The organism is Actinosynnema sp. NPDC002837 (assembly GCF_040295345.1).
GTDB lineage: Bacteria > Actinomycetota > Actinomycetes > Mycobacteriales > Pseudonocardiaceae > Actinosynnema.
In genome coordinates this window covers 55,902-97,073 of sequence record NZ_JBEOVG010000019.1, presented here as the reverse complement: position 1 = coordinate 97,073, position 41,172 = coordinate 55,902, and the positions used below count along the sequence as shown (strand labels likewise).

The following is a 41,172-nucleotide window of genomic DNA, read 5'->3' as shown; positions in this document are numbered from 1 at the left end:
CGCCGCGCACCGCTCTCCGCGGCCCACCGCTCACCGCCGCGCACCGCTCTCCGCGGCCCACCGCTCACCGCCGCGCACCGCTCTCCGCGGCCCACCGCTCACCGCCGCGCACCGCTCTCCGCGGCCCACTGCTCTCCGCGGCCCACTGCTCACGTCGGCCGAGAGCGGTGGGCGCCCAGGGTCTCGGGCTGACACTGAGGGCCGGGGCGCCGCGCCTCCCTCTTTTCCGGCAACAAATCCGGGATTTCCATTCATCCCCGGAGCGGCTTCCACGATCGGGTGATCTTGGCAGCCCGGCCGGTCAGCCCAGCAGCACGGCCGGTGTCGGGTCGGCGATCAGCGCGGCGAACGTGTGCCGATCATCCCAGCGACCCGTCGTCCACGCCAGCGCACGCGCCAAACCCTCGGGCGTGTCGGCGGCGTGCACGACCTCCGATTCCACCCACCACGACACCGAGTGCTCCGCACCCTCCGCGGCCACCACGAGATCGTCGTGCACGATCAGCGAACCGGCCGGCAGGTCGACGCCGAGCAGGTCGCACGCCAACCGCACCGCGCCCAGCTCCGACCAGACCACCTCGTCGCCCTCGCCCACCACCGCACCGGACACTTCCTCCGACGCCAACGGCAGCGCCAGCAGCTCGGCCAGCTCCGCCGCCGCACCGGACGACGCCAGCACCTGGGCCGGCGGCAGCACGCCGAGCAGCCACGGCGAATCCAGCACCAGCACGTCGTCGGCCGGCTCGGCGGCGCCGGTGAGCACCCGCACCCGGTCCGGCGGCTCGACGCTCACCGAGTCCGCCACCTCGGCCAGCGACGCGTGCACCCGCAGCACCAGAGCGTCCGACAGCTTGCGCTCGGGATCACCCAGCCGCGCGATCAGGTCGGTGACGTCGTCGGAGTCCACCACGCTCAACGACGTGCGCACCCCGGCCGCCGCCAGCACGTGCGGCGGCAGCCCGATCGACGGCACCACGTCGTACAGGCCCTCCAGCCCGTCCGCGTCCGGCAGCCGCCACGACCCCAGCGGCACGCCGTCGATCGTCGCGTAGCGGGCCAGCCACCAGCCCGTGTACCCGTCCGGCTCGTTCACCGCACGCCACGCCACCGGGTCGGCGGCCATCATCGCCAACGCCTCCGGCCACTTGTCGCGCGCCACCAGGTCCAGGTCGCGGATGCCGAGCACCCGGGTCGGCGGCACGTCGAACGCGTCCCACCAGTACCCCTCGTCGGCCAGGTCGTGGTCGGGCTCGGTGGGCGAGTCGTCCTCCACCACGGTGAACCCGTCGATCACGCCGACGTCGGTCAACACCGACCGGGGCCACTCGGCCGCCACCGCGGCGTCCAGCACGCCGAACGGCGCGTCGGGCTCCAGCACGGCCAGCAGCGCCGAGTCCGGCAGCACGAGCTCGTCCGCGCGCCGCCACTCGCCGTCCGCCGACGGCAGCGCCAGCTCCGACAGCCACGGCCGCCCACCGGCCCGCGACACCAGCCGCAGCACGGTCCGCACCAGCTCCGGGCCGTCCAGCGCGGGGTCGTCCGAACTGCGGTGCACGGCCTCGCGCACGGCGTCGGAGTCCAGCAGCTCCGCCGGGCCTGCCTCGGTCGCGCCCAGCCGCACCAGCAACGGGTGCGCCGCCTCGGGGTGCGCGATCCGCAGCCCTGGCACGGAGAACAGCTCCGTGTCGGTGCCGACCAGCACCCCGCGCGGGCTGCTCACCAGCCGCCCGTCCACCAGCGGCACGGGCAGGCCGCCCATCGCCTCGCGCGCGGTCGAGTCGACGTCGGCGACCGGTGACAGCGCCTCGTACACCTGGCGCCACCACGACGGGTCGCCGCCGACACCGGCCAGCGCGGAGACCACTTCGGGCACGCCGAGGCGCGGCACTTCCAGCGCGGCCAAGGCCTTCGCGTGCGGCGGCAGCGTCAGCTCGTAGTCGAGCAGGCCGGGTATGACGTCTTCGAGCAGCTCGACCAGCTCGAACGACGCGAGGTCGAGCACCTTCGACGCCGACGGCGCGGCCCACTCGCCGTCCGCCAGCGGCAACCACGACGCCGACCTGAGCGCCGCCAGGATGCCCGTCCGCAGCCGATCGTCCACTTCGGACAGCGGGAACCCGGGCAACGGCACGAGCGACGTCCGCTCGACCGCGGGCAGCTTCGCCACCAGCTCCGGGTACGCGAGCGCGGCCTGCTCCAGCACGTACGACGCCGCCGTGCCCGCCAGCACCCGCCGCCGCGACGGCTCCACCGGCAGCGTCGCGATCAGCCGCGCGGGCAGCGACAGCTTCTCGTCGGTCGGCGTCGGCGCGTGCAGCACGTCACCGGACAGCGGCTCGTCCATCGGCCACGCCCAGCACACCGACCACTGCGGCCGGGACTCCACGCCCGCGACCAGCGCCGCCGGCAGCTCGCCGCCGACGCGGTGCACCAGCCACCGCTGCGCCCCGCCGGGCCCGGTCAGCACCACCACGCCGTCGGCCTCGGACCGCTCCCACGCCTCCGCGCCGACCTCGACGCGCCGCAGCCCGGGCAACGCCAGCAGCAGGTCCGGCACCTGCACCGCGAACTCCGCGAGCAGCGCCGCGCCGTCCACCGTCAGCGGCAGCCGCACCTCGGTGTCGAACCCGTCCGGCAGGTCCGCCTCGTCCGACGGCCACACCAACCGCAGCACCGGCACGTCACCGCCGCGCGCGGACGCCAGCGACGGCACCGCCTCGCGCGTGCGGGAGGCCGAGAACGCCACGGCGCCGGTCCGCGACACCACGCGGGGCTCCTCGGTCACCGCCAGCACGGCGGCGAAACCGACGCCGAACTGGCCGACCGTGTCCGCGGCCTTCGACGACGCGCGCAACGACGCCAGCGCCGCCACCCCCGCCGCGTCCAGCGGCGCGCCGGTGTTCGCCGCACGCAGCTCACCGTCCACAACGGACAGTCGCAGCACGCCGGGCGCGTCACCGGCCGCGTCGGAGGCGTTCTGCGCGAGCTCCACCAGCAGCCGGTCGCGGTACCCGCCGAGCCTCAGGTCCTCCTCGGCGTTGGCGTCCTCCCGGAACCGCGTGGGCGAGCCGCGCCACGCCGCCAGCACCGACTCGCGCAGCGCCTCGGTGCCGAACGGGTCCGCGCTCACTTCCCGCTCTCGGAGTTGGCCTCGACGTCGAGCACCGCGTCGTCGTAGACGACCTCGGCGACCGGCACCAGCGGGCCGCCCTCCACCTCGACCTCGGAGTGCGCGCCGCACCCGTACTCCACGTGCACGACGTGCCCGTCGGCCGGCGTCATCTCGTTCGCGCACACCCCGTAGGCGGCGCCGAGCGACCCGGCGATGCGGGTGTAGAAGCCGCACGTGCCGCAGGTGGCGGGGGCGCTGCGGGCCATCTCGCTGCGCGGCCCGAAGTCGCCGGCGTGCCAGCGCTGGGCGGCGTCGAGCACGCCCTCCCGCGACAGCACGCGCACGCGGCCGAGACCGACCTCCATGGCGACCTCTTCGACCGCCGGGTCGTCCGAGCCGACGTACCCCGGCGCGAGGCGCGGGTCGTCCTCGGGCGCGGGCAGCAGGTCGCCGACGCCGAGGTCGCCCGCCCGCACCCGCTCGTGCCACGGCACCCACTCGGGCGCGACCAGCGCGTCCTCGCCGGGCAGCAGCACGACCTCGCTGACCGACAGCGGCGTGCCGGGGCCCGCGAACGCGACCGTGACGGCCCAGTTCCAGCCCTGGTAGCCGGCGTGGTCGGCCTCGAACAGGTGCGTCGCGGACACCGCGTCCTCCGCGACGGCGCCCACGTGGTCGCCGACGCGTTCCGCGCCCGCCTCCTCTTGTGCGGCGGCTCGGGCGAGCCGGACTGCCGCTGGGTCGGCGAGCGCTGGATCGGGCTGGCGGGTCGGCGTGGCGGTCACGGGTTGAATTGTGCCGCACGTCTGCGCAGCCCCGCGCACACGTGCCACCCTTTCGGACGTGCGGTGGCTCCTGATGGCGGCGGTCTTCGTCTTGTCGGCGGCGTGCACCACCCCGCCGAGCGGTCCAACGGGCGGTCCGACCCGGGTCGAAGTGCTGGGCACGCTGCCCCACGACCCGGGGGCGTTCACCCAGGGCCTGGAACTCGTGGACGGCGTCCTCTACGAGGGCACCGGTCTGGAGGGGCAGTCCTCGCTGCGCCGGCTCGACCCCTCCTCCGGGGAGGTGCGGCAGCGTGTCGACCTGCCCGGACCCCTCTTCGGCGAGGGCATCACGGTCGTCGGGGACCGGATCTGGCAGCTCACCTGGCGGGACGGCGTGGCCATCGAGCGGGACCGGGACACGCTCGAGGAAGTGAGACGCGTCACGTACGAGGGCGAGGGCTGGGGCCTGTGCCTCGACGGCGGCCGGCTGGTGATGAGCGACGGCACCGACGAGCTGGCGTTCCGCGACCCGACCTCCTTCGCCGAGACCGGCTCGGTCGCCGTGCGCCGTGACGGGGAGCCGGTCACGTTGCTCAACGAGCTGGAGTGCGTCGACGGCCAGGTGTGGGCCAACGTGTGGCAGACCGACGAGTTGGTGCGCATCGACCCGGCGAACGGCCAGGTCACGGCCACCGTGGACCTCAGCGGGCTGCGGCCGGCCGACGTGCCGAAGACCGACGTGCTCAACGGCATCGCGGCCGTGCCGGGCACCGACGAGTTCCTCGTCACGGGCAAGAACTGGCCGACGATCTTCCGGGTCCGCTTCACGCGGTAGTGACCTACGGTCTCGCACGTGGACATCGACCTCGACAACATCGCCCGCGCCGCCGAGACCATCGACCCCGTCTTCCGCGGCACCCCGCAGTACGTCGACGAGCAGCTCGGCGCGGCGCTGGGCCGCCGGGTGCTGGTCAAGGTCGAGACGGTCAACCCGCTGCGCAGCTTCAAGGGCCGCGGCGCGGACTTCATGGGCGCGACCCTGCCGCCGGGACGCCCGGTCGTGTGCGCGTCGGCGGGCAACTTCGGCCAGGCCGTGGCGTACGTCGGCCGCACCCGCGGTTTCCCGGTCGAGGTCTTCGTCTCCCGGGCCGCCGTCCGCGACAAGGTCCGCCGGATGAAGTCCCTCGGTGCGTCCGTGATCGAGGTCCCGGGCGACTTCACCGCCGCCAAGGACGCCGCCCGCGAGCACGCCCAGCGGGTCGGCGCGATCTTCGTCGAGGACGGCCGCGACGTCGCCGTCACCGAGGGCGCGGGCAGCATCGCCGTCGAACTGCTCCGGGCGGGCCGGTTCGACACCGCGGTGGTCCCCGTCGGCGACGGCGCGCTGATCACCGGCATGGCCCGGTGGATCAAGGAGCACTCGCCGGACACCCGCGTCGTCGGCGTCTGCGCCGAGGGCGCGCCGGCCGTGGCCCGTGCCTGGGCCGGCCGCCCGGTGGCCGACACGCCCATCGACACCATCGCCGACGGGATCGCCGTGCGCGTCCCCGTGCCCGCCGCCATCCCCCGGCTGCGAGCCCTCGTCGACGACATGGTCCTGGTGTCCGACGACGCCATTCGAGACGCGATGGCGCTGGCCCGGGGCGCGCTCGGCCTCGTGCTCGAACCGGCGGGCGCGATCGGCCTGGCCGCGATCGCCGTGGCCGACATCCCGGGCGAGACGATCGCCACCGTGCTCACCGGCGGCAATGTGTGAGACAGCCCGCACCGGGTGAGGCAGGATTGAAGGCGTGACACCCCCTGGGCCGGAAGACCAGTCGCGGCGGTACCCGTGGGAGGACGACGAGTACAAGCCGCGCACCCGGCCGTACCCGACCCCGGGCCCGCCGCCACCCCCGCGTGACGAACGCGAATCGGCCCGGTTCACGCCACCTCCGGACGCCGACAAGCCGACCGTCCCGACCCTGCCGAAGAAGCTGACCGTCACCCGCGTGGCGTGGTTCCGCACCCGGCAGCTCAGCAGCCAGGCGCTGGCCGCGTTCCGCAAGGCCGCGCACGCCGACGGCGCCAAGCAGTCCGGCCTGTCCTCCCTCACCTACGCGGTGATGCTGAACTACGCGGCCGACGCGGCGATGGCGGTCGCGCTGGCCAACACCTTGTTCTTCTCGGCCGCCTCCGGCGAGAGCCGGGGCAAGGTCGCGCTCTACCTGCTGATCACCGTCGCGCCGTTCGCCCTGGTGGCGCCCGTGATCGGCCCCGCCCTGGACCGCATCCAGCACGGCAGGCGGGTGGCGCTGGCCGCGTCCTGCGTGATCCGCGTCTTCCTGTCCATCGCGATGGCGCTGAACTTCGACAACTGGGGCCTCTACCCGGCCGCCCTGGGCAGCATGGTCCTGTCCAAGTCGTTCACCGTGCTCAAGGCCGCGATCACACCCCGCGTGCTGCCGCGCGAGATCACCCTGTCCAAGACCAACGCCCGGATGACCGTGTTCGGGCTCGCCGCCGGCGGCGTGTTCGGCGCGGTCGCGGCCGGTTTCGCGAACCTCTTCGGCTCCCCGGGAGCCCTCTGGTTCACCGCCGCGCTCTGCCTGGCCAACGCCTTCTACTGCCTGCGCATCCCCTCGTGGGTCGAGGTCACCGAGGGCGAGGTCCCCACCTCGCTGCGCGCCAAGCCGCACAAACCCAAGCGCCAGGCACTGGGCCGCACCGTCGTGGTCGCCCTCTGGGGCAACGGCGCGATCCGCATGCTGACCGGCTTCCTGATGCTCTTCGCCGCCTTCGTCGTCCGCGCCCAGACCGAGGGCGACGCCCTCATGCAGGTCCTCCTGCTGGGCGTCATCGCCGCCGCGGCCGGCATCGGCAGCTTCCTCGGCAACGCCGTCGGCGCCCGCCTCCAGTTCGGCTCGCCCGACCAGGTCGTCATCGGCTGCCTCACCACCGCCCTGGCCACGGTCGTGCTGGCCGCCGTCCTCCCCGGCCTGGTCACGGCCGCCGCCGTCGGCCTGATCGGCGCCACCGCCAGCTCCCTGGCCAAGGTGTCCCTCGACGCGGTCATCCAGGACGACGTCCCCGACGAATCCCGCGCCTCCGCCTTCGGCCGCTCGGAGACCATCCTCCAGCTCGGCTGGGTCTTCGGCGGCGCCCTCGGCGTCCTGCTGCCCACCGAGTACTGGATCGGCTTCACCGTCCTGGCCGTCCTGCTCGCCGTCGGCCTGGCCCAGACCATCCAGACCAAGCGCGGCTCGACCCTGATCCCGGGCCTGGGCGGCGACCGCCCACTGCGGCCCGCGCCCGTCGTGCCCAGGCCGGGCACGTAGGCTCGACCGCCGTGCGCCGAGCCCTGATCCCCGTGTCGCTGCTGGTGGTCCTCTCCGGCTGCGCGACGGCGACCACCGACCCCGAGGTGACGTTCTACGCGGACGGCAAGACGATCAACGTCAGGCCGTCCCAGTACTGCGACCTGCGATCGGAGAACTGCGACGTCGCCCCGGACGCGGTCGGCGTCCTCCGCGTCCGCCCGGGCAAGCCGGTCCAGATCTCCGTCCCGGGCGACCTGGCCAACACCGCCTGGTCGGTCAAGTTCACCTACCGCAACGCCCAAGGCCAACCGCAGGAACCACTGCGAAGCAGGCTGTTCACCGAACGCGACCCGAAGTACGCCTACACCCTCGTGCTCCCGAACCCCGACGACCAGCTGGAGAGCGTCGAGGTCCAGCAGTACGGCGCACGCATCGAGGCGGGCACCACCGGCGCGTTCGACTTCGTCGCCCGAGGCACCTGGGTCGTCTCCATCGACGACCGCCACTAATCTGCCTGTTCAGTGGCGGAGCGGTGCCCCGTTCGTCCGGCCGCTCCGCCGAGCCGTCTGTCAGGATGGCGCCATGAGTGACGATCTCGCGGACGTCCTGGGGACGGAAGAGAGCCCTTGCCTGGAGTTCAAGCAGTCCGCGACTGATAACAGCGTTGTTCTGCGCGCGATCTGCGCGCTGTCGAACGACCTGCCGAACAGGGGCGGCGGAGACCTGCTGATCGGCGTCGACAAGTACGGCAACGCGATGGACGGTACCGACGTCTCGGACCGTGCACTCCTCGCCTTCACGGACATGCGCGACAATGGGAAGATCATCGACCGACCTTCCGTCGTCGTCGATCGAGCGAAGTTCCAGGGCAAAGACGTAGTCCACATCAGGGTGACGGCTTCATCCACACCACCGGTCCGCCTTGACGGCATCGCTTGGGTGAGGCCTGGACCGACGACTCGTCGCGCCACCCGCGACGACGAGAGGGTGCTCAGCGAGCGTCGCCGGTCGAACGAAGGCCCGTTCGACACGCGAACCGTGCACGGCACGACACTGGACGACCTCGACCTGACCCGCTTCAAGAGCGACGTGATACCCGCCTTCGTCTCTCCCGAGGTCATCGAGGAGAACGGTCGCCCCATCGAGCTGCAGCTCGCTTCCCTGCGCATCACTGACACCCGGCAGACTCCGACCGTGTTGGGCCACCTACTGATCGGCGCCAATCCGTCGGAGAGCATTCCAGGAGCTTACATCCAATTCGTTCGGTACGATGACACGGATGTGGGCGGAGCAATTGTCGACTCACAGGAGATCCGAGGGAACGTACTCGATTCGACGAGCCGACTCCAAGCAGTCCTACGAGGACACCTACACACGTCCGTAAAAGCAGTGGACGGGTTTACCGAGCGAGATACGCCGGATTATCCGATCGACGCACTTCGCGAAGCGTGCATGAACGCCGTAATGCACCGCAACTACGAGTCTTCCAATGCCCCTGTACGGATCTCCTGGTTCTCGGACAGAATCGAAGTCACCAACCCGGGCGGACCGTACGGGCAAGTTCGAACGGACAACTACGACCGGGTCAACGACTATCGCAACCCGTCACTCGCGGGAGCGATGAAAGCTCTCGGATTCGTCAACAGGTTCGGCCGAGGGATCGGACGGATCCAAAAATCGCTGGAGGCCAACGGAAATCCACCGGCGGAGTTCGTCATCGATCCGTCGTCGTGGGTTGTCGTCATCAGGAGCACCCGGTGATCACCCTTGCCCTCTTCAACAACAAAGGCGGAGTGGGTAAGACCACGCTCACCTACCACCTCGCCCACATGTACCAGCGACTCGGCGTCCGCGTGCTGGCCGTCGACCTCGATCCGCAGGCCAACCTCACATCGGCCTTCTTGAACGAGGACGACTTGGCCACCCTGTGGGGCGAAGCGGAGTCACCCGCGTGGCGCGAACACCAACAGCGATTGCCGGGGGTGACCCCGGACAAGGTGTCCGACCAAGTCGGCACTGTCGCCCAGTCGGTTCACCCGATCATGGAGGGCCTCGGCGACATCGCGCACTTCACGCCCATCGAAATCATGCCCGGGCTCAGCCTCGTGCCGGGCGACCTGGAGTTGAGCGCGTTCGAGGAGAAGCTCTCCGACGCCTGGCCCCGCAGTTTCCCCGGCAACGACTTGGCGGCGATCAGGACGACTACCGCCTTCCATCGGATCATTCGTGAAGCTGCCGATTCGACCGGCGCTCAACTTGTCCTGATCGACGTGGGACCGAACTTGGGGGCGATAAATCGAGCATCCCTGCTGGCGGCCGACTCGGTCCTCATGCCCCTCGCGGCAGACCTGTTCTCGCTACGTGGCCTTCGAAATCTCGGACCGACCCTGCGTGATTGGCGCACGACCTGGCAGGAGACGATCCGGGATAAAATCCCGCAGAAGATTCCCTCTCCGGCCGGGACGATGGAGCCGCTCGGCTATGTGATCATGCAACCAACCATGCGACTCGACCGACCGGTGCAAGCGTACCGACGGTGGCTCGAACGCATTCCGAGCGTGTTCGAAACCGCCGTGCTCGGCGAATCGGCCCCCACTGCGGTCAGCCAGGCCAAGAGTTTCGAGATCGCCACCCTGAAGAACTACCAGAGCCTCATGCCGCTGGCCCACGACGCGCGCAAACCCATGTTCGACCTGCGTTCCGCCGACGGTGCGATAGGCAGCATGCAGTCATATGTTCAAAGGTGCTACCTAGACTTCAAGAAACTGGCTGTCGAAGTCGCGGGACGACTCGACAAGCTGGAGGTGACCGAGCCGATCAACCTCCGGTGACCTTCGACCGACCTCCATCCGGGGGCGGGGCACCCTGACACCCCAGGCGACGAGCCTGGGGGTCGGGCACCCGCGTATGTGCCGAGCGGACCGGCACCCCCGGCTTTACGGATCCAACTCCCGCGCCACCGCCCGAACCACCTCGGCGATCAGCTTCGTGTTCTTCCGATCCGGGTACCGCCCCCGCCGCAGCTCGGGCTGCACCTTCATCTCCAGCAGCTTGATCATGTCCTCGACCAGGCCGTGCAGCTCCTCAGCCGGCCGACGACGGGCCTCGGCCACCGACGGCGCGGGGTCGACCAGCCGGACCGACAACGCCTGCGGACCGCGCCTGCCCTCGGCCATGCCGAACTCGATCCGCTGACCGGCCTTCAAGCCCTCGACACCCGGAGGCAGCGCGGATTTCCGCACGTAGACGTCTTCGCCACCGTCCTGTGTGACGAAGCCGAAGCCCTTCTCCGAGTCGTACCACTTGACCTTGCCGGTCGGCACCGTTCTCACCAATCCTTATGCGATCACACGACGAACGCGCCCCGGGGCGTGCCCAAGGCGCGTCCCACCAGACTATCCAGAACACCACCGCCGGGGCACCTCCGATCGCGCGACTGCGCCACCCCGCCACCCCACCGCCCGCCACCCACACCCGCACCCACACCGCCCGCACCCGTACCCGCACCGCCCCGCCCGCACCCGCCCCCACCCGCGACTACGCTTCAGCCATGTCGACCTCGAAGCTGATGCCGCCTGCGGTGGCGTTGTTCGCGCTCGGCGTGGCGGCCATCGTCGCGATGTTCATCGCCGGCGAACGCGGCCTGCCCGCCTGGGTGTTCGCCGCGGGCTGGCTGCTCGCCCCCGCGGGTCTCGCGCTGGGCGTGCTCAGCGCGGTGCGGAACGCCCGGCCCCGGCGCTGAGCCGGTCGACGTTCGCCCGCAGCCACCCCGGGAACTCCGTCAGGTCCGCCAGCACCACGTCCGCGCCCTCGGCCGTCAACTCCGCGGCGTCGCACGGCCCGCTCACCACGCCCACGGCCACCGCACCGGCCGCCTTCGCACCGCGCACGTCACCCACGTGGTCGCCCACGTACACGGCCGCGCCGTGCGCCTTCAGCGCCTCGGCCTTGCCGGCCGCCCACAGCTCGCCGAACAGGTGGTCCACCTCCCAGTCCAACGCCGCCAGGTGCAGCGCCGCGTTGGCCCGGTACTTGCCGGTGACCACGATCGTCGTCCCGCCCAGCTCACGCACCGCCGCAAGCGCTTGCGCCGCGCCCGGCAGGGCGACCGTGGCCGGGATGACGACCTCCGGGTACAGCTCGCGGAACCGGGCGATCAACCCCGGGATGTCCTCTTCGACCACGCCGAAGTCGCGGTAGATCATGTCCAGGGGCGGGCCGAGGTTGGCCGCGAAGTGGGCCCCGTCCAGCGGGTAGCCGCTCTCCGCCGCGACCGCGTCCATCACGGCGGCCATGCCCGGCCTGGGGTCGATCAACGTCATGTCCAGGTCGAAACCCACGGTCAAAGGCACGGTTCGCACCCTATGCGCTGTGCAAAGCTTTGCGCCGTGACGGAACTCACCCGGGCGCTGCTCGACGCGGCGGTGGACCTGATCGCCGCACACGGCTCACGTGGCCTGCGCATGGCGGAGGTCGCCGCCAAGGTGGGCGTGAGCAGGCAGACCGTCTACAACGAGTTCGGCAACAAGGAGCGGCTCGTGCAGGCCGTGGCGCTGCACAAGACCGCCGAGTTCCTCGACGGCGTCCGCGCGCAGCTGGCGAGCACGCCCGACCCCGTGGAGGGCCTGCGGCGGGCCATCAGGTTCGCGTTCGACCTGGCCGCCCGGGACGCGCTGGCCAAGTCCGTGCTGGGCGGCGCGAACGCCGAGGACATGCTGCCCCTGCTGACCACCAAGGGGCGACCGGTCCTGACGTTCGCCACCTCGGTGTTCGCCCAGCACCTCCGCAAGCACTGGCCGACGATGCCGGACGCGCGCGTGCACCTGATCGCGGACACGATCGTGCGGATGGCGTTGAGCCACCTGCTCACGCCCAGCAGCCGCCGCGTCGAGTCGGTGATCCAGGTGACCGAAGCGCTGCTGGCCGACTGACCGTCACCGCCGCGCCGCGACCCTGACCCGCCGCACACCGGCCTTCCCCGCACCGCCCCTACCGGCCCCGGCCTTCCCGGCCCCGACCTTCCCGGCCCCGACCTTCCCGGCCCCGACCTTCCCCGCACCGACCCGCCGCGCCACGACGACCCGCCGCGCGTCCGCTCGTCGCGGCACCTCACGCGTGCGCACCGCCGCGGGCCGCACCGGCTCGTCGCTCCCCGCGCCCCGGCGCGAGAACACGACCAACCCCGCCGCGCCCACCAGCCCGGCCACCGCCGCGAGCACCCACTTCTTGCCCATGCTCAACCCACCGCCACGTCGTCGTAGGTCAGGCCCACCCGCTCGGCGGCCCTGGTGAGGGTGCGCAGGATCGCCAACGACTCGGCGGGCCGCATCGACGGGCTCTCCGTCTCACCCGCCCGCACCCGGTCCACGACCTCGCGCAGCTGTGGAACGTACCCCGCGCCCTCCTGCTCGTGCTGGTGCTCCACCCCGTTGACCACGATCCGGCTCGGGTTGAACAACGCCTCCGGCAGCTCGACCAGACCGCGCGTCCCGTACACGACCGCGCCGGACTTCAGCGGGCTGACCAACGACGACCCCAGCAGCGCGTGCGCGCCACCCTCGTAGCCGAGCAGCATCCCGATCTCGGCGTCCACACCGCCGACCATCCGCCCGTGCGCCTGGACCGTCTCCGGCTCGCCCAGCAGCAGGTGCGCGAACGACACCGGGTAGATCCCGAGGTCGAACAACGACCCGCCGCCCAGCGCCTTGTTCCACAGCCGGTGCGCCGGGTCGTGCTCCAGCGTGAAGCCGAAGTCCGCCCGTACCGACCGGACCTCGCCGATCGCGCCGTCCGCGACCAGCTCCGCCATCCGCACGATGAGCGGGTTGAACCTGGTCCAGATGGCCTCCATGAAGAACAGCCCGCGCTCGCACGCCAGGTCCACCACGTCCTGCAGCTCGCGCAGGGTCAGCGTGGCCGGCTTCTCGCACAGCACGTGCTTGCCCGCCTCCAACGCCGCGCGGGTCACCGCGTGGTGCTGGACGTGCGGCGTCGCCACGTAGACGACGTCCACGTCCGGGTCGGCCAGCAGGTCGGCGTAGTCGCCGTACGCGCGCGGGATCCCGTGCTTGGCCGCGAAGGACTCGGCCTTGGGCAGCGCGCGCGACGACACCGCGAGCACCTCGACGTCGGGCAGCAGGCGGAGGTCACCGGTGACGACGTCGGCGATGCCGCCCGTCGCCACGACGCCCCAGCGGAGTTTGTTCAGCACGGGACGGGAGCTTAATCGGGCAAGATGGAGGTGTGAGGCTCATCCTGAACCTGATCTGGCTGGTCCTGAGCGGCTTCTGGCTGGCCGTCGGGTACGTGGTCGCCGGCGTGGTGTGCTGCGTGCTGATCATCACCATCCCGTGGGGGCTGGCGTCGTTCCGCATCGCGAACTACGCGTTGTGGCCGTTCGGCCGCACAGTCGTGGACCGGCCCGGCGCCGGCGCGCCGTCCCTGCTCGGCAACGTCGTGTGGATCGTCGTCGCGGGGATCTGGCTGGCCATCGGCCACGTGGTGACCGGCGTGCTGCTGTGCGTGACGATCATCGGCATCCCGCTGGGCGTGGCGAACTTCAAGATGGTGCCGGTCTCCCTGATGCCGCTGGGCAAGGAGATCGTCTCCCTCCCCTGACCCGTCCCCGAACGCGCCCGGGGCCCGGGGCCCGTCAGCCGGTCACCTCGTGCAGGCACAGCACGTTGCCCTCGCTGTCGTGGAACCACGCCGCCTTCTCCGACCCGAGCACGGCGACGTGGTTCACCGTCTTCAGCTCGGGCAGGTCGTAGTCCTCGAACCGCACGCCGCGCCGTTCCAGCTCGCCCATCTCGGCGTCCAGGTCGTCGACCTCGAAGCTCAGCACGGTGTGGCCGCTCTGCGCGCGCTCCTCGGCGGGCATCAGGCCGAGCACGTCGCCCCGGCCGAGCTCGAACAGGCGGGTGCCGTCGTCGCTGCCGCCCAGCGGCGTGAGGCCGAGCCGGTCGGCGTAGAAGTGGGCCGCCCGGTCCGAGTCGGTCACGGGCAGGATCGTCGTGGTCCGCGTCGCGGTGAGCATGTCGCTCCTCCTTGCGGGGTGGAGCCCTCCTGGGGTGGGGCCGTCAGCGGTCGGGGCCCGACTTGCGGGTGGGGCCCGACTTGCGGGTGGGGCAATGCTGCGCCTACTCCGCCTGGTCCGCCAGTTGGACGACCAGGCACGGACCGCCGCTGTAGAGGCCCGCGTCGACCGCCAGCACCTTGTCGTCGGCGTACCGCAGCGGGCCGTCGATCTCCTCCGGCGGCACGCCGAGCTGGTCGGCGATGACGCTGTGCCCGTGCACCACCTCGTGCCCGCCGAGCACCTCGAGCAGCTCGCCCGCCACCAGCGCGCCGTCCGGGCCGCGGAACGCGTAGCGGGTGGTCATCTTGCGCCAGCACTCCCACCAGTGGTCCAGGTCGTCGCCCTTGAGCACGTCCCACACCGCCTCGTTGACCTCGTCGATCGTGTCGCCCCACTCGAGGTAGGCGAGGGTGTCGGAGTGCATCAGCAGGTGCCCGTCGACCTCGGTGAGCACGCGGCGGGAGGTCAGCCACTCGATGTGGGCGTCGGTGAGCCGGTCCTGGTCGCTGCGCAGGCCGCCGTTGAGCAGCCAGCTGCGGGCGAAGCTGCGCGGGGTCGGCGCGCCGGGCACGTTGCGGTCGCCGAACCGGTGCATGCCCAGGAGCAGCACCTCGTGGTTGCCGATGAGCGCGTCGACCTGGCCGCCGCTCTGCTCGGCCAGCCGCATCACGAACTCGATCACCCCGATCCCGTCGGGGCCGCGATCGACGAAGTCGCCGAGGAACCACAGCTCCGCGTCACCGCCGCACCAGTCACCGTCGGCGTCGACCAGGCCCGAGGCGTGCAGGGCGCGGGTCAGCTCGGCGAGGTGCCCGTGCACGTCGCCAACCACGAAGAGCGGTCGTTCCACACCTGCGACGATAAGCGACGCGGGGGTGTGGTGCGCAAAAGTCGATCAGCGCTCGGCCCGGACGCTTCGGCCGCACCACCGCGAACCTCACCCGTCAGGGTGAGATCCGGGTGGTTTGCCGTGACGAAAGCCGGCCGGCGGGCTCTCACCCACCATGAGAGAGCAACTGGAACAGGTCGCCGGCGAACTGGACGAGGCGATGGTCTCGGTGGCCGCGCGGGCGGGCGCGAACTGGCACCCGTGGCAGCACATCGAGTGGCTGCGCCTCCAGGCGGACCTGCTGGACCGCCTGGGCGCGGCGTTCGGCGGCCCCGGCTCGTGCCGCGCCGAACTGCTGCGCGACCGGGCCGAGCGGATGGCCGACCGGATCAACGGGATGCCCTCCGCCGAGGGCGGCTTCCCGTCACGACAGCTTGGGCCACCCGAGCAGCGCGTCCACCTTCGCGCGGTCGCCCGCCACGGTCAGCTCCTCCACCCCGAGGCGCCGCCACAGCAGTAGGTACAGCTGCTCGGCCGTGCCGCTGACCCGGACGTCCGGCTCGCCCCCGGCCAGCCGCGCCGGCCTGGCCGACCCGTCCGTGCCGAGCAGCCACGTCGCGCCGGTGTCGGTCGCCGCCAGCTGGAGCACCAGCGGCCCGCCCTCCCACTCCTTGCCGTTGAGGAAGCGCTCCAGGAACTCGTCCACCCCGTCCGCCGCCAGCTCGGCCGGGATCGGCTCGACCGCGCCCGCCGCCTGCTGGGCGTCCCAGCAGTGCACGACCACCTCGTGCGCCTGCCGCGAGGCCAGCGCCGCCGCCGTGTCGCGCTTCTCCTCGTTCCAGAACACCCACACCGGCGCGTCCGGCCCGCCGACGCGCAGGTAGTCCTCCTGCACGGCGACGAACCGGGCGCTGATCTCCCGCCACCCCTCGATCCGGTCCGGCCCGGTGTCGGCGGCCCGCCGCGCCGCCTCCTCGTCCGGGTACGCGCCCTTGGCCAGCACGACGGCGGTCCACCAGGACTGCACCTCCGCCATGTGCGCGACCAGGTCGTCCACGGTCCAGCCCGGACAGCTCGGCACCGGTGCGCCGAGGTTGCCCACGACCGCCTTGGTGAAGGACCCGCTGTACTCCTCGATGACCGCCAGGTGATTGATTCCCATGGCCGATCAAGCTAGCCCCGACCACCGACTATTCCCGGACGTCGGCCCACGGCTCCGGCCCCGGGCTCAGCCCTCGTCCGCGAGCCCGTCCGGGAAGGGGTTCGCCGAGTTGCCGACCAGGTCCGCGATCGACTTGACCACCCGCGTCGGCCGGTACGGGTACAGCTCGGCCGTCGACTCCGTCGAGATCCCCGTGAGCACCAGGATCGTGCGCAACCCCGCCTCCAGGCCGGACCGCACATCGGTGTCCATCCGGTCGCCGATCATCAGCGTGCTCTCCGAGTGCGCGCCCAGCGCCCGCAGCGCCGACCGCATCATCAACGGGTTCGGCTTGCCGACGTAATAAGGCGCGCGGCCGGACGCGCGTTCGATCAGCGCGGCGATCGAGCCGGTGGCGGGCAGCGAGCCCTCGCGGGACGGGCCGGTGGCGTCCGGGTTCGTCGCGATGAACCGCGCGCCCTCCTCCACCAGCCGGATCGCCTTGGTGATCGCGGTGAAGCTGTAGGTGCGGGTCTCGCCGAGCACCACGTAGTCCGGGTCGCGGTCGGTCAGCACGTAGCCGATCTCGTGCAGCGCCGTGGTCAGGCCCGCCTCGCCGATCACGTACGCCGAGCCGCCCGGCCGCTGCGAGTCGAGGAACTTGGCGGTGGCCAGCGCCGAGGTCCAGATCGCGGACTCCGGCACCTCCAGGCCCGTGCGGGCCAGGCGGGCCCGCAGGTCGCGCTGGGTGTAGATGGAGTTGTTCGTGAGCACCATGAACGGGATGCCGTTCGCGGTCAGCTCGGCGACGAACTCGCTCGACCCCGGGATCGGGTGCTCCTCGTGCACGAGCACGCCGTCCATGTCCATCAGGTAGTTCCACTGAGCGGCCATGGCGGACATGCTGCCGGCTCAGGCCTCGATCACGCGTCGCCGGAACGTTTCGATGAGCGCCTGGTTGTAGCGCTCCAGCACGTCCCGCTCCGCCGGCGTGAAGCGCGACAGCACCTCGCGCAGCGTCTCCTGCGCGCCGACGAACAGGTGGTCGAACTTGCCCCCGTCCGCCACGGTGACCTCGACGAGCACCTTGCGCCGGTCGTGCGGGTCGCGGACCCGCCGCACGTAGCCGGCGCGCTCCAGCCGGTCGATCACGCCGGTCACCGCGCCGGTGGACAGCCCGGACAGCTCGGCGATCTTGCCCGCGGTGATCGGGCCGCTCGCCCGCAGGGCCAGGTCGAGGCACTTCTCGTCGGTCGGCGACAGGCCCATCCGCTCGGCCACCCGGCTGTGGAACAGGACGGTGAGCGCGCTGGTCTCCCGCGCGTAGACGCTGAACCGCTCCAGCACGTCCGCGGGCACCTCGTGCTCACTGCTCATGTCAGGCAATTTAGCGTTCCGACCCGTGGTTCCGGCGAACGTGTTCGGCATCTTCGCCCAACTCACCGCCCGCCGCCGTCCCCCATTTCCACCAGCACCCACAAGTGTCAGCCGATTACCCTGGCAGGGGTGACAGCTGTCGAGTTGGGGCTACCCGCCGTGCGCGGCAACCCGGACACCTCCGAGCGACCGGACTCACCCCTGCTGGTGGACCGGTTCGGCCGGATCGCCACCGACCTGCGCGTGTCGTTGACCGACCGCTGCAACCTGCGGTGCACCTACTGCATGCCCGCCGAGGGCCTGGACTGGCTGCCGAAGCCGGACCTGCTCTCCGACGACGAGCTCACCCGCCTCATCGGCATCGCGGTGACCCGCCTCGGCGTGACCGACATCCGGTTCACCGGCGGCGAGCCGCTGCTGCGGCCCGGCCTGGACGGCGTGATCGCGGCGACCGCGGCGCTCGACCCCCGGCCGCGCATCTCGATGACCACGAACGGGTTGACCTTGGCCAAGCGCGCGGCCGGGTTGGTCGCCGCGGGCCTCGACCGGGTGAACGTCTCGCTCGACACCCTCGACCCCGAGCGCTTCCACCGGCTCACCCGCCGCAACCGGCTGGCGGACGTGTTCGCGGGCCTGGCCGCCGCCCGCGACGCCGGGCTGACGCCGGTCAAGGTGAACACCGTGCTGATGCGCGGCGTGAACGAGGACGAGGCCGTGCCGCTGCTGCGCCACTGCCTGGAGCACGGCTACCAGCTGCGGTTCATCGAGCAGATGCCGCTCGACCCGCAGCACGGCTGGAACCGCGACGACATGGTCACCGCCGAGGAGATCCTCGAGTCCCTGAGCACCGGGTTCACCCTGACGCCCGAGCCGGGCGAGCGGGGCGGCGCGCCGGCCGAGCGGTGGCTGGTGGACGGCGGCCCGGCCGTGGTCGGCGTGATCGCGTCGGTCACCCGGCCGTTCTGCTCGGCGTGCGACCGGACCAGGCTCACCGCCGACGGCCAGGTGCGGAACTGCCTGTTCAGCCGGTCGGAGACGGACCTGCGGGCGTTGCTGCGCGGTGGCGCGTCGGACGAGGACATCGCGCACGTGTGGCGCGGCAACTCGTGGGCCAAGGCCGCCGGGCACGGCATCAACTCGGCCGGGTTCAGCCAGCCCGACCGGCCCATGAGCGCGATCGGAGGGTGAGGTGCGGCTGACGGTGCGGTACTTCGCGGGCGCCAGGGCGGCGGTGGGCGTGGCGGAGGAGAGCTTCGAGCTGCCCGGCGACGCGGCCACGGTGCGGGCCGCGATCGAGGCGGTCCGCGGCCGGCACGGCGCGGAAGCGGCCCGCGTGCTGCCCGCGTGCAGCTACCTGTTGGACGGTGTGGCCGTTCGCGATCATGACACGGCCGTGTGGTCCGGGGCGCAACTCGACGTGTTGCCACCCTTCGCCGGGGGATGAGGCTTCTCCACCCTTGCGGCTTAGTACGTGAGCTAAACCTCACTTACGGTGATTGATCTCGGCGAATCTCGGAACGGAAACAGACCGGTAACGGTGCCCTGAGCTGCCTAAACGGGACAGTCGGGGAGTCACTCGGTCGCGTTACAGTGACGTGCGTCACATGGCAGATCATTTGGCGCGAGCCTCCCGGTTACGTACCGTCGCTTCTCGGTTGGCCCCGACCGACCAGAGCTAGACCGGGACGCCTCGCACCGAACCTGTCCAACGGTGTCCCGGAACACCCCCGAGCGAGAGACAACCACCGGACAGGGATCAAGCCGAACGGCGTACCGGGCCCGAACCCGAGCCGGACGCGCAGGTGCGGGTGGACGAGAGGGAAATGGCTTCTTACCGAGGCAAGCACCGTCCGACCACCAGTTCCACCGCCCGGAGCATCGCGAAGGTCGCCGTCGCCGGCGTCATCGTCGGCGCGCCGCTGGCCATGGCCGCCGGCACCGCGAACGCGCAGTCCGGCGTCAACTGGGACGCGGTCGCCGCGTGTGAGAGTGGCGGCAACTGGAGCATCAACACCGGCAACGGCTACTACGGCGGCCTGCAGTTCCTGCCGTCCACGTGGACCGCGCACGGTGGTTCCGGAATGCCCCACCAGGCTTCCCGCGAGGAGCAGATCCGCGTCGCGGAGAACGTGATGAAGACCCAGGGCATCGGCGCCTGGCCCGTCTGCGGGCCGAAGGGCCTCGGCGGCGCCCCCGCGCCCGCCAGGACCGCCCCGGCCCCGGCGCAGCCGCGTCAGGCCGCCCCCGCGCCGGTCCAGCAGGCCGCGCCGGTCCAGGAGGCCCCCGCTCCCGTGACCGTGGCGCTGCCGTCCTCCAACCCGAACGGCGACTACGAGATCAAGGCCGGCGACAGCCTGTCGAAGATCGCGGAGGAGCTGAAGGTCGAAGGCGGCTGGGCCAAGCTGCACGAGCTCAACAAGCAGTTCATCCCGAACGCCGACCTCATCCTGCCGGGTCACAAGATCGCCACCAAGTGATCCGTGGCCGGCGCGAGTCGGTGCACGACGGAACAGGGACCCCGGACCGCCCCCCTCGGCGATCCGGGGTCCCCGACCCGTTTCCGGGCTGAGTTCCCGTCGCTCCCGTCACCGAGTTGTCGTCGCCCCGGTCGGACCTGCCGGTCGCGGGTCCGCACCGGGTTGTCGTCGCCGGGATCTCGTCGCCGGGTTCCCCGTGGCCCTGGTCAGGGCATGTTGACCCACTCGTCGGTGCCGTCGGTGAAGACCTGGCGCTTCCACACCGGCAGCCGCCGCTTCACCTCGTCGACGAGCTCCGAGCACACCGCGAACGCCTCACCCCGGTGGTCGGCGGACACGGCGCAGGCCAGCGCCACGTCCCCGATCGCGAGCGGACCGACCCGGTGCGACACGGCGACGGCCCGCACGCCCTCGAACCGGGCCACCACGTCCGCCACCACCTCGGCCACCACCGCGCCGGCCGTCGGGTGCCCGACGTACTCCAGCTCGCGCACGGACCGCCCGTGGTCGTGGTCGCGCACCACCCCGGCGAACGTCACCACCGCGCCCGCCGCCGCGTGCTCCACGAGCTTGGCGTGCTCGTCCACGGACAGCGGCTGATCGCTGACGGTCGCGCGCAGGACCTCGGTCATGCGTGGTCACCTCCGGACACCTGGTCGACGGCGTGCTCCAGCACGGTCGCGAGCACCTCCAGCCCGTCGCGCACCCCGCCGGTCGAGCCCGGCAGGTTCACCACGAGCGTGCGGCCCGCCACACCGGCCACCCCGCGCGACAGCACGGACGTCGGCACGCGGGGCCAGCCTGACATGCGGATGGCGTCGGCCACACCCGGGACCTCGAAGTCCAGCACCGACCTGGTCGCCTCCGGCGTGCGGTCGGTGGGGCTCACGCCCGTGCCACCGGTCGTGATGACGACCGCGACACCGTCCGCCACGGCCGCCCGAAGCGCCTCGGCCACCGGCTCGCCGTCCGGCACGACCACCGGGTCCGGCACGTCGTAGGACCGCTCCCGCAGCCACGCCACGATGATCGGCCCGCCGCGGTCGGCGTACACACCGGCGGACGCCCGGTTCGACGCCGTGATCACGCGCGCGGTCCGGACCGCGGGGCCAGGCGTCACGGGCGCGGAGCCGGCCGTCACGGGCGCTCCCACAGGCCGGTCTTGCCGCCCTCCTTGCGCTCGACCCGCACCGCGTCCAGCGACGCCGCCGGGTCGACCGCCTTCACCATGTCGTGCAGCGTCAGCCCGGCCACCGACACGGCCGTCAACGCCTCCATCTCCACGCCCGTGCGGTCCGTCGTGCGGACGGTCGCGGTGATGCGCACCTCGGCGTCGCCGAGCACGAGGTCAACCTTCACCCCGGACAACGCGATCGGGTGACACAGCGGCACCAGCTCCCAGGTCCGCTTGGCCGCCATGATCCCGGCGATGCGGGCCGTGGCCAGCGCGTCGCCCTTCGGCAGCCCGTCGCTGCCCAGCAACGCCACCACCTCGTCCGTCGTGCGCAGGACACCGGAGGCCACCGCCGTGCGCGTGGTCGGCTCCTTCTCGGACACGTCGACCATGCGTGCCGCGCCGGCGGCGTCCAGGTGGGTGAACTGGTTGCTCATACCCGCGATGCTAGGCGGATTCGGTGGCGGCCTTCCGGACCGCCTCGGCGACCGCGGGCGCGACCGAGGTGTCGAACACGCTGGGCACGATGAACGACGCGTTGAGGCGTTCGCCGTCCACCACGTCGGCGATGGCGTTGGCCGCCGCGATCAGCATCGAGTCCGTGATCGTGCGGGCGTGGGCGTCGAGCAGGCCCCGGAACACGCCCGGGAACGCCAGCACGTTGTTGATCTGGTTCGGGAAGTCGCTGCGCCCGGTGGCCACGACGGCGGCGTGCTTCTGCGCCTCCATCGGGTCGATCTCCGGGTCCGGGTTCGCCAGCGCGAACACGATCGCGTCGCTGTTCATCGTGGCGACCTGCTCGGCGCCGAACAGGTTCGGCGCCGACACGCCGATGAACACGTCCGCGCCGACCAGCGCGTCGTGCAGCCGGCCGCTGACGTTCTCCTTGTTGGTCGACGCGGCGACGGACTTCAGGTTGTCGTCCAGCCCCGGCCGGTCGCGGTGCACGATGCCGTCCACGTCGACCGCCACCACGTCGCCGGGCTCCTGCTTGAGCAGCAGCCGGATGATCGCGCTGCCCGCCGCGCCGACCCCGCACACCACGACCTTGCAGTCGGTGATCTTCTTGCCGACCACGCGCAGGGCGTTGCGCAGCGCGCCGACCACGACGATCGCGGTGCCGTGCTGGTCGTCGTGGAAGACCGGGATGTCCAGCTTCTCCCGCAGCCGCGCCTCGATCTCGAAGCAGCGCGGCGCGGCGATGTCCTCCAGGTTGATGCCGCCGTAGACCGGCGCGATCAGCTCGACCGCGCGGATGATCTCCTCGGTGTCCTGGGTGTCCAGGCAGACCGGCCAGGCGTCGACGCCGGCGAACTTCTTGAACAGCGCGGCCTTGCCCTCCATCACGGGCAGCGCGGCGGCCGGGCCGATGTTGCCGAGGCCGAGCACGGCCGAGCCGTCGGTGACCACGGCGACCGTGTTGCGCTTGATGGTGAGCCGGCGGGCGTCGTCCGGGTTCTCCGCGATGGCCATGCAGACGCGGGCGACGCCGGGCGTGTAGGCGCGGGAGAGGTCGTCGCGGTTGCGGAGCGGCACCTTGGACGAGATCTCGATCTTGCCGCCGAGGTGGACCAGGAACGTCCGGTCCGACACCTTGCGGACCACGATCCCGGGCAGCAGCTCCAGGGTGTCGGTGATGTCCTTGGCGTGGTTGGCCGACAGCGCGTTGCAGGTGAGGTCGATGATCACCCGGTCGGTGTGCGACTCGACGACGTCGAACGCGGTGATCACGCCGCCCGCCCGGCCGACGGCCGAGGTGAGGTCGCCGGCGGCCGACGCCGACGGCGGGGCCTCCAGCCGGACGGTGATCGAGTAACCAGGGCCGGGGACCGGCATCGAACCTCCCAGAACAACACAGCTCAAGAGGGATCGAGCGTAGTCCGCGCGGATATACGGAACGCGCGCGGCTCGACGGCCGCGCGCGTCCGGGCTAGCGGTTGATCTCCGTCACGGGGTGGTGGTAGCCGAGCTCTTCGACCGGCAGCGGGAAGGTGACCTTGCCGAACGGGGACATCGCGCCCTGCACGTCGCTGGCCAGCTCGGACACGGCGTACTTGCCGTCGGCGGGCGGCTCCGGCCAGTGCGGGTCGATGCGCTCGGGGCGGGCCTTGGCCACGGTTCCTCCTCGGTCGTGCCTTCGTCGGGACAAGTGTGCCTCATCCGCCCGGGTGACGACGCGCGGTGCCCGGCGGCGAAAAGCGAGAGCCACGTCACCGGTGTGATCCCTACCCTCGGGCCGGTGAGCGACACGACGGCACTGCTCAACGTGGTCGACATCGAGGCCACGTGCTGGGCGGGCGACCCGCCGCCCGGCCAGGTGAGCGAGATCATCGAGATCGGCCTGACCGCGGTCGACCTCGCGTCGGGCGAACGGGTCGGCAAGCACCGGCTCCTGGTCCGACCGCGGCGTTCCGCGGTCAGCCCCTTCTGCACCGAGCTGACCGGCCTGACGCAGGCGGAGGTCGACGGCGGCGTGCACTTCGCCGAGGCGTGCCGGCAGCTGGCCGTCGAGCACCGGGCCGGTTCGAGGCCGTGGGCGAGCTGGGGCGACTACGACCGCAGGCAGTTCACGCGGCAGTGCGGGGCGACGGGCGTGCCGTACCCGTTCGGTAGGCGGCACTGGAACGCGAAGCTGGTGTTCACGCGGGCGCACGGGCTGCGCAAGCGCCCGGGGATGGCGCAGGCCCTGCGGATCGCCGACCTGCCGCTGGAGGGCAGGCACCACCGCGGCGCGGACGACGCGTGGAACATCGCCGCCCTGGTCCTGCACCTGACCGGTCGCGACGCCTGGCCGGCCGAACCCACCGCGGACTGACGCCGGGCGGGGTCCGGCGATTCCGGCCGACCGCAGGGTTGCGGGGGCTGGCCGGCCCGGTGCGGGTGGTCGGCATATACCGTGGTGAGGATGTCCGGCACGACCCTCGCCGAGTGGCTGCGGGCGCAGGACGACTCCGCGCTCGTGGCTCTGCTGCGCGCCCGGCCGGACCTGGCCACGCCCCCACCGGCGGACACGACCGTGCTCGCCACCCGCATCGGGTCGCGGGCGTCCGTGGCGCGGGCCTGTGAAGACCTCGACACGCTGACGTTGACCGTCCTCGAAGCGCTGCTGGTGCTGGACGCCGACCTCGCGCCGGTCGGCCGGACCGCCGTGCAGGAGCTGTTCGGGCCGACCGACATCAGCGCGCCGCTCGACGCGCTGCGCGCCCGTGCCCTGCTCTGGGGCGGCGACCACGCGCTCAGCACCCCGCCGGCCAGCCGTGACGCGGTCAACCCGTTCCCCTGCGGCCTCGGCCGCTCGGTGCCCCGGCTCGCCACCGCCGACCTCACCGCCCTCGACCCCGACGAGCTCCGCGTCCTGCAGACCCTCGCGGCCGGTCCGCCCGTCGGCCAGACCAAGGACGCCGCGCACGTCGTCTCCCTCGCGGGAGCCCGCACGCCGATCCAGAAGCTGCTCGCCCGCGGCCTGCTGGTCCGGCGCGACGCGCAGACCGTCGAGCTGCCCCGCGAGATCGGGCTGAAGGTGCGCGGCGACCGACCGCTCGGCGCGATCCAGACCACCGAACCGCCGCTCACCACGTTCCGCCGCGACCCGTCCGACGTCGACCACACCGGCGGCGGGGAGGCGTTGGAGCTCTGCCGGCACGTGGAGACGCTGCTCAAGAGCTGGTCGGAGGACCCGCCGGCGGTGCTGCGGTCGGGCGGCGTCGGCGTGCGGGAGCTGCGCAAGCTCGCCAAGGACCTCGACGTGGACGAGCGCCGGGCCGCGCTGCTGGTCGAGCTGGTCGTCAACGCGGGCCTGGTCGCCGACACCGAGGGCCTCGAACCCGAGTGGGTGCCCACCACGCAGACCGACGCGTGGCTGGTCGCCGCGCCCGAGCACCGGTGGGCGACGCTGGCCCAGGCGTGGCTCGACCTGCCCCGGCTGCCCGGTCTGATCGGGCGGCGCGACGACCGGGACCGGCTGCTCAACCCGCTGGCGCCGGAGCTGAACCGGCCGGGCGCGCCCCGTGACCGCAAGCGCATCCTCGAGGCGCTGGCCGCGTTGGAGCCCGGCACCGCCGTGATGGAGCCGGACGAGCTGGCCGCCGTGCTGGCGTGGCGGGCGCCGCGGCGTGGCGGGCGGCTGCGCGACGAGCTGGTGCGGTGGACCGTGGACGAGGGCACGCAGGTCGGCGTCCTCGCGCACAACGCCATCACCGCCCAGGGCCGCACGCTGCTGTCCGAGGGTCCCGGCGCGGCGGCGAAGCGGCTGGGCGACGCGCTGCCCGCGCCGGTCGACCACGTGCTGGTGCAGGCCGACCTGACCGTGGTCGCGCCCGGGCGGTTGGACCCGGAGCTGGCCGACGAGATCGCGCTGGTCGCGGACGTCGAGTCGGCCGGCAGCGCCACCGTCTACCGGGTGCGCGAGGGCTCGGTGCGGCGGGCGTTCGACGCCGGGCGCAGCGCCGCCGACCTGCACGAGCTGTTCAAGACCCGGTCGCGCACGCCGGTGCCGCAGTCGTTGACGTACCTGATCGACGACGCGGCGCGAAAGCACGGCCGGTTGCGGGGTGGTGCGGCCGGGTCGTTCCTGCGCTGCGACGACCCCGTGCTGATCACCGAGGTGATGTCGCACGCCGCGGCCGAGCGGTTGGCGCTGCGCAAGATCGCGCCGACCGTGCTGGTCAGCCCGTTGCCGCTGGCGGAGGTGCTGGACGGGTTGCGCGAGGCCGGTTTCGCGCCCGCCGCCGAGGGCCCGGACGGCCACGTGCTGGACCTGCGGGCCGGTGGCCGGCGGATCGCGGGCAAGGGGCGGCGCAGGCCGGTGCAGCCGGGCGCGCCGTCGGACGAGCAGCTGGACGAGCTGGTGCGGCTGGTGCGGGCGGGCGACCGCGCGGCGACGACCACCGGCGGTGCGCGGGTCTCGGTGCCGGGTCACCTGGGCGCGGGACCGTCGGCCACGCTCGCGTTGCTGCAGCGGGCGGCGCGGGAGGGTCGCAGCGTGCTGGTCGACTTCGTGGACGGCCACGGCACGGCGGCCCGCCGCGTGATCACGCCGCAGGTCGTGGGCGGTGGCGTGCTGGAGGGCGTCGACGTCAGCTACGGCGAGGTGCGCCGGTTCCCCCTGCACCGCATCACGTCCGCCGCCCTGGTCGAGGGTGACGACGCGTAACCCCCCGTTCGGCACTGATGATCACCCGATCGGTGAACCCTTCACGCCCTAGCGTCGAGTCGCGGCGCTCGCGCCGCACACCACCCGTGCGTCGAACGGCCGGGCCACCCCCGCCTGCTCGGGCACGTCGAAGGGCGGCCTCCTACGAGGAGACCGCCCTTCGACGTGGTGGCACCGCCGGGACAAGGAGAGGCCGCGATCGGCGGAGCTGGTGCGAACGCGACGTCCCGGTGGCCGATCGGAGGTTCGCCCGAGCACCTCGCCGACCGCACGCACGCCCGTGGAGGGACTGACCGATGGCTCGTTCGTGGAAGGACGTCAAGGCGGACAAGGCTCGCCGTGACGGCGAAGCCGGCCGCGACATGGCACGCGCCCGTGAAGACGCGCGCAACCGGACGCAGGCGTTCATCCTCGGCTTCCGCCTGGCCCAACCGGACGACCGACGAGGACCGTCGCCGAGCCAGGTCGACGGACGCTGAAGGGCGGCCTCCTACGAGGAGACCGCCCTTCGACGCGAAACCGTCACCACCCGCACCGGCCGACCGGGAAGCCGATCAACCCGCGCGGACCGACATCCACTGGCGCATGGCGTGCTCGACCAGCGTGATCAACGTCTGCTTGGTCGACTGCCGGTTGCGCGCGTCGCACGTCACTATCGGCACCGACTGGTCGATCGTCAACGCCTCCCGGACATCCTCGATCCGGTGGTGCAGCAGACCGTCGAAGCAGTTCACCCCGACCACGTACGGCAACTGCCGGTCGTCGAAGAAGTCGATCGACGCGAACGCGTCCGCCAACCGACGCGTGTCCACCAGCACGATCGCACCGATCGCACCCTTCACCAGGTCGTCCCACATGAACCAGAACCGGTGCTGACCCGGTGTCCCGAACAAGTACAGGATCAGATCCTGGTCCAACGACACCCGACCGAAGTCCATGGCCACCGTCGTGGTGACCTTGTTCGGCGTCGCCGAGAGGTCGTCGACCCCCGCACTGGCCTCCGTCATCACCGCTTCGGTGGTCAGCGGAACGATCTCCGACACGGAACCGACGAACGTAGTCTTGCCCACGCCGAAGCCACCGGCCACCACGATCTTCGCGGAGGTCGTCGGCTTCCGTTCGCCATCGGCCGCGTTGGGGCTAGAGCCTGCGAAGCCCACTGAGCACCCTCTCAAGGAAATCAATGGACGGCTTGTCCCCCGTGATCAAGCCACCCTGATGAATCAAAACCAAACCCATGCTCGCCATGTCGCCGATCAACACCCTGGCCACGCCGAGCGGGAGCCGGAGGTGGGCGGCGACCTCGGCCACCGACCTGGTGTCGGTGCACAGCCCGCAGATCGACCGGTGCTCGGGGAGCACGGCCGCGTCGCGTTCGAGACCTCGCTCGCTGGTCGACACCAGCGCCTCGATCGCGAGGTCGTAGTCGGGCCGGGTCCGGCCACCGGTCCGGGTGTACGGGCGGACCAGCGACCCGGACTCCGCCGCGGGGTTCTCCTCGCGCCGCACGACCGGCTGCGGGCCGGTCGTGTAGGGCACCTGTTCCGGCACGCTGTCCGGCAGGCCGTGCGCGCCGAAGAGATCGGCTCCCGGACCTCCGAACAGGCCGCTGCCGTACCCGTCGATGTCGAACCGGTTGGGAACGTCGTCGTAGTCGTACGACGAGTCGTCAACCTCACGCTGAGACATATCGCCTTGCCCCTGCCCTGTGCCTTCGACCCGTGACCGCTGCGCCTGTTCCGCCCGGCGGCCTCGCCACGAGTTGGGTGCGTCCTCGGCTTCCTCGTCCTGTGCGGGGTCGGCATCCGGCTCAGCGAATTGGAAGCCGCCGACCGCCCACTCCTGGTAGTCGAAGTTCCTACCGAAGCGTCGGCCGCCGGCGCCAGATCGTTCAGCCATTTACCTTCACCCCCACGATCTCATGAGGATCTACCGCCGAACCACGCCCTGGAGCTGCGCGCGCAGCTCCGGGGTGAGCTGCTGGCCCACGCGCTCGACCAGCAACGTCATCTCGTACGCGACGAGGCCGATGTCGCAGTTGGGGGCCGCGAGCACCGCGAGGCACGACCCGTCGCTGATCGACATCAGGAACAGGTAGCCCCGTTCCATCTCGACCACGGTCTGGTTGACCGTGCCCGCCTCGAAGCACCGAGCCGCGCCCGCCGTGAGGCTGACGAGCCCGGATGCCACGGCGGACAGCTGTTCGGCGCGGTCGCGGGGCAGGCCCTGCGAGCCGGCGAGCAACAGCCCGTCCGCCGACACGACCACGGAATGTGCCACACCGGGAACCCGGCGCACGAAGTCGGTGATAAGCCAACCAAAGCTGCCTGGCTGAGCTGCGGTCGTCACTCCTGCTCCTCGTCTTGCCGGCTCGACATGTCACCAGCGTAAGCGTCGATCAAAGCGTGTCGCCCTCGACGGACGCCCTGCTGAAGACTCGACATGCGTCCACGGATCGCGTCAGCCGATCGTGGTGGCAGCGGGGGCCGCTGCGGTTGCCGCTCCGAGGCCGTCGGCTTCGGTGCGGCGGATCCCGGCACAAGCTGAGCCTTGGGCACCCGCTTGGGCAACCCCGCCTGTGTCGTGGTCTCGGGCGCCTTGTTCAGCAAGGCCTGTGCCGCCTGCCAGCCCTCGTCGGCGGGGGATTCCCACACCGCCTCGGCGGCGGGCGCGGCCGGCTCGGGTTCGGCGACCGGTTCGGGCTCGGTCACGCGGGACACCTCCGCGGCGCGCTTGGGCAGGTTGTTGGGTGATCCGGGCCGCCGCTTGGGCAGCCCGCCCTCGGTCAGACTAGTGCCCTCGGCGCGGTCGGTCGTCGCTTCGCCCCGTTGGGGCAGCGCACCGCCCTCCGGCTCGCGCCTGGGCTGGGCGTTCTGGCCCGAGTCGAGCAGCCCTCGCGAGGGCAGCGGGTCGGCCGACGTGGTGGGCGCGACCGGCGGGATCGGGCGCGGCCTGCGGGTCGGCAGCGCCGACTCGACCGGCTCCGGCTCCGCGGCCGGCGCCGGTGGCACCGCCTGCGCGGTCGCCGCCGACGTCTCGCTGCCCACGGCCTGGAACCACTGCGAGAGGACCGCCTCGTAGATCGGCAGCCGCTCGGTCGGCGCGTCCAGGTCGCGGTCGACCTCCCTGGCCGCGGGCGCGGCCTGCGGGGCCGAGCCGTTGCGGTGCGCGGGCTCCGGGGCGGGCTCGGGCTCCGGTTCGACGAGGAAGCCGCTGTCCAGCGGCGCGAACTGGGTGGTCTCGAAGCCGTGCTCGTAGTCGGCGTCGTGCTCGGAGCGGTCCTCGTAGGCGGTGAACAGGGTCGGCTCGCCGAACGAGCCCTCCGGCTCCCGCTCCACGTCGCGCTCGTCCGCCGCGCGCATCCACGGCTGCGACACCTCGGCGGGGGTCTCCTCGGGCGCCTGCCCGAACGCCGGCGCCTCGCCGAAGGCGGGCACGCGGGCCGGGTCCTGCTCGCCCTGGCCCTGCACGAAGCTCACCGGGAACGCCGGCTCCTCCTCGACGCGCGGCAGGCTCGGGAAGCTCGCGTCGTCGTCCAGGCGGGACACGGTGCCGGTGCCGAACGCGCCGGCGATGCCGGACGCGCGCTGCGCCGTCGTCCCGAACCCGGAGTCGCCGAAGCCAGCGGCGTCGCCGAACCCGGCCGAGTCGCCGAACCCGGCGTCCGCGAAACCGGAGTCGCCGAACGCCGAGGCGGGCTCGGCGCCCATCGGGGAGCCCATCGCGCCGGGCGAGGCGACCAGCGTGTCGGGCACGAGCACGAGCGCGGTGGTGCCGCCCTCGATGTCCTCGTTCGACCGCAGCCGCACCTTGATGTCGTGCCGCTTGGCCAGCCGCGCGACCACGTACAGGCCCATCCGGCGGGACACCGCGACGTCCACGTCCGGCGGGTCGGCCAGCCGCTCGTTGGCGTCGTTGATCTCCTGCTCGCCCATGCCGACGCCGCGGTCCTGGATCTCGATCGCCAGCTCGCCCTTGCGGGTGCGGGCGGTGCGCACGGTGACCTTCGTCACCGGGTCGGAGAACGCGGTGGCGTTGTCGAGCAGCTCCGCGATCAGGTGCACGAGGTCGTTGACCGCGCGGCCCTGGACGGTGAGCTCGGGGGTCTGGCCGACCTGCACGCGGGCGTACTGCTCGACCTCGGACACCGCGGCGCCGAGCACCTCGGCGGCCGGGACCGGGCGGGTCAGCCGCCGGGACAGGTCCGTGCCGGACAGGACCAGCAGGTTCTCGCTGTTGCGCCGCATGCGGGTGGCGAGGTGGTCCAGCTCGAACAGGCTGGCCAGCTGGTCGGGGTCCTGCTCGTCCTGCTCCAGCCGGTCGATCAGGTTCAGCTGGCGCTCGACCAGGGCCTGCGAGCGGCGGGACAGGTTGACGAACATCGAGTTGACGTTGTCGCGCAGGAGGGCCTGCTCGGCGGCCAGCCGCACGGCCTCGCCGTGCACCGCGTCGAACGCCCGGGCCACCTGGCCGACCTCTTCGCGGGTGGTGATCGGCACCGGCGCGATGGCCGTCTTCGCCGCTTCCTGCGGGTTCGGGTCGGCGAGGATCCGGTTGACCGCCTCGGGCAGGCCGTGGTCGGCCACCGCGAGCGCGGTGCGGCGCAGCGTGCGCAGCGGGTTGAGGATCGAGCGGGCCACGAACAGCGCCATGACCAGGGCCAGCAGCAACGCGCCCAGCACGATGCCGGAGTCGCGGAACGCCGCGGCGCGGGCCACGCCGGTCAGCTCGTCGGTCCGGTTCTGCAGCTGCTCCAGCAGCAGGTTCTCCACGTCCCGGGTGAGGTTCACGGTCAGCGTGGACGCGATGTCCCACTTCTCCGGGCGCAGCGACGTCATCGGCTTGTCGGCGGCGGCCAGGTTCAGCGCCGTCTCCTGCATGTCGTTCGCGGTGTCGACGATCAGACCCGTGACGGTGTCGTCGTAGATCTTCGCCTGGTCGGCCGTGGCGGACTTGCGGAAGTCGTTGCGGGCCGCGTCCAGCTCGGCGTTCGCGGCCAGCAGCTGGCGTTCCTGGCCCGGGCCGAACGCGCCGCGCTGGAAGACGTCGAGCATGATGCCGCGCTTGCGCGACTCCTGCTCCTTGATGCGGGCAATGGCGTTGGTGGCCAGGTGCAGCCGCACGAGCTCGGGCTCGTTGATGCCGGCGATGGCCTGCTCGCCGAGGTCGAGGAGGCTCTCCACGGACTCGGAGTAGGTGCGCATCACGGCGTCGGACGGGTACTGCGTCTCGCGGACCGCGTTGCGGAGGCTGTTGAGCCGGTTGAGCTGGCTGGACGCCCGGCGGAACCGGGTCACCACCTCGTCGTCGAGGTCGGCGCTGAGGTCCACGATCTTGGCGTTGAGGGCCTGGACGGTGTCCTCGACGCGGCGCAGCTGGCGGTCGAGGACCACGCGGTCGAGCTGCTTGCCCGACGCCACGTGGCTCGCGCTCAGGTCGCGCTCGCGCTGCAGCTGCTGCACCAGGTCGGCGACCGCCGACTCCAGCTGGATCTGGTTCGCGAGCCGGTTGAGGTCCGCCGCGTCGGCGAGGTCCGAGTTCACGCGCAGGCCGCCGAGAGCGACCGCGGCGATGGTCGGGATCAGCAGGACGGCCGTCAGCTTGGTGGGCAGTCGCCAGTTGCGCAGGCGCCAGCCGGCCGTGCGGGTCGGCTCGACCCGTCCGGCCGCGGTCGAGCCCGTCGTCGGTCCCGTTTGCTCGGTCACAGTTCCATCACTCAGCGCAACCAGTCCGTCACCCGTTCCGGGCCTTTCGGAGCGCGGTGTAATCCCCACGCCTGACTGGCTGGGACCTCTCTCTCGACGGGCCACCCTGGGCTTCCTCTTCCGGCAGCAGTGGTTCCGGCCTCTCCCCCGCGGACCGAAGCATGGACTCGAATTCGGGCCGAATTGCAGCACAGGAGCGGTGGTGCCGGCTAGTCACCCCCACCCCTCGCGGGGACACGACGGTCTGCGACGACCTGTGCCACCAGCCGGGGAGCGTAGTGCTCGACCCCAGCCCCGGGGAAGACTCCGGAAGCACTCACCGTATCGGAGCAGGGCTGTCGTTTCATACCTCCGGGTGGTTACCATCCCGGACATCGACAAGTGCGTCGAGAAATTCGTTGATCAAAAGACCCCGCTCTCGAGGTCATCCCGGCGAGAGGTGCCATGCCTACCCCAGCGCGTGTTCTGCGACGTGCGGCAGCGTTGTTCGCTTGTGCCGCCACCTTGACGGCGTGCGGACTGATCCCCGGCACCGACGGGAACAGCCGCCCCGAGGTGGAACGCAACACACTGCGCATCGGTGTGCTGCCGGTGGTGGACGTCGCACCGCTGCGCCTCGCGTTCAACAACAAGCTGTTCGAGAAGGCCGGGTTGCAGGTGCAGCTGGTGCCGCTGAACAACGAGTCCGAGGGCATCAAGCAGCTCGACACCACGCTGGACCTGACCTGGGCGACGCACGTCACGCTGTTCCGCAGCTACGCCGAGGGCACCCAGCTGCAGCTGCAGGGCGAGGCGTACCAGGCGGGCGCGAACACGATGGCGCTGGTCACGCTCGACCCGAACTACGACAGCCCCGGCAAGCTGCCCAACCCGCGCATCGCGGTGCCGTCGACCGGTGACGTCGGCGCGCTGACCACGAAGGCCGTGCTCAAGACGGCGGGCGTGGAGAAGCAGCGGATCAGGCCGTCCGAGATGCCGTTCGAGCAGATGGTCTCCGCGATGCAGGCCAAGCAGGTCGACGCGGCGTGGATGACCGAGCCGTACATCACGCAGGCCCAGGCAGGGGCAGGTGCGCGCATCCTCACCGACACCGCCGTCGGCCCGACCAAGGACTTCCCCATGTCCGGGTACGCGTCGAGCAAGAAGTTCGCCGACGGCAACCCGCGCACGCTGGCCCTGTTCCGGCAGGTCCTGCGGGACGCGCAGGAGGCGGCGTCGAACGACAAGCTGTCCGTGCAGAACGCGCTGACCGGCTACATGGACGTCGACCAGCAGACCGCGGCGCTGGTGTCCGTCGGCACGTTCCCGCTGTCGCTCAACCCGGTCCGGCTGCAGCGCGTCGCCGACATGATGGACACCGAAGAGGTGCTGCCGGAGCGGTTGGACGTCGGCGGGTTGTTGCCGCCTGGAACCACCAACTGACTCACCGTCAGCGAAACTCGTGCGATAGGGGCCTTCCCATTGCGGGAAGGCCCCTTGTTCTTTTCGATTTCCGCGTCGGTTGGAACTCGATCCGGCGGCGACCGCGTCACGACGCGGTCACTCGATCAAGCTTCCGTCAAGCAGATCGTCGTAGCGGGCTGTGAGTAAACGGTCACGGTGTCGCCACTCTCGCACTCGTTCTCGTCCGCCCGGCCCCGCACGACCTTGCCCACCTTGTACGAGGCGCTCGAATCGCAGGTCACCTTGGTGGTTTTGGCCGCGACAATCGTGCCGTCCTCCTTGAAGCAGTCGCCCTCCTCCGCGTTGAGCATCAGGCACAGCTTGAAGCCGTTGCTGCGCCGACCGCCACGGTCGGAGTACTCGGAGTAGTCGCCGGGCGGGCAGGAGTCGGTGCTGCTGTCCAGGTTGGCGGCCACCTTGAAGGCCGCCTCGGGCGACGAGCACTCGATCTTCTCGACGTCGGCGTCCGTGACCGAGGCGGAGATGACCTTGATGCAGTCGCCCGCCTCGGCGCCCGACGGGCCGGTGATGTTCGCGATGATGCCCGCGACGACGATGCCCACGATGCCCAGCGCCACGACCGCGACCAGCGCTTTCGCGCCGCGGGACGTGCCCTTGGCCGGCGGGGGCGGGAACTGCTGCGGGTAACCGGGCTGGCCGAACTGGCCGGGCTGGCCGGGCTGGCCGAACTGGCCGGGCTGACCCGGGTACTGGGGCCCGCCCGGGAATTGGCCCTGGTCGGGGTGCTGGGGCTGCGCGTACTGCGGCGGCTGGTCCGGGTAGCCGGGCATCGGCTGGTAGCCGGGGGCCTGCTGCGCGTGACCGGGCTCCTGCCCGTACCCCGGCTGCGGGTAGGGCTGCTGGTGGGGCTGCTGCGGGTACGACTGGTGCGGGTAGGGCGGTGGGGCCGGGAAGCCCTGCGGCGACGACGGCGGACCCCAGCCGGGCTGCTGGGGTGGCGGGAAGCCGTGGGGCGGCTGGTCGGGTGGGGTGGTCACCTGGCGTTCCTCTCGACTGCGAACGAGCGGAACGTACCCTCGCGCGCCGCGTGGGCGCAGCGATTTCAGCCCTTGTCGGACGCGCGGACCAGGCAGAACGTGACGGAGGGCTCCACGTAGGTCAACTTCTGGCCGTTGGCGCACTCCACCGGCTCACGGGCCACGTTCGCCACCCGGATCGCCATGGCGGCCGTGCACTCCACCTTCTTCATCCCCGACTCGCGGTCGCCCTGGTAGCAGGCGCCCTGCACGAAGTTGGGCATCAGGCACAACGTCTCCGCGAGCGTGAAGACCGTGTACGGCGCGCCGCCCGTGGGGCACTGCGAGCCCTGGTCGACGACCTTGGCCACCCGCACGTTGGCCTCGTGGGCCCCGCAGTCGAGCGGCCGGTACCTGGCGACACCCTTCTCGGCCTTCTCGATGTGCCCGCAGCCGCCCGGCTCGGCGCGCTCGGGCCCGCCGGTGAGCAGCGTGAACGCGAACGCGCCCGCCACCACGACCGCGACCACCCCGAGGCCCCACCCGATCTTCCGCATGGAACAGGGCATCGGCACGGTCGCGCGCCGGGTTGAGCGGGTTCACCCGCCGGTGGTCACGGGCGTCACATCTCGGCGGGCGCCAGGCAGTACGTGACGGGCGGCTCCGGGTAGGCCATGCCCGCGCCGTCGGGGCAGGCCTCCAGGTCCGCGGCGCCCTCGATGACCTTGACCACCTTGATGGTCTCGGGGCCGGTGCACCCGGTCTTGACGAACCCGGTGCCCTCGTCGGGCTTGTAGCAGGAGCCCTCGGCCATGTTGGGCAGCAGGCACAGCTTGTAGCCGTCGCCGACGCTCGCGGCCGGGACGATCTCGGTGTAGAGGCCGTCCTCGGGGCAGGTGGCGTCGGTGGTCTCCAGGACCTTGGCCACCTTGTAGGAGGCCTCGTCGGCGGAGCAGTCGAGGGTGTCGACCTCGGCCCGGTTGTCGGCCTCGGCGGACACGCTGACGCAGTCGCCGACCTCGGCGTTGGCGGGATCGCTGGTGAGGTAGCGCACGCCGTAGACGACGATGCCGATCAGCAGCACGACCAGCACGCCGATGAGGATCTTCCGGCCACCGCCGCCGGACTTGCCGGTCCCGTTCGCCGCGGGCGCCGGAGCGGCGGCCACGGGGTCCGCGGCGGGGGCCGGCCGCGCGCCGGGCACGGCGGTCGGGCCGGCGGGCGTCACGGGCTCGTTGCCGGCCACCGGGCGTTCCCCGGCGGCGGAGCCCGGCTCGGGGGCGGTGTCGTCGGGCTCGGTGGAGCCGGGACCGGAGCCCAGACCGGACGACGCGGGGCTTGCGAGGTCCCGCTCGTCGGCCGACGCGGCGGCGTCCCGCGAGGCCGCGATGCGCTCGGCGTCGGCGGGCGGCACGTCGGGACGGGCGGCGGGATCGCCGGCGGCCCCGGTCGGCGCGTCGTCGTCGGCGGGTCGACTCGGCTCGTTGCTCATGATCATCCTCGCTGGACGGGTGCGCGTGACGCCACAGAAGGTAGCGCCACGCGCACCCGCGAGGTGGATCAGCCGCTCGCGGCTCGGCGGGCGTCCCGCCCCGTCCTGTCGGACGAGGACGTCAGGGACGGCCGCGCGCTCGCGAGGTGGGTCAGGCTTCCTCGGTGGGCGCGAAGCAGAGGGTCGTCTTCGGCTCGGGGAACGTCAGCGGCGCGCCCTCGGTGCAGGCGCTCTCGTCGGCGGTGCCCTTGATCAGCTTGACCAGCTTGACCGTGCCCGCCTTGCCGCAGTCGACGGCCGGGTAGCCCATCTGCGAGGTGTTGTCGAGGTCGTAGCAGCTGCCCTCGACCAGGTTCGGCACCAGGCACAGCTTCGCGTCCGGGCCACGACGGGCGCGCTCGGTGTACTCGTCGTAGTAGTCGCCGGCGCACTTCGCGCTGGTGGAGTCGAGCACCTGGCCGACGGTGTAGTTCGCCTCGGGGGTGCCGCAGTCGACGGTCTTGAACTCCGGGTTCGTGTTCGTGCCGGTCACGTTCGCGCAGTCGCCGGCCTTGGTCTGCGCCGCGTCGCTGGTGAAGTAGTTGATGCCGTAGACGACCACACCGGCCACCGCGATACCGATGATCGCGGTGAGGATGCGCGCGACGATGCCCTTCTTCTTCGGCGCAGGCGGAATCGGCTGGCCCTGCGGGGCGTTGTGGAACTGCGGGGCGCCCTGGTGCTGCGGACCGTTCTGGTACTGCGGTGCGGACGCGGGCATGTCCGTGCTCATGTGGACCTTCGTTCATCCGGGGAGGGCCCCAGTGCATCCGCGCGTAGGGTCGCGGTGGGGCGCAGGGACGCTATCGGCTGCACCACAAGGGCGTACGCGGCTTTACCGAACCGAGTCCGTAAGCGTTGCGTGCACGTGCGCGTACTGTCCGCTTTCGACTTGCACGCGGTAGGCACACTTGAAGGACACCAAGCGACAGGAGCGCGCACCCGTGACCGACGGCCCTTTGATCGTCCAGTCGGACAAGACCCTGCTGCTGGAGGTCGAGCACCCGCTGTCGGACGACGCGCGCACCGCCATCGCGCCGTTCGCCGAGCTCGAACGCGCGCCCGAGCACGTCCACACCTACCGCATCACGCCGCTGGCGCTGTGGAACGCGCGCGCCGCCGGCCACGACGCCGAGCAGGTGGTCGACGCGCTGGTCCGGTTCTCCCGCTACCCCGTGCCGCAGCCGTTGCTGGTGGACGTGGTCGACACGATGGGCCGGTTCGGCCGGCTCCAGCTGGCCAACCACCCCGCGCACGGCCTGGTGCTGAACTCGCTGGACCGCGCCGTGCTGGAGGAGGTCCTCCGGCACAAGAAGGTCAAGCCGATGCTGGGCGCGCGAGTGGACGACGACACGGTGGTCGTGCACCCGAGCGAACGCGGCCGGCTCAAGCAGCTGCTGCTCAAGATCGGCTGGCCGGCGGAGGACCTGGCCGGGTACGTCGACGGCGAGGCCCACCCGATCGACCTGGTCGAGGACGGCTGGGAGCTGCGCGACTACCAGCGCCGGGCCGCGCAGGCGTTCTGGGCGGGCGGCTCGGGCGTGGTCGTGCTGCCGTGCGGCGCGGGCAAGACGCTGGTCGGCGCGGCGGCGATGGCCGAGGCGGGCGCGACCACGTTGATCCTGGTCACCAACACCGTGGCCGGTCGGCAGTGGAAGCGGGAGCTGGTCGCGCGGACCTCGTTGACCGAGGACGAGATCGGCGAGTACTCCGGCGAGCGCAAGGAGATCCGGCCGGTCACCATCGCGACCTACCAGGTGATCACCCGCAAGTCGAAGGGCGAGTACAAGCACCTGGAGCTGTTCGACTCGCGGGACTGGGGCCTGATCGTCTACGACGAGGTGCACCTGCTGCCCGCGCCGGTGTTCCGGATGACGGCCGACCTCCAGTCGCGCCGCCGCCTCGGGCTGACCGCGACGCTGGTGCGCGAGGACGGCCAGGAGGGCGACGTGTTCTCGCTGATCGGGCCGAAGCGGTACGACGTGCCGTGGCGCGACATCGAGGCGCAGGGCTGGATCGCACCCGCCGAGTGCGTCGAGGTGCGGGTGACGTTGACCGACAACGAGCGGCTGGAGTACGCGACGGCCGAGGCGGAGGAGCGCTACAAGCTGTGCTCCACGGCCCGGACGAAGCTGCCGGTGGTGAAGGCGATCCTGGACCGGCACCCCGACGAGCCGACGTTGGTGATCGGGGCCTACCTGGACCAGTTGGAGTCGCTCGGCGAGGCGCTGGACGCGCCGATCATCCAGGGCTCGACGAAGAACAAGGAGCGCGAGGCCCTGTTCGACCGGTTCCGGCGCGGCGAGCTGCGGACGTTGGTGGTGTCGAAGGTGGCGAACTTCTCCATCGACCTGCCCGAGGCGTCGGTGGCCGTGCAGGTGTCGGGGACGTTCGGGTCGCGGCAGGAGGAGGCGCAGCGGCTGGGCCGGTTGTTGCGGCCCAAGGGCGACGGTCGGCAGGCGCACTTCTACTCGGTCGTGTCGCGGGACACGTTGGACACCGACTACGCGGCGCACCGGCAGCGGTTCCTGGCGGAGCAGGGCTACGCGTACAAGATCGTGGACGCGGACGACCTGCTCGGCCCGAAGCTGCCCGAGGTCGGCTGAGCCGACGCACCGGGACGCCCCGACCCGCCTCCGGGTCGGGGCGGGCCCGAGGATTTTGCGCTCCGGGAGAAGAACGCTATTAAGGACCGGTGACCCGGATCGCGCCGTTACCCCGTTGGTGGATGTGGCGGCCCGAGGCCGACCTCGACGCGATCCGCCGTGCGGCGAAGGGGAAACGGGTCTGGGCGCGGCCGTCCGAGTGGGACGTCGTGCTGGCGGCCGACGCGCGGGACGTCGTGCACTGCGAGCAGTTCACCGATCCCGGCCAACGCCGCCGCGCCGGCCGCCTGTGCGCCCACTTCGACGCCATGCGGGACCTGGACGCGCGGCGGGTCGCGCGGGTGGAACTGCTGCTGTGGCGGGCGTTGCTGGCGTTGCGGGACAGCCAGCCGGTGCGGGAGGCGTTGCGGCGGACCGAGAACCGGCCCGGCCTGGCCGCCGCGATCGCCGAGCCGACCCGCGAGCTGGCCGAACTGGACCGTCGCCTCGACCAGTTCGAGTCGGCGCTGCGGATCGTCGTGGAGGAGCTGGACCCGGAGCTCACCGGCGCCGCACTGCGCCGGGTCGCCGCGCTGGACCCGCTCTAAGCTCGTCCGGTGCTGGTCTACTCGATCCCGATGCGCAACCGGTTCCGCGGCATCACGGTGCGCGAGGGCGTGCTGCTGGAAGGGCCCGCCGGGTGGGGTGAGTTCTGCGCGTTCCTCGACTACTCCGACGACGAGTGCGCGCCGTGGCTGGCGTGCGCGCTGGAGGCCGCCGAGCAGGGGTGGCCCGCGCCGGTCCGCGACCGGATCCCGGTCAACTGCACGGTTCCCGTCGTCTCCCCGGAACGCGCGCACGCCATCGTGGCCCGTTCGGGTTGCGCCACGGCGAAGGTGAAGGTGGCCGACCCGGGCACGCCGCTCGCCGACGACCTGGCGCGCGTCGAGGCGGTGCGGGACGCGCTCGGGCCGTCCGGTGCCATCCGGGTGGACGCGAACATGGCGTGGGACGTGGACGCGGCCGTGCGCGCGATCCGCGAGCTGGAACGGGCGGCCCAGGGCCTGGAGTACGTCGAGCAGCCGTGCCCGTCGATCGAGGAGTTGGCGGCGGTGCGGCGGCGGGTCGACGTGCGGATCGCGGCGGACGAGTCGATCCGGCGGGCGGAGGACCCGTTGAAGGTGGCGGTGGCCGGTGCGGCGGACGTCGCGGTGATCAAGGTCGCGCCGCTGGGCGGTGTGCGGCGGGCGTTGGCCGTGGCGCAGGCGTGCGGGCTGCCGTGCGTGGTGTCGTCGGCGGTGGAGACGTCGGTCGGGATGGCGGCCGGGTTGGCGTTGGCGGGTGCGTTGCCGGAGCTGGACTTCGCGTGCGGCCTGGGCACGTTGTCGCTGATGGACGGTGACGTGACCGGTGACCCGCTGCTGCCGGTGGACGGCTACCTGCCCGTGCCAGCGCGCGCCCCGGAGCCCGACCGCTTCGCCGAGTTCGCCGCCGACGACGTGACCGCGGCCCGGTGGCTGGCCCGTCTCGACCGGGTCCGCGCCGGGTCCTGAGCGTGGGGTTCAGGGGTCCTGGGTGTTCGACACGAGGGGCTTGGAGGTGCGGCTCGCGGCGCGGTCGACCAGTGACCAGGCGGCGTCGTAGCAGCGTTGCACGAACGTGCCGCCCACGGTCGGACCCGCGTTGGCCAGGGCGGCGAACGCGGTCGACGTGGAGGGGCTGAAGGCGGCGAACGCCGTGCAGCCGCGCGTGGCGCCGGAGTGGAACAGCAGCTCGCGGCCCGCTCGGCGGCGCAGGTTCCACACCAGGCACACCTCGTGGTCGCCGGCCGACACCCGCGGCCGGGCGGCGTCGGCGACGGCCCGGCCCAGCGGCCCGGTGAACGGCGGCAGGTGGGCGGTCAGGTAGCGCAGCAGGTCGAGCGCCGACGAGCGCAGGGCGCCGGCGGCGGGCAGGCCGGGAATCTCCCACGGCGGCCGGGGACGTCCCCGCAGATGCCCGGTGACCTGCGCGGACGCCGAGCAGTCCGTGTCGGTCAGGTTCAGCGGGCGCAGCACGCGGTCGGCCAGCAGGTCGGCGTAGGGCCGGCCCGCCGCGGCGGCCAGGGCCTCGCCCAGCAGCGCACCGCCGAAGTTCGAGTAGCGGTAGCGGCCGGGCGCGCGGGCCCGGGTGCGGCGCAGCGCGGCGGCGAAGTCGTCGGCGTCGAAGTCGCGGTAGGGGTTGGTGCGCCAGCGCGGCGCCGCCCGCGGCAGCAGGCCGGGCGGGAGGCGGGGCAGGCCGGAGGTGTGGGTGGCCAGGCGCTCCAGGGTGACGTCGGGGCCCAGGAAGGGCGCCGATCCCGGCGGCAGGTGGCGTCGGACGGGGTCGGCCGGGTCCACCTCGCCCCGCCCGGCCATCTCGGCGAGCAGCAGGCCGGTGAACGTCTTGGTCAGCGAGCCCAGCTCGAAGCGGGTGTGCCCGGTGACCGGCGAGGACGCCCGGCGACCGGTCGTGCCGCCGACCAGGACGAGTTCCCGGTCGCCCTG

At 72.0% G+C, this 41,172-nt stretch carries 43 protein-coding genes and 1 pseudogene (1 of these 44 cut by a window edge); 20 read left to right on the top strand and 24 right to left on the bottom strand.

The features are described 5' to 3' along the window. Window positions 1-301: 301 nt before the first annotated feature. Together ABTZ99_RS16730 and ABTZ99_RS16725 are read right to left on the bottom strand one after the other, a co-directional pair. Window positions 302-3,130 carry a sacsin N-terminal ATP-binding-like domain-containing protein gene (locus ABTZ99_RS16730; protein WP_499612070.1) on the bottom strand — a complete coding sequence of 943 codons (2,829 nt, stop codon included), beginning with the start codon at window positions 3,128-3,130 and terminating at the stop codon, window positions 302-304. After that, window positions 3,127-3,897: a DUF3027 domain-containing protein gene (locus ABTZ99_RS16725; RefSeq protein ID WP_498777591.1), complete on the bottom strand. Its 771-nt coding sequence runs from the start codon at window positions 3,895-3,897 to the stop codon at window positions 3,127-3,129. The genes ABTZ99_RS16730 and ABTZ99_RS16725 overlap by 4 nt, the downstream gene beginning before the upstream one ends. 73 nt (window positions 3,898-3,970) lie before the next feature. Here ABTZ99_RS16725 and ABTZ99_RS16720 point away from each other — a divergent pair, with 73 nt between their 5' ends. The 6 genes from ABTZ99_RS16720 to ABTZ99_RS16695 all read left to right on the top strand — a co-directional run bounded on the left by ABTZ99_RS16720 (window position 3,971) and on the right by ABTZ99_RS16695 (window position 10,009). After that, a complete protein-coding gene (locus ABTZ99_RS16720; protein WP_499612097.1) occupies window positions 3,971-4,714 on the top strand; it encodes a glutaminyl-peptide cyclotransferase in 744 nt (247 codons plus the stop codon). A gap of 18 nt (window positions 4,715-4,732) precedes the next feature. Further along, window positions 4,733-5,635 carry a threonine ammonia-lyase gene (locus ABTZ99_RS16715; RefSeq protein ID WP_499612068.1) on the top strand — a complete coding sequence of 301 codons (903 nt, stop codon included), beginning with the start codon at window positions 4,733-4,735 and terminating at the stop codon, window positions 5,633-5,635. A gap of 34 nt (window positions 5,636-5,669) precedes the next feature. Further along, the gene (locus tag ABTZ99_RS16710; RefSeq protein WP_499612066.1) at window positions 5,670-7,196 is read left to right on the top strand and encodes an MFS transporter; all 1,527 of its coding nucleotides are present in this window, start codon (window positions 5,670-5,672) and stop codon (window positions 7,194-7,196) included. Window positions 7,197-7,207: 11 nt separating this feature from the next. Continuing rightward, on the top strand, window positions 7,208-7,687 hold the full coding sequence (locus ABTZ99_RS16705; protein ID WP_499612064.1) for a DUF2771 family protein: 480 nt from the start codon (window positions 7,208-7,210) through the stop codon (window positions 7,685-7,687). A 73-nt stretch (window positions 7,688-7,760) separates the two neighbouring features. Beyond that, window positions 7,761-8,939: an ATP-binding protein gene (locus ABTZ99_RS16700; RefSeq protein WP_499612062.1), complete on the top strand. Its 1,179-nt coding sequence runs from the start codon at window positions 7,761-7,763 to the stop codon at window positions 8,937-8,939. Next, the gene (locus ABTZ99_RS16695) at window positions 8,936-10,009 is read left to right on the top strand and encodes a ParA family protein (protein ID WP_499612061.1); all 1,074 of its coding nucleotides are present in this window, start codon (window positions 8,936-8,938) and stop codon (window positions 10,007-10,009) included. The genes ABTZ99_RS16700 and ABTZ99_RS16695 overlap by 4 nt, the downstream gene beginning before the upstream one ends. A gap of 105 nt (window positions 10,010-10,114) precedes the next feature. Here the strand turns inward: ABTZ99_RS16695 and ABTZ99_RS16690 are convergent, their stop codons facing one another. Beyond that, window positions 10,115-10,501, bottom strand: coding sequence for a cold-shock protein (locus ABTZ99_RS16690; RefSeq protein WP_498777880.1), 387 nt, complete (start codon window positions 10,499-10,501; stop codon window positions 10,115-10,117). A gap of 227 nt (window positions 10,502-10,728) precedes the next feature. On the opposite strand from ABTZ99_RS16690, the gene ABTZ99_RS16685 reads away from it, so the two are divergent. Further along, the gene (locus tag ABTZ99_RS16685; RefSeq protein WP_498777603.1) at window positions 10,729-10,920 is read left to right on the top strand and encodes a hypothetical protein; all 192 of its coding nucleotides are present in this window, start codon (window positions 10,729-10,731) and stop codon (window positions 10,918-10,920) included. On the opposite strand, the gene ABTZ99_RS16680 is transcribed toward ABTZ99_RS16685, so the two are convergent. Then, entirely contained in the window at window positions 10,886-11,530 is a 645-nt protein-coding gene (locus tag ABTZ99_RS16680; protein WP_498777607.1) for an HAD family hydrolase, read from the bottom strand. The two genes, ABTZ99_RS16685 and ABTZ99_RS16680, sit on opposite strands and share 35 nt — an antisense overlap. A gap of 36 nt (window positions 11,531-11,566) precedes the next feature. Between ABTZ99_RS16680 and ABTZ99_RS16675 the strand changes: the two genes are divergently transcribed. After that, the gene (locus ABTZ99_RS16675; RefSeq protein WP_498777610.1) at window positions 11,567-12,109 is read left to right on the top strand and encodes a TetR/AcrR family transcriptional regulator; all 543 of its coding nucleotides are present in this window, start codon (window positions 11,567-11,569) and stop codon (window positions 12,107-12,109) included. A gap of 3 nt (window positions 12,110-12,112) precedes the next feature. Here the strand turns inward: ABTZ99_RS16675 and ABTZ99_RS16670 are convergent, their stop codons facing one another. Both ABTZ99_RS16670 and ABTZ99_RS16665 read right to left on the bottom strand, forming a co-directional pair. Continuing rightward, complete coding sequence (locus ABTZ99_RS16670; RefSeq protein ID WP_499612058.1) at window positions 12,113-12,412, bottom strand: hypothetical protein; 300 nt, start codon at window positions 12,410-12,412, stop codon at window positions 12,113-12,115. A 2-nt stretch (window positions 12,413-12,414) separates the two neighbouring features. Beyond that, window positions 12,415-13,389 carry a Gfo/Idh/MocA family protein gene (locus tag ABTZ99_RS16665; protein WP_499612056.1) on the bottom strand — a complete coding sequence of 325 codons (975 nt, stop codon included), beginning with the start codon at window positions 13,387-13,389 and terminating at the stop codon, window positions 12,415-12,417. 32 nt (window positions 13,390-13,421) lie between these two features. On the opposite strand from ABTZ99_RS16665, the gene ABTZ99_RS16660 reads away from it, so the two are divergent. Continuing rightward, window positions 13,422-13,796: a YccF domain-containing protein gene (locus ABTZ99_RS16660; protein ID WP_498777618.1), complete on the top strand. Its 375-nt coding sequence runs from the start codon at window positions 13,422-13,424 to the stop codon at window positions 13,794-13,796. A 34-nt stretch (window positions 13,797-13,830) separates the two neighbouring features. Here the strand turns inward: ABTZ99_RS16660 and ABTZ99_RS16655 are convergent, their stop codons facing one another. Together ABTZ99_RS16655 and ABTZ99_RS16650 are read right to left on the bottom strand one after the other, a co-directional pair. Next, window positions 13,831-14,214 (bottom strand): VOC family protein, encoded by a 384-nt coding sequence (locus ABTZ99_RS16655; RefSeq protein WP_499612054.1) that lies wholly within the window; start codon window positions 14,212-14,214, stop codon window positions 13,831-13,833. Window positions 14,215-14,317: 103 nt separating this feature from the next. Beyond that, on the bottom strand, window positions 14,318-15,106 hold the full coding sequence (locus ABTZ99_RS16650) for a metallophosphoesterase (protein ID WP_498777622.1): 789 nt from the start codon (window positions 15,104-15,106) through the stop codon (window positions 14,318-14,320). A 154-nt stretch (window positions 15,107-15,260) separates the two neighbouring features. Here ABTZ99_RS16650 and ABTZ99_RS16645 point away from each other — a divergent pair, with 154 nt between their 5' ends. Beyond that, window positions 15,261-15,605 (top strand): hypothetical protein, encoded by a 345-nt coding sequence (locus tag ABTZ99_RS16645; RefSeq protein WP_498777624.1) that lies wholly within the window; start codon window positions 15,261-15,263, stop codon window positions 15,603-15,605. Here ABTZ99_RS16645 and ABTZ99_RS16640 read toward each other — a convergent pair. The 3 genes from ABTZ99_RS16640 to ABTZ99_RS16630 all read right to left on the bottom strand — a co-directional run bounded on the left by ABTZ99_RS16640 (window position 15,510) and on the right by ABTZ99_RS16630 (window position 17,603). Next, window positions 15,510-16,247 carry a maleylpyruvate isomerase family mycothiol-dependent enzyme gene (locus ABTZ99_RS16640; protein ID WP_498777628.1) on the bottom strand — a complete coding sequence of 246 codons (738 nt, stop codon included), beginning with the start codon at window positions 16,245-16,247 and terminating at the stop codon, window positions 15,510-15,512. The genes ABTZ99_RS16645 and ABTZ99_RS16640 overlap by 96 nt on opposite strands. Window positions 16,248-16,313: 66 nt before the next feature. Further along, the gene (locus ABTZ99_RS16635; RefSeq protein ID WP_498777631.1) at window positions 16,314-17,120 is read right to left on the bottom strand and encodes an HAD-IIA family hydrolase; all 807 of its coding nucleotides are present in this window, start codon (window positions 17,118-17,120) and stop codon (window positions 16,314-16,316) included. A gap of 18 nt (window positions 17,121-17,138) precedes the next feature. Further along, entirely contained in the window at window positions 17,139-17,603 is a 465-nt protein-coding gene (locus ABTZ99_RS16630) for a MarR family winged helix-turn-helix transcriptional regulator (RefSeq protein WP_499612051.1), read from the bottom strand. Between the two features lie 129 nt (window positions 17,604-17,732). Here ABTZ99_RS16630 and moaA point away from each other — a divergent pair, with 129 nt between their 5' ends. The 3 genes from moaA (at window position 17,733) to ABTZ99_RS16615 (ending at window position 20,080) form a co-directional block, all read left to right on the top strand. After that, a complete protein-coding gene (gene moaA / locus ABTZ99_RS16625) occupies window positions 17,733-18,791 on the top strand; it encodes a GTP 3',8-cyclase MoaA (protein WP_498777636.1) in 1,059 nt (352 codons plus the stop codon). 1 nt (window position 18,792) lies between these two features. Beyond that, window positions 18,793-19,047 (top strand): MoaD/ThiS family protein, encoded by a 255-nt coding sequence (locus ABTZ99_RS16620; RefSeq protein WP_498777638.1) that lies wholly within the window; start codon window positions 18,793-18,795, stop codon window positions 19,045-19,047. A 379-nt stretch (window positions 19,048-19,426) separates the two neighbouring features. Beyond that, window positions 19,427-20,080, top strand: coding sequence for a LysM peptidoglycan-binding domain-containing protein (locus tag ABTZ99_RS16615; RefSeq protein ID WP_230569786.1), 654 nt, complete (start codon window positions 19,427-19,429; stop codon window positions 20,078-20,080). A 206-nt stretch (window positions 20,081-20,286) separates the two neighbouring features. Here ABTZ99_RS16615 and ABTZ99_RS16610 read toward each other — a convergent pair. The 4 genes and pseudogenes from ABTZ99_RS16610 to ABTZ99_RS16595 form a co-directional block, all read right to left on the bottom strand. Then, a pseudogene (locus tag ABTZ99_RS16610) lies at window positions 20,287-21,200 on the bottom strand (molybdenum cofactor biosynthesis protein MoaE). A 17-nt stretch (window positions 21,201-21,217) separates the two neighbouring features. Then, entirely contained in the window at window positions 21,218-21,691 is a 474-nt protein-coding gene (moaC, locus tag ABTZ99_RS16605; RefSeq protein WP_230569783.1) for a cyclic pyranopterin monophosphate synthase MoaC, read from the bottom strand. A gap of 10 nt (window positions 21,692-21,701) precedes the next feature. Beyond that, window positions 21,702-23,090: an NAD-dependent malic enzyme gene (locus ABTZ99_RS16600; protein ID WP_230569782.1), complete on the bottom strand. Its 1,389-nt coding sequence runs from the start codon at window positions 23,088-23,090 to the stop codon at window positions 21,702-21,704. Window positions 23,091-23,184: 94 nt separating this feature from the next. Beyond that, window positions 23,185-23,370: a hypothetical protein gene (locus tag ABTZ99_RS16595; RefSeq protein WP_498777641.1), complete on the bottom strand. Its 186-nt coding sequence runs from the start codon at window positions 23,368-23,370 to the stop codon at window positions 23,185-23,187. Window positions 23,371-23,493: 123 nt separating this feature from the next. On the opposite strand from ABTZ99_RS16595, the gene ABTZ99_RS16590 reads away from it, so the two are divergent. The 3 genes from ABTZ99_RS16590 to ABTZ99_RS16580 all read left to right on the top strand — a co-directional run bounded on the left by ABTZ99_RS16590 (window position 23,494) and on the right by ABTZ99_RS16580 (window position 26,885). Continuing rightward, window positions 23,494-24,069, top strand: a complete 576-nt coding sequence (locus ABTZ99_RS16590; RefSeq protein WP_499612048.1) for a 3'-5' exonuclease — start codon at window positions 23,494-23,496, stop codon at window positions 24,067-24,069. Window positions 24,070-24,159: 90 nt separating this feature from the next. Further along, the gene (locus tag ABTZ99_RS16585) at window positions 24,160-26,406 is read left to right on the top strand and encodes a helicase-associated domain-containing protein (RefSeq protein ID WP_499612046.1); all 2,247 of its coding nucleotides are present in this window, start codon (window positions 24,160-24,162) and stop codon (window positions 26,404-26,406) included. 296 nt (window positions 26,407-26,702) lie between these two features. Next, on the top strand, window positions 26,703-26,885 hold the full coding sequence (locus ABTZ99_RS16580; RefSeq protein ID WP_498777648.1) for a hypothetical protein: 183 nt from the start codon (window positions 26,703-26,705) through the stop codon (window positions 26,883-26,885). Window positions 26,886-26,960: 75 nt separating this feature from the next. Here ABTZ99_RS16580 and ABTZ99_RS16575 read toward each other — a convergent pair whose 3' ends face one another. The 4 genes from ABTZ99_RS16575 to ABTZ99_RS16560 are packed head-to-tail and all read right to left on the bottom strand — an operon-like array spanning window position 26,961 to window position 32,111. Further along, entirely contained in the window at window positions 26,961-27,566 is a 606-nt protein-coding gene (locus ABTZ99_RS16575; RefSeq protein ID WP_230569779.1) for a GTP-binding protein, read from the bottom strand. Further along, complete coding sequence (locus tag ABTZ99_RS16570) at window positions 27,547-28,305, bottom strand: DUF742 domain-containing protein (RefSeq protein ID WP_498777650.1); 759 nt, start codon at window positions 28,303-28,305, stop codon at window positions 27,547-27,549. Before ABTZ99_RS16570 ends, ABTZ99_RS16575 begins: the two co-directional genes overlap by 20 nt. 30 nt (window positions 28,306-28,335) lie before the next feature. Then, entirely contained in the window at window positions 28,336-28,755 is a 420-nt protein-coding gene (locus ABTZ99_RS16565) for a roadblock/LC7 domain-containing protein (protein ID WP_033442969.1), read from the bottom strand. Next, window positions 28,752-32,111: a sensor histidine kinase gene (locus ABTZ99_RS16560; protein ID WP_498777652.1), complete on the bottom strand. Its 3,360-nt coding sequence runs from the start codon at window positions 32,109-32,111 to the stop codon at window positions 28,752-28,754. The genes ABTZ99_RS16565 and ABTZ99_RS16560 overlap by 4 nt, the downstream gene beginning before the upstream one ends. 555 nt (window positions 32,112-32,666) lie before the next feature. Here ABTZ99_RS16560 and ABTZ99_RS16555 point away from each other — a divergent pair. Beyond that, window positions 32,667-33,533, top strand: a complete 867-nt coding sequence (locus ABTZ99_RS16555; RefSeq protein WP_498777654.1) for an ABC transporter substrate-binding protein — start codon at window positions 32,667-32,669, stop codon at window positions 33,531-33,533. 125 nt (window positions 33,534-33,658) lie between these two features. Here ABTZ99_RS16555 and ABTZ99_RS16550 read toward each other — a convergent pair whose 3' ends face one another. From ABTZ99_RS16550 to ABTZ99_RS16535, 4 genes are all read right to left on the bottom strand, one after another. Continuing rightward, window positions 33,659-34,552 (bottom strand): LppU/SCO3897 family protein, encoded by an 894-nt coding sequence (locus ABTZ99_RS16550; protein ID WP_499612042.1) that lies wholly within the window; start codon window positions 34,550-34,552, stop codon window positions 33,659-33,661. A 65-nt stretch (window positions 34,553-34,617) separates the two neighbouring features. Then, window positions 34,618-35,088 (bottom strand): LppU/SCO3897 family protein, encoded by a 471-nt coding sequence (locus ABTZ99_RS16545; protein ID WP_498777658.1) that lies wholly within the window; start codon window positions 35,086-35,088, stop codon window positions 34,618-34,620. 65 nt (window positions 35,089-35,153) lie between these two features. Next, the gene (locus ABTZ99_RS16540) at window positions 35,154-36,023 is read right to left on the bottom strand and encodes an LppU/SCO3897 family protein (protein WP_499612040.1); all 870 of its coding nucleotides are present in this window, start codon (window positions 36,021-36,023) and stop codon (window positions 35,154-35,156) included. A 151-nt stretch (window positions 36,024-36,174) separates the two neighbouring features. Then, entirely contained in the window at window positions 36,175-36,795 is a 621-nt protein-coding gene (locus ABTZ99_RS16535; RefSeq protein WP_499612038.1) for an LppU/SCO3897 family protein, read from the bottom strand. 211 nt (window positions 36,796-37,006) lie between these two features. Between ABTZ99_RS16535 and ABTZ99_RS16530 the strand changes: the two genes are divergently transcribed. The 3 genes from ABTZ99_RS16530 to ABTZ99_RS16520 all read left to right on the top strand — a co-directional run bounded on the left by ABTZ99_RS16530 (window position 37,007) and on the right by ABTZ99_RS16520 (window position 40,200). Further along, window positions 37,007-38,668, top strand: coding sequence for a DNA repair helicase XPB (locus ABTZ99_RS16530; protein ID WP_498777664.1), 1,662 nt, complete (start codon window positions 37,007-37,009; stop codon window positions 38,666-38,668). Between the two features lie 122 nt (window positions 38,669-38,790). Continuing rightward, window positions 38,791-39,255: a hypothetical protein gene (locus ABTZ99_RS16525; RefSeq protein WP_498777666.1), complete on the top strand. Its 465-nt coding sequence runs from the start codon at window positions 38,791-38,793 to the stop codon at window positions 39,253-39,255. A gap of 9 nt (window positions 39,256-39,264) precedes the next feature. Then, on the top strand, window positions 39,265-40,200 hold the full coding sequence (locus tag ABTZ99_RS16520; protein ID WP_499612035.1) for an o-succinylbenzoate synthase: 936 nt from the start codon (window positions 39,265-39,267) through the stop codon (window positions 40,198-40,200). A 9-nt stretch (window positions 40,201-40,209) separates the two neighbouring features. Here the strand turns inward: ABTZ99_RS16520 and ABTZ99_RS16515 are convergent, their stop codons facing one another. After that, a protein-coding gene (locus ABTZ99_RS16515; protein ID WP_499612033.1) for a serine hydrolase domain-containing protein crosses the window boundary here: on the bottom strand, window positions 40,210-41,172 show its 3' portion. It continues 69 nt past the right edge of the window; only the last 963 of its 1,032 coding nucleotides appear in the window; the start codon falls outside the window, past its right edge — the gene reads right to left on this strand; it ends in the stop codon at window positions 40,210-40,212.

Bases quoted from the DNA above. Each gene is read 5' to 3' on its own strand.
- ABTZ99_RS16685 (WP_498777603.1), top strand. From the start codon at position 10,729: ATGTCGACCTCGAAGCTGATGCCGCCTGCGGTGGCGTTGTTCGCGCTC.
- moaC (WP_230569783.1), bottom strand. From the start codon at position 21,691: ATGAGCAACCAGTTCACCCACCTGGACGCCGCCGGCGCGGCACGCATG.
- ABTZ99_RS16600 (WP_230569782.1), bottom strand. From the start codon at position 23,090: ATGCCGGTCCCCGGCCCTGGTTACTCGATCACCGTCCGGCTGGAGGCC.
- ABTZ99_RS16700 (WP_499612062.1), top strand. From the start codon at position 7,761: ATGAGTGACGATCTCGCGGACGTCCTGGGGACGGAAGAGAGCCCTTGC.
- ABTZ99_RS16570 (WP_498777650.1), bottom strand. From the start codon at position 28,305: ATGGCTGAACGATCTGGCGCCGGCGGCCGACGCTTCGGTAGGAACTTC.
- ABTZ99_RS16615 (WP_230569786.1), top strand. From the start codon at position 19,427: ATGGCTTCTTACCGAGGCAAGCACCGTCCGACCACCAGTTCCACCGCC.
- ABTZ99_RS16525 (WP_498777666.1), top strand. From the start codon at position 38,791: ATGTGGCGGCCCGAGGCCGACCTCGACGCGATCCGCCGTGCGGCGAAG.
- ABTZ99_RS16635 (WP_498777631.1), bottom strand. From the start codon at position 17,120: ATGGCCGCTCAGTGGAACTACCTGATGGACATGGACGGCGTGCTCGTG.
- ABTZ99_RS16580 (WP_498777648.1), top strand. From the start codon at position 26,703: ATGGCTCGTTCGTGGAAGGACGTCAAGGCGGACAAGGCTCGCCGTGAC.
- ABTZ99_RS16640 (WP_498777628.1), bottom strand. From the start codon at position 16,247: ATGGGAATCAATCACCTGGCGGTCATCGAGGAGTACAGCGGGTCCTTC.
- ABTZ99_RS16720 (WP_499612097.1), top strand. From the start codon at position 3,971: ATGGCGGCGGTCTTCGTCTTGTCGGCGGCGTGCACCACCCCGCCGAGC.
- ABTZ99_RS16585 (WP_499612046.1), top strand. From the start codon at position 24,160: ATGTCCGGCACGACCCTCGCCGAGTGGCTGCGGGCGCAGGACGACTCC.
- ABTZ99_RS16670 (WP_499612058.1), bottom strand. From the start codon at position 12,412: ATGGGCAAGAAGTGGGTGCTCGCGGCGGTGGCCGGGCTGGTGGGCGCG.
- ABTZ99_RS16655 (WP_499612054.1), bottom strand. From the start codon at position 14,214: ATGCTCACCGCGACGCGGACCACGACGATCCTGCCCGTGACCGACTCG.
- ABTZ99_RS16545 (WP_498777658.1), bottom strand. From the start codon at position 35,088: ATGCGGAAGATCGGGTGGGGCCTCGGGGTGGTCGCGGTCGTGGTGGCG.
- ABTZ99_RS16630 (WP_499612051.1), bottom strand. From the start codon at position 17,603: ATGAGCAGTGAGCACGAGGTGCCCGCGGACGTGCTGGAGCGGTTCAGC.
- ABTZ99_RS16540 (WP_499612040.1), bottom strand. From the start codon at position 36,023: ATGAGCAACGAGCCGAGTCGACCCGCCGACGACGACGCGCCGACCGGG.
- ABTZ99_RS16535 (WP_499612038.1), bottom strand. From the start codon at position 36,795: ATGAGCACGGACATGCCCGCGTCCGCACCGCAGTACCAGAACGGTCCG.
- ABTZ99_RS16645 (WP_498777624.1), top strand. From the start codon at position 15,261: ATGAGAGAGCAACTGGAACAGGTCGCCGGCGAACTGGACGAGGCGATG.